Consider the following 56,007-nt stretch of genomic DNA (forward strand, 5'->3'; position numbering starts at 1 on the left):
GTCCCAACGACTCGACACCACAAACACCACCAATCAAGGCCAGGTGTTTCCACGATCCTTAGAATCCGGGAAGTAACCCGAAAACCACGAAGTCCCCCGATGTTCTCGGGGGACTTTTTCATATGCAATGGGGGCGCGTTGAGCGCGCCCTCAGCGCGCCTTACGCGGCGCGCTCGAGGCGCCGCATGTTAACGCGCGCGGCGGGCGAGGTGCTCGGTATCGACGATGAGCACCGACTTGCCCTCGAGGCGAATCCAGCCGCGGTGGGCAAAGGTAGCCAGGGCCTTGTTCACGGTCTCACGGGAAGCACCGACCAGCTGGGCGATCTCTTCCTGGGTGAGGTCGTGGTTGACGCGCAGGGCGCCGCCTTCCTGAGAACCGAAGCGGTTGGCCAGCTGGAGCAGGGTCTTTGCCACGCGACCAGGCACGTCGGTGAAGATGAGGTCAGCCAGGTTAGCGTTGGTGCGGCGCAGGCGACGAGCCAGCACACGGAGGAGCTGCTGGGCAATCGCCGGGTGGTCAGCAACCCACTGCTTGAGCATCTCGGAGTTCATGGTGGCGGCAGTGACCTCGGTAACGCACACAGCGGAGGAGGTGCGCGGGCCCGGATCGAAGATGGACAGCTCGCCGAACATATCGGACGGGCCCATCACCGTCAGGAGGTTCTCACGACCGTCCGGGGCGTGGCGGGCAAGCTTAATCTTGCCCGAGGTGATGATGTAGAGACGGTCACCCGGCTCGCCCTCGTCGAAGATGGTGGTGCCGCGCGGGAAACGGACAGTCTCCATCTGCTCAATCAGGTTCTGAACTGCCACTGGGTCCACGCCTTGGAAAATTCCAGCGCGGGAGAGGATGTCCTGTACGCCTTCCACTGTTACTCCTTAAAGCCTGCGCAGAGGATAGATTGATGCACACGCAAGCAGGTTGTGTTTGTTGCTGACGCACCTGCTCTGGCAGTGCGTCAAGAGACACTGACCAACATCATACAGTGTAATTTGTCACCTTTTCCAGCAGCCTGAAAAATAATCACACGGTATGAAAACTTAATTAGCTCTCGAAGGCAGTTGCCTCAAGCTTTTCCATCAAAATGGCAAAGAGCGCGAGGCCAAGCGGGACAAGCAGAACAAGCGAAATCATGCCTTCCACCTTACCTGGGCGCCAGTAGAATAAGGCACATGCCTCTCGACAGTCACCGCGACCCCATCCACACCGCTGAGCGCGCCGCCCACATCCGCGCTGCTCTCGCGGCGGAATACCCGGGCGCTGACTGCGAGCTCAATTTTTCCAATGCCCTCGAGCTCCTTATCGCCACGGTACTGTCGGCACAATGCACAGATGAGCGCGTCAACCAGGTCACCCCGCACCTTTTCGCGACCTATCCCACCGCCCCAGACTATGCAGCCGCTGACCGTGCAGAATTAGAAAGCATCCTGCGTCCGTTGGGCTTCCAGCGGGCAAAAGCCGGCCACCTCATCGGCATCGGGGAGAAGCTCGTGGGCGAATTCAACGGCCAGGTTCCACGCGGCATTGATGAGCTCACTTCGCTTCCGGGCGTCGGCCGAAAGACCGCCCTCGTTGTTCGTGGCAACGCCTTTGGCTTGCCTGGCATCACCGTGGATACGCACGTCACACGTTTAAGTCAGCGCCTAGGGCTTACCGCGGCGAAAACGCCGCGGGCGATTGAGAGGGACGTCGCCAAGCTCGTGCCCGAAGCCGAGCAGACCGTGTTTTCTCACAGAGTCATCCTCCACGGCCGGCGCGTGTGTACCGCCCGCTCGCCGCGGTGCGGGGCCTGCGTCCTTGCCCCGTGGTGCCCGTCGCGGAGTTAAGGTGGAACAATGAGCCAATACCCCCGGTGGCCTGGATACGTGAAGGCCAGCATCGTTGCCGTCATGATGCTGGCGGCGCTCGCGCTGGTCGGCGTGGTCAACCTCCTTGAGAACGATGAGCCGGAAGTTGCCGTGCCGCAATCCCAGGAAGCGGACGTGGCCTCGCGTCCGAAGTGTCCGGAAGGCCCTATCGCCGGGGTAGATCTGCCGTGCCTGGGGGCTTCCAGCACGGCCGCAGCGAAGAATATTCAAATCGTCACCGTGTGGGCCTGGTGGTGCGAGCCGTGCCGAACAGAGCTTCCCTTCTTCCAAGACATTGCGAGCTCGCACTCCACGTGGAACGTCGTCGGCGTGCACGCAGACCCGAACGCGGCAAACGGCGCGGCACTCCTAGATGATTTAGGCGTGGATATCCCCAGCTACCAGGATGAAAAGGGCACTTTTGCCGGCGAGCTTAGCCTGCCGGGCGTCATCCCCATCACGCTGGTGGTGCGCGATGGCCAGGTGGTGGAAAAGTTCGTCAAACCATTCACGTCGGCTAAGGAGCTGGAAGAGGCCATCGATGAGGTGCTCGAGTGAGTCACCTTCACCCTGCCCGTGCCCCTGAATGGTTGCGTCCCGCACTGGGCGTCGATACGCGCGCGGTGCAAGAGCGCCTTATTCGCCACGTGCGGCCGGCGAAACGTCGCCGTGAATCGGCGGTGTTGGTGCTGCTCAAAGGCCAGAGCTTCGAGGATGGCGAAGTGCTGCTCACGCACCGTTCGCCGTCGCTGCGCTCGCACTCCGGCCAGATTGCTTTCCCTGGTGGACGCAAGGACGAGGGGGACGCCTCGCTTGTCGACGCCGCCCTGCGCGAAGCCGAAGAAGAAACCGGCCTCGACCGCTCCACGGTCACACCTTTGGAACAGTGGGGCAAGCTGGATATTCGAGCAACCGGTAACACCGTGAGTCCAGTTTTGGCCTACTGGCATACTCCTGGCACCGTGTGGCCGGCCAGCCCTGCCGAGACCGATGATGTCTTCACCGTCCCGCTGCGGGAGCTGGCAGACCCGGCAAACCGCATGATGGTGGGGCACAGCCGCTGGAAAGGCCCGGCTTTTCGGTCGCGCGGCTACCTGGTGTGGGGCTTTACTGCAGGGGTGCTGTCGGGATTGATGGATCATGCAGGCTGGTCCGTAGAGTGGGATAAAAATAAGGTCCACGATCTGCGTGAATCACTCACTCGCTCACTCAATAATGAGAAGATGGATTAGTTCTGCTGCCTTTGTGTGAAAGTGTTCTCCGTGTCCCTAGCTGTTGACATCGCCATAGTGATTGCCGTGCTCCTCGCCGTGCGCGTGGGCTGGCGTCAGGGTGCGCTGACCGCAGTGCTTGCGGCGGTAGGTGTCATTGCAGGTCTGGTGCTGGGAACGGTCGCCGCCCCAGCGACGATGCAACTGGCGGACCAGCCAGCAGTGCGTTTCCTGCTGGCTGTCGGCGTGCTTATTCTGTTGGTGGGGCTGGGGCAGTTGGTGGGGGCGTCGCTAGGCGCGGCGTTGCGGGATCGTATGCGCACGCGCTCGGGGCAGCGCGTGGATTCTTCCATCGGTGCGGTCTTCCAGTCCGTGGCGGCGGTTGTGGTGATTTGGTTGGTGTCCCTGCCGTTGGCCTCCAACCTGGGTGGGCAGCCGGGCCAGGCGCTGCGTGAATCGCGTATTCTCAGCGGCCTCAACGCCGCAGCTCCTGACCGTTTAGCTTCGTTGCCCAATGGTCTGGCAGCCATGCTCAACGATTCCGGCCTTCCGCCTTTGGTGTCGCCGTGGGAGCGATCCGGCGCGGATGTCGAGGTGGAGGCACCTGAGCTAGAGATTGGGGACCCAGAGCTGCTGGAGCGCGTCCGGCCTTCTGTCATCCACGTGTTGGGTGACGCTGAGGCTTGTTCGCGGCGCCTTATGGGCTCGGGTTTTGTTACGGAGCCGGATTACGTCATCACGAATGCGCATGTTGTGGCCGGTACGGATAAGGTGCGCCTCGATACGGTGCTGGGGCTGAAGGAAGCGGACGTGGTGTATTACAACTCGGACGTGGATATTGCTGTGCTGCATAGCCCGGGGCTGGGATTGGATCCCCTTCCGTGGGCAGAGGATGTTGCGGTGACCGGCGATGATGCCATTGTTTTGGGCTTCCCGCAGTCTGGTCCGTTCAGCGCGGAGACCGCGCGTATTCGGGATCGCCTCACTATTGCCGGGCCGGATATTTACTCCACCGGCCGTGTGGAGCGCGACGCCTACACCGTGCGCGGCAACATCCGGCAGGGCAATTCCGGTGGTCCCATGATTACCCCGGAGGGCCAGGTGCTGGGCGTGGTGTTTGGTGCCTCCGTGGAGGATTCCGACACCGGCTATGCCCTCACCGCGGACGAGGTGCGCGGCCACGTTGGTGACGTCACTTTGCTTGCCGACGCCACCCCCACCGGCTCCTGCGTCGGCTAACTGTTGCGCGCTTACCTAAGGTGTTTTAGTCTTTGGCGCATGGGGGTATTAGAAACCTACTTCCACTACCGCAACTCGGGGATCGCGCTAGTGGAAAACGCATCCAGCTCACCCGACGAGCTCCGCGCGCTCGGCGCCGACGCAGCCGACGCCACAGAGCTTTCCCACCTTCACCGCATCTACTTCGGGCACACCCGCTTCACCGGCAAACAACGCAAAGCCCGTGCCGCCGCGGTGGCACAACAACATAGCCTTAGCATTCTCACCCTGATTGAGTCCTACACCACCAAAGTGAAAAAAGACCTCGACGCCTGGAACCTACGCATAAAACTTGCCGGCACCCCTGCCCACAAAATCCGCCACGTCGCCACCAAGCGTTTGAAGGAGCTTCGTGCCAAACGTGTGGCTAAACCCGGGGTACGCTTCACCTACCGCTCTAAGGGCCCGAACTCCATCACCATCACCGACACCCCCACCGTCATCGCCGACATCAGAGGCACCCTAGAATCCGTCAACAAAACAAACCTGCTTGAGGCTGCCCGCACCGTCATTGTCACCGGTGGTATTGGCACCAAACCTGCCGTACATGCTCAAGTCGTAGTCACCCTGGATGAATTTGACCAAATTATTAACGGGGATGGGGAGGAAATCGAACTTAACCTCACCAACGGCGCGCGCATGACAGGCGCAGACTTCTTAGCCTACAAGTTTGCTGAGATTGGCTACGCCACCATCATCCACCCCCTTGAAGGGCCCATTAATTCTTATAGGATTCAGCGGCATGCCAGCTGGAAACAACGCATCAGCCTGGCTGCTGAATTCCAAACCTGCTCTAGGCCCGGCTGCAACAAACCCGCTGATTACTGCGAAGTCCACCACCTCATCCCCTGGCAGGCCGGAGGTTTTACCAACATTAAAAACCTCACCTTCCTGTGCGCCTACCACAACGGTATTAACGATGATGACCCTAAACGGCCCACCGGGCGTGGTTACATGTTCCGGTTGAATACGGGGGTGAGCTACATCCCGCCCTGGGGTGTGCCAATTACCGCCATGCCCGAATACCAAGAAGCCCTTAACAGACTCGCCGCCGAACAAACAGGACAAACCACAGGCCAACCACCCGACCCACCGCCAGGAACAAGCCAACCACCCGACCCACCGGGTGCAGGCTAATCGCCTGCACGCAGCCACGCCGCCCAGCGGGTGCGAACTAAAGCTTCGCACCCGCGCCGAGACGATGAACCCCCGCCAACCACACCACGGTCAGCGGGCACATCGGCGATCCCACAGCTAGTGGAGGCAAGCGACGAGACGACGAAACCCGCCGACCAGAGGAGGTTGGCGGGTTGGGGGGGCGTCGCTAAGCGCAGGCTAGTGGCCGGTACCGATTTCCAGGTGCATACCCGGAACCGAATTGATGAGGTTGCGGGTGTAGTCCTGCTGGGCATTCTCGAAGATGTCGTCGGCAGTGCCCTGCTCGACGGCCTGGCCCTTCTTCATAACCACGATGTCATCGGCAGTCTGGCGGACCACCGCGAGGTCGTGGGTAATGAAGAGATAGGAGAGGCTGAGCTCGGACTGAAGCTCGGCCAGCAGCTGGATGATCTGATTCTGCACCAACACATCCAAGGCAGACACTGCCTCATCGAGGACGATGACCTCCGGCTTCAACGCCAACGCGCGGGCAATGGCGATGCGCTGGCGCTGACCGCCCGACAGCTCGTTGGGGTAGCGGCGCATAGCCGAGCGCGGCATGGAGACCATATCGAGAAGCTCGGCCACGCGGGCCTCACGTTCCTTGCGGGAACCAACCTTGTGCAGTGCGAGGGGTTCCTCGATGCACTTATAAATCGAGTACATCGGGTCCAGCGAGCCATACGGGTTTTGGAAGACCACCTGCATCTTGCGACGCAGGTTAAACAATTCCTTCTTCGATAACGTCGAGGTATCGCGACCTTCAAACTCAATGGTGCCGGAGGTCGGTTCCAGAAGACCCAACACCATGTTGGCCACCGTGGACTTGCCGGAACCAGACTCGCCCACCAAGGCCATCGTGGTACCGCGGCGAATGTCGAAGGAGACATCGTCCACAGCCTTGAGGTGCTTCTTCTCGCCGCGCTGGCCACGGATGTTGAACTCCTTGGTCAGGTTGCGCACCGAAATCACCGGTTCCGCAGCGCTTGGCGCTGTGGCATCAGACGTGGCCGACTGTGCGGAAAGGGGCACAGCGGAACCCGGCTCCGTCGCAGAAGTTCCGGCGCTGCTGTGGGCGCCGTCGGCGGCGTTGGCCTCGCCGGTCTTGAGCTCCTTGGCCTCCACGCCGGCTTCCTTGGCGGCGCGGATGCGGGAGGAGGCGAGGGAGGGGGCGGCGTCGACAAGCCGGCGCGTGTAGGGGTGCTGCGGGGAACGCAGAATCTCGCGCGAGGGGCCCGACTCCACGATGCGGCCGCGGTGCATGACGATGAGGTGCTCGGCGCGCTCGGCGGCCAGACCCAGATCGTGGGTAATGAAGAGTACCGCGTTACCCAGCTCCTCGGTGAGGTGCTCCAAGTGATCCAGAATGGTCTTCTGCACCGTCACGTCGAGGGCGGAGGTGGGCTCATCGGCGATAAGCAGCTTCGGGCGCGCAGCCAAGCCAATGGCGATGAGCGCGCGCTGGCGCATACCGCCGGAGAACTCGTGGGGGTACTGCTTGGCGCGGCGTTCGGCGTCGGGAAGCCCGGCCTCCTCCAAAAGCTCGACGACGCGCTGGTGGCGCTCGGAGCCCTCCACCACATTGTTGGCCTTGAGGGATTCCTCGACCTGCGTGCCAATGCGCCACACTGGGTTGAGGTTGGACATCGGATCCTGCGGGACCAGACCAATCTTGTTGCCGCGCAGTGCTTCGAACTGCTTGTTGTTGTAGTGGGTAATGTCCTCGCCCTCGAAGAGGACCTGTCCGCCGGTGACCTTGCCGGTACCCGGCAAAAGCCCCAGGATGGACATCGCCGTGGTGGACTTACCCGAACCGGACTCGCCCACGATGGCCACGGACTGGCCCGGGTAAATGGACATGTTGACGCCACGCACGGCCTCCACCACGCCGGTCGACGTGGTAAAGGAGATGTGGACGTCCTTCATTTCAAGAAGTGGAGTAGTCATTAACGCTTCCTCGCCTTCGGATCGAGCGCGTCGCGGACGACGTCACCCATCATGATGAAGCTCAACACGGTCAGGCCCAACGCACCTGCCGGGTAGAACAGGACTGCCGGGGCCACGCGCAGGGACGCCTGCGCGTCGGAGATGTCGCCGCCCCAGGACACGAACGTTGGCGGCAAACCGATGCCCAGGAAGGACAAGGTAGCTTCCGCCACGATGTAGGTACCCAGCGCCACGGTGGCGTAGGAAATGATGGGGGCAGCCGCGTTCGGCAGGATGTGGCTGAACAGGATGTGCCAGTTCGATGCACCGATGGAGCGCGCGGACTGGACGAACTCCTCGTTCTTGATGGAGACCACCGCGCCGCGGGTAATACGGGCGATGGATACCCAACCGAAGAGACCGAGGACCAAGACCACCGTGATGATAGTGCGGTGTTCCTTGAACATCTGCATGACCACGATGGCAGCCAGCACCAGCGGGATGGCGAAGAAGATGTCCGTGATGCGGGAGAGCACGGAGTCGATCCAGCCGCCGAAGTAGCCAGCGACGGCGCCGATGAGGGAGCCCAGCACTACCACGAGGAGGGTAGTAAGAACGCCCACGGCTACCGACGCCCGCGCACCGTAAATGACGCGGGAGTAAATGTCGCAGCCTTGGCGGTTAAATCCAAACGGGTGGCCGGGCTCAGCCGGGGCGAGGGATTTGGACAGCTCGCACAGACGCGGGTCGGTATTGGTAAACAGACCTGGGACGACGGCCATGAGGATGGCCACGAGGATCATGACGGCCGCAATCCAAAACAGTGGGCGGCGGCGCAGGTAGCGCCAGGCCTCGCCCCACTGGGAGGAGGGTGCAGATTCGTCCTTGACGGCGTCGACTGCGCCGAGGCCCGTCTCGTCGGTCGCGGAAACGAAGTGCTCTTGTCCCGGGTAGGGGGTAGTTTTCTCGAAGTTAGGCATAGCGGATCCTCGGATCAAGTACGGCGTACAGGAGGTCAACGAGCAGGTTGGCGATGATGTAGATGATCACCAGAACCGTCGTAAAGGACACAATCGTGGTCGGCTCGCCGCGCAGGATGGCCTGGTACATGGTGCCGCCGACGCCGTTGATACCGAAGATGCCCTCGGTGACAATCGCACCGGTCATGAGCGCACCGATATCGGCACCGATGAAGGTGGCCACGGGAATCAGCGAGTTGCGCAGCACGTGGCGGCGGGTCACCGCACCGTTGGAGAGGCCCTTCGCGCGGGCGGTGCGCACGTAGTCAGCACGCAGGTTCTCCGCTACGGACTGGCGTGTCAGGCGGATGACGTAGGCCAGTGACAGCGCGCCGAGCACCATAGCCGGCATGAGGAGTGACTTCACGGTGGCGTTCGCGCCAACGGTCACCGGCAGCACACCCCACTTGATGCCCACGATGTACTGGAAGACAAAGCCGATGACGAAGGACGGCACCGCGATGACCAGCAGGGAAATGACCAGCACGGTGGAGTCGAAGAAGCCGCCGCGGCGCATACCGGCGACAACGCCGAAGAAGATGCCGAAGACAGCCTCGAAGATGATGGCCATGACGGTGAGTTTGACGGTGACCGGGAAGGCGTTTGCCATCACTTGGGTCACGGGCACGCCGGAGAAGGTCGTGCCGAAGTCCAGCATGAAGATGCCCTTGATATAGAGCAGGTATTGAATGATGAACGGCTTGTCGAGGTTGTATTCGGCCTCGATGCGGGCGCGGGCAGCCTCGGTAAGGCCGCGGTCACCGCCGAGGGCTTCGACAGGGTCGCCGGGCATCAAGAAGACGAGCGCATAGATGAGCAGGGTGGCTCCGAAGAACACCGGAATCATCTGGAGCACTCGGCGCCCGATATAGCGCAACATAGTGTGGTCCTTTACTCGTTTGTGGGCAGGTGCTTGTCGGCGCCTCCTTAACAGGCGCCCACGTAGCTCATAAGGATTTTAGTGTGTGATCTAAGGTAGCGAGAAATCTATAGAGCGTTTCGAATCACACTTATGGGTAAAAACGTGGGGAGACCCCCGCTCCACCAAGGTTGCGGGGGTCGTAAGAAAAGCCAGGGGAAGGCCTATTTCTTGGTGATGTTGTAGTACACCGGCTGGGACTTCCAGGAGAAGACGACATTGTCGACGTTCTCGGAGTAGCCACCGGTGGCGTTGGCGTACCACAGCGGGATGGCCGGCAGATCCTTGAACAGGACCTCCTGGGCTTCGACGTACTTCTTGTTGGCTTCGTCGTCGGAGTGGGCGGTCAGGGCTTCGTCGAGAGCCTTGTCAAAGTCCGAGTTAGCGTAGTCGCCATCGTTGGAGGAACCGCCAGTCTTGTAGAGCGGGGCAAGGAAGTTGCCCTGGCTCGGGAAGTCTGCCTGCCAGCCGGTGCGGAAGGCGGTCTTGATGGTGCGGTTGGTGACCTCATCGCGCAGGGACTTGAAATCCGGGTACGGAGCGCCGACCGCTTCGATGCCGAGGGCGTTCTTAACAGAGTTGGTGGTGGCGTCTACCCAGCTCTTGTGGCCGCCGTCGGAGTTGTAGGCAATCTCCAGGGACGGGTTATCCCACTTGTTGATCTTGTCTGCCTCTTCCCACAGCTTCTTGGCCTTCTCCGGGTCATACTTCAGGACCTCGTTGCCCTTGATGTCCTCGGTGTAGCCCGGCAGAACCGGGGAGGTGAAGTCCTTGGCCGGGGTGCGAGTGCCCTTGAAGATGGTCTCGGTGATCTCCTCGCGGTTGATGGCGTGGGAGATAGCCTGGCGGCGCAGAGCGCCTTCCTTGCCGGAGAAGTGCTCGAGGTTCTCACCCAGGGTGAAGGACTGGAATACGGCGGTGGGCTGGTTCACGGCGCGCTCGCCGAGGTCTGCCTCGTAAACGTCGAACGCGGAGTCCGGAACGGCGTCGAGGACGTCGAGGTTGCCGGAGAGCAGGTCGGCGTAAGCAGCGTCCTGGGAGGCGTAGAAGACGAACTTGATGCCGTCATTCTGCGGGGTTTGACCACCCTTGTACTCCTCGTTTGGAACGACGGTCGCGTCCTGGTTGTGGTTCCACTCGGACAGCTTGTATGGGCCGTTGGTGATTGGGTTCTGGTCGTAGGCGTCCATGTCGTCGTATGCAGACTCGTGGAGCGGGTAGAACGCGGAGTAGCCCAGCTGTGCCGGGAAGTCCTGCTCCGGGCTGTTCAGGGCAATGGTGAAGGTGAGGTCGTCGACGACCTTGAGGCCCTCCAGCTTCTCGACGCCCTCCTTAAAGCCCTTGATGTTGGAGAAGAAGGACGCATTGAGCTGGTCGTTAGCTACGGCGTAGTTCCACGCATCAACGAAGTTGTTCGCGGTGACCGGGGAGCCATCGGAGAAGGTGGATTCCTTGAGCTTGACGGTGAACTCGGTGTTGTCATCATTCGGCTCGATGGACTCAGCGAGCTCGTTCTGCGCTTCACCGTCACCGTCGTAGTAGACGAGGCCGGAGTAGAGAGAGTCAACGATGCGGCCGCCGCCGGTCTCATTGGTATTGGCCGGAATCAGCGGGTTCTGCGGCTCGGAGCCGTTAACAACAATGATTCCGTCGCCGGAGCCGGAAGCGGCGGTGGAGCCGGAGTCGGAATCGCCGCCACAAGCCGCGAGGGTGAGCGGCAAGGTGGCAACGGAAACAACGGCAAGCGTCTTCTTGAGCGTCATGTGGGTCTTAGACCTCCGTGGTGCGAAAGATGTAGAAAACCTGTGGTTTTGGTTTGTTATGAAGCTACCGTGTGCCGTGACTTACATACAAGGAATCGGAAAATATGTCCTGTGATAAAAGCTATAGTTTGCTAGGTATTCGTCGCCGACCTGCGTTTTCCTCGAAGAATAAAAATGTGCCCCACCCCCTGTGTGGGGTAGGGCACTGAGTTTCTATGTATGTTACGTACTTCGCATCCACTGGATGAGGGTCTGTGCAAAACCACGCGGGTTTTCCAGGAAGGGCAGATTTTTCGTTCCGGGAATTGTCGTGGCGGTAAAACTCCCGCGGCAACGCCTTGCCGCACGGCGGGCCACCGGCCGCCACAGCAGCTGATCGGCATGGATGAACAACACCGGCGCGGCAACCGTAAGGTCGAGCCAACTCAATGGCACGACGGCCGTGCGCAGCCGGTGATTCCACAAAATGCCGCGACGCACATTGCCAATCCGGGAAGCGGCAATGCGCAAACGCAGAGATTCCTCGCGCGCGTCTTCGCTGAAGGAACCCAGTGCATCGAGATCCATTTCCCGGCGGTAGGCGGATTCGCGCATCAGCAATCGAGGCGTGCGCAGCCAACTCATGCGGCACAACGTCGCGCGCAGGAGTACCCACCCAAAGTCCCATGGGCGGGCAGCAATCGCGCGGCGCAGGTCGGCCGGGTGCGCAGCGGAGACAGATACCAGTCCCCGGACACGCTCAGGACGCTCCGTCGCCAGCGCCCACGCCACCGCACCACCTGTATCAGCACCGACGAGGAAAGCATCGTCATGGCCTAGCGCCCGGATTGCCCCACTGACATCACCCACCGCGACACGAATATCTTGCCCGGGTTCCAGAGGGGGCTTATCCGACATTCCGAAGCCGCGCATGTCGAGGGCGGCGACGTGGAAGCCGGCGTCGGCAAGCACTGCGATGACATCCCTAAAGTCGAACCATCCGCCAAAGGAGCCATGCAACAGCACCACGAGGGGATTGTCTGGGTTGCCAGCAGTCGCGGCGTGGAGGCGGATGCCGCGGGTGTGGAGGAACTCGTGCTCAAAAGGGCCGTCGAGCTCCACCACGGTCGGGGATAGGGGCGTCATTGCCGCAGGCCTTTCAATAGACGAAATCCGCCCCTCGGGGGAAGAGGGGCGGGGTATAGGGGAAAGCGAAAGGACCCTAGAACTTAGGTGTAGAGGCCGCTCTCGATGGACTTCTCAGCTCGACCCGGCACCAGTTTCTTGAGTTCCTTCGTGGACTCAATGGTCTTTTCCGGTGCCTTAACCTGCTTAACCTGCTTGAAACCGATAAAGGCCACAATGGCGGCGATAACCACCATGATGAGGAAGACGATCAGGAACGCAGCCCAGCGGTCGAGCCAGACGGCCAGCAGCTCTGCCAGGAAGAAGAAAAAGAAGAAGGAGCTGTACAGCGCCACGGTGCCGGCGACGCCGAACATGCCCGCGCCGATGCCACCCTTCTTGGCGGAGGCGGCGAGCTCGGTCTTAGCCAGCTCTACCTCGGAGCGCACCAACTGGGACATCTGCTCGGTAGCGTTAGAGACCAGCTGGCCGATGGATGCTTCGCCGCGGCGGGAGGTATCGGCATCGCTCAGGGGGATGCTGTCTACCTTCGGGGCGAACTGGTTGGACCCGTCAGTGAATAGTCCGTCGTTGCTCACGGTTAAAAACTCCTACTGTTTTGTCGCAATCTATATCGGCCATAGTAATGAACTTTTCAGAGTCCATGTGGTGCGGCCCGCATTTTTGGGTACGGCGTTATTGTAATGGGTATGCCTAGTTCTGACCCGCTGACCCCGTTGATGGCCCTATCTGGGGTAGAGGAGAACGCGGCGGCGGCAGTCAGTGCTATCGCCCGCGTGCACCGCCGGCCCGCGGGGTTGCGCAAGTTTGAGGTGATTTCTTCGGAGTCCCTGCTGCGCGGGGCGCGGGCGTGCGCGGCAATCGATGGCGCCTCGCTTGCGCTTGCCGACGTCCCCCCAACCGTCAGCGCCTACTCCCTCCTTGCCCCCGAAGTACAAGCCACGACGGTGCGCACCTTCGCGCGGGCTCCGCTGCAGGTCCTGGCCCGAATCGACGTCGCTTCGGGCGGACCCGGCCGTCCCACCCGGGAACCTGCGGTGGTCCAGGCGTTGGCGCAGCTCATCACGCATGGATCTGGCGTGGACTATGACCGCTTGCTGCCGGTCGTGCTGCATGCGGAGATTGCCGCGCGCAAGCTTTTTGGGGAGCGCAGCACCGTCGTGGCGCTCGTTTCCGCCCGCGCCGCAGCAATTCATACCGGCTTCGATCCACGCGGCTTTGCCGTGCCGGAAACCTACCTTAACCGCCACCGCGCCGCGTATCGTTCGGCGCTGTCCACGTATGATGAGACCCCAGCTGAGCTGCTCACACTGTTGCTGCACGCCTGGACGGCCGGCGCGAAGGAAGCCGACGGTATCGCCCGCGCGGCTTAAATTTTAGGCTCGACAGTCCGAGATCTGCCGTGACTTGTTGCGCTGGCGCGCGAGCAGCACGCCACCGACGATGAGTGCCGCAATCCCCGCCAACACCGCTGAGCCAATCCCAAATTCGCGGGCACTCGGTGGGGTGAAAAGCGGCACAGGGTCTTTAAATGTACGGGTCTCCCAGCCATTATCTGCGGCATGTTTCTTGAGGAGCCGATCGGGATTCACCGCCACGGGGTGCCCAACCTGCTCCAGCATCGGGATATCCGTGGCGGAATCCGAGTATGCGTAGGAGGCGTCCTTGTCCACACCAAGCTGCTGTGCCGTACGCTCCAGCGCCTCTGCTTTCGCGGCGCCTTTGCAATAGAAAAGAATCTCCCCGGTAAACCGGCCATCCTCCTCTGCCAATTCAGTGGCCACGACGTGTTCAATTCCGAGCTCCTCAGCGATGGGCCTGACCAGCACGCTTGCCGACGCCGAAATGATCACCACCTCATGGCCCTTTTCGCGATGCGCGGCAATGAGATCGCGTGCCTCGGCATAGATAGTGGGGGTAACCACCGTGTGCATCGTTTCCACCGCGATGTCATGGACCTTCTGTACCGACCAGCCAGCGACCATGGCGGCAAGCTGATCTCGGGTGGCATCCATGTGTTCGCTGCTGTGTCCGGCAAGCATGTAACTAGCTTTGGCCAGCGATAACTGCAGCGCCTCAGTGTGGGTAATGAGCCCGTTGTGCATGAACTCCCGGCCAAAAGCGTAGGCCGAGGAGGTGGCGATGATGGTCTTGTCCAAGTCGAAAAACGCGGCCACGCGAGCGTTGTCGCTGGGCGTAGAAAAGTGTTCGGTCATGGAGTGCACCTTGCCGGTATCTGTGCGAGTTACTGTGCTCATCGTAGCCTCTCAGCAGCACAAATCGGGCGCGCAGCGACGCTCTTAAAAGATTCTCAAGGAATGTTGCCTCAAGCTGTTGTCATCTTTTCCCAGCCGTGCCATAATGTGTGGTGCAAGGCCCCGATATACAGTGCGGCCTGCCCCGGCGCACCCCCCCCCGATGCCGGGTTACAGATGGCCCGCGCACACCCCCCGAGGCGCGGGCCATCACCTATTTCTGCCGAAACGGCGGTTGCCCGTTTTCAAAGCCCCAAACTCATAGATCAAAGGGGTTAGGCCATAACACTCGCCGGTCGCAGCCTCAGCGCTTCGTTCGTGCGGCGCGCAGACCGTTCAAGATCACGATGACCTCTGCAACCTCGTGGACCAACACCACGGCCGCCAGGCCCAGCACGCCGGTGATCGCCAGTGGCATCAACACGATGATGATGGCCAGAGACAGCACGATGTTTTGGTTGATGATCCTGCTGCCTCGGCGGGCGTGCTGCAATGCCTTCGGGATCAGCCGGAGGTCGTGGCCAGTGAAGGCGACGTCAGCGGACTCGATTGCGGCGTCAGAGCCGGTCGCTCCCATTGCAATGCCCACTGTCGCGCCTGCCAGTGCCGGCGCGTCGTTGATGCCGTCGCCGATCATCGCCGTCGGCGTCTTGGAGGAGAATTCGGCGACGATGCTTGCCTTGTCCTCCGGGCGCAGCTCGGCGCGCACGTCGTCGATTCCGGCGATTTCAGCCAACGCCCGGGCGGTGCGAGTGTTGTCGCCGGTGAGCATGCTTACTTCCACGTCGTTGGCGTGCAGGGACTGCACGGCATCAGGCACCTCGGGCCGCAACTCGTCGCGCACCCCGATCGCCCCGGCGAGAGCGTCATCGACGGCGACTAGGACGCAGGTCTGGCCTTCGGACTCCATGCGCTCAACGTCCGCCTTCAGTGGCCCGGCGTCGATCCATCGGGGGCTGCCGACCAGCACCCGTCGGCCTTCGACGGTGCCGCCGATGCCATGCCCAGCTTCCTCGCTGATGTCCAGGGCGGCGGGTGCTTCGGGCTCCGCTGCCGCGATCGCCGCGGCGAGGGGGTGCGTCGATTGCTGCTCAACTGCCGCCGCGAAAGCAAGCACCTGCGCCCGATCGAATCCGTCTGCCGGGACCACTCCGGTAACCTCGGGCTGGTTGCGAGTAAGGGTTCCGGTCTTGTCTACCGCTAGGTGACGGATGCCGCCGAGTCGCTCGAACGCCGCGCCGGACTTGATGACTACTCCGAACTGGCTGGCCGCGCCGATCGCGGCCACGACCGTCAGCGGCACGGAGATTGCCAGCGCGCACGGCGACGCTGCGACCAGGACCACCAGCGCACGGGTGATCCACGTCTCGGGGTCGCCCAACAGCGAGCCGATCACGCCGACCAGCACCGCCAGGATCATCACCCCGGGCACTAGGGGTTGGGCAATTCGGTCGGCGATCCGGGCGCGGTCGCCCTTCTCCGCCTGCGCCTGCTCGACTAGGTCGACGAGTGTGGTCAGCGAGTTGTCCGTTCCAGCTGCGGTCGTCTCGACCTCCAGCACACCGGCGGAGTTGATCGCTCCCGCGGGCACTTCGTCGCCGGGCGCAACTTCCTCCGGAATGGATTCTCCGGTGATCGCTGAGGTGTCAAGGCTGGAGCGTCCGGACCGAATGATGCCGTCCGTGGCGATCCGCTCCCCGGGGCGTACGACCATTAGCTCGCCAACCTCGAGGTCCTTCGCTGCGACCTCGGCCGCTATGCCGTCGCGCAGCACCGTCGCGGTTTGCGGTACCAGTTTCAACAGTGCCCGCAGTCCGCCTTGGGCCCGTTCCATCGCCTTGTCTTCCAGTGCCTCGGCGATCGAGTACAGGAACGCTAGCGCCGCGGCCTCTCCGACGAAGCCGAGGATCACCGCCCCGACCGCGCTGATCGTCATTAGCAAGCCAATGCCGAGCTTGCGCTTCGTAACAAGGTTCCGGATCGCTCCAGGCGCGAACGTGTAAGCGCCCAACAGCAGGCTAACCCAATACAGTACCGTCGCGGGTGTCTCCAAGTCGGACCAGTCCAGCGCCAGTCCTGTTATGAGGGCTACGCCGGAGAATATCGGCAGCAGCAATTCTGGGTCCTTCCACCATGGCAGGCCGGCCTCTTCAACCTCCATGGCTGGTTTGTGTTCGCAACCACACGCCGAGGTCATGCGTCCGCTCCCTTCGCGTCGCAGCCGGGCACCGAGCACTCAGGGTCAATGCACGGGGCGTTTTCGTCGACAGCTAGCGTCGCGTTGACCAGCGCGGTGAGTGCCGCCGCGAGGTGCGGATCGGCGATCTCGTAGCGGGTCTTACGGCCTTCTGGCTCGGCGACGACGATGCCACAGTCGCGCAAGCAGGTCAGGTGGTTCGAGACGTTCGGGCGGGTCAGATCCAGGTCGCGCGAGAGCACAGCCGGGTAGCTCGGGCCGTCGAGTAGGGTCATTAGAATTCGGGAACGCGTCGGATCAGCCATGGCCCGGCCGAGCCGGTTCATGACGTCGAGGCGTGAAGCAATAGTCAGCATGTACTGAACTATACAGCTAGTGCTGAACTATATCAAAGTGCGAAGAACCCGCCGCTCGCTCTGTCGATATCGGCGACGGTCGTCAGCGGCCCGCGACAACCGCGGCAACCGGCAGGAACTGCCTACGTTTTGCGCATCGGCTAAGCTGCCTTCCCGCCGTATAAAGCGCAAAAGGAGCAGTTGACGTGACAGATTCGTTGGGTGCGCAGTAGATCCGTCGAGGACGCCTTCGCCGATGAAAGCGCGAAACTGCTAATCATTTCACACTCTAATTCTCACTTTGAAGGTTAATCGGCGAATAAGGGCAGGTAGTGAAAGTGCGAAATGTGATCGGCTTTCATTCGCAGATTGACACTTTGATTCTCAGTTTGGCGCAAAGTGGGAATCTCAGACTGCATCCGGGTAGTGCGCCAGGGCCGGGTGTCGGACGCAGCGTGCGACCCCGAATCTCTTCTGATGCTTCGTTTGGGGCTCTAGGTCGCCACCAGAGCTCCGAGTTTCACAGGGCATTTGTTGAAGAGCTAACTAAAGCGGCCGAAAAGTGCAGTTCTGGCAAGAGTTATCCACAGGTGGCGAAGTGACCCTAGCGCCCGTGTGGTGCGCTCGCGCATGCTTCAGGCATGAGCACATTCCACCTTCTCATCGCCGTTGGAGATTCGGCCTTGCGAGCCGAAGCGGCCTCCACCGCTGCGGCCAGCACTGCTGAGGTCAGCACCGTTGAGGACCCGCGTGATTTCCCGCGCTACCTGCCCAAAGTAGATGCGGTCCTAGCGGACTCGCTGACCGCACGCCTCGTGGAGGGCCACCCGCGAGTCTACTTTCTAACACCCGACCCAGGGCCCATCGACTATGAAGCGGCACTGCGCTGCCATGCTGCTGCGGCATTCATCCTTCCTGCGCAATCGAAAGAACTGTTGGCGGCCCTTGCCGCTGATACCCACCCGGAGGCACAGGCGGCTGCCGCGGGGCTGACCATTGCGGTGACCGGATCTGCTGGTGGGGTGGGTGCTTCCACGCTGGCGGCAGCGTTGGCTCGCCATGCCAGGGCGGCCTTGCTCGTCGATGCCTCGCCCTTCTCCGGTGGTCTCGACCTCCTGTTGGGAATGGAGAATAAACCCGGCGCACGCTGGCCGGACTTGGCAGCAGGAACGGGAACGGTGGACCCGGGTGACCTCGCTCGTGCTTTGCCCACCACGCCAGATGGCATCGCGGTGCTTGCCGCAGCACGTACCACCAGCGCTGGTGCCACCACGCTTAGCGCAACAAGGCGTGCGGCGATACTGCAGGCAGCCTGCGCGCACCCAGGAGTCGTCGTGGTGGATTGCCCGCCGTGGGATATTCCGGATGCCGCAGACCATGTCGTCGTGGTGACCGCGGCAGAAATGCGGGCGGCTGCTGCCTGTGCAGAGATCGTCGCTGAACTGCGGGCACGGCCTAAGGACTGCTCCGTGATGCTGCGTCATAGGCAGTGGTCGGGGATTGATGAGGGGGACGTCGCCAAGCTCACGCACGCTGACCCCGTCGCACAGCTGCCGACAGTGCGCGGCCTAACCCGCGCGGTGGAGACTGGCGGACTTCCGCAGCGTCTTCCGCGCCCGCTCGCCCGTGCTGCGCGGGATATTTGGGAGGCGGTGGCATGAGTCTTATCGATACGATGCGCACCATCGTGGCCACGGAGCCACAGCTAGCGCATGATGCGTCGGCGCTGGCCCGGCGGATTAGGGAAGAAGCCGGCGTCATTAGTGATGTTGACGTGTTCGACCTCTTACAGCGCCTTCGCCACGATTCCTTGGGGTTGGGATTGCTGGAGCCGGTGCTGTCGCTGCCGGGGCTTACCGACGTCGTCGTCAACGGCCCCGACTCCTGCTTCGTGGACTGCGGTCACGGATTGCAGCCCAAGGAGGTCGGTTTTAGCGATGATGCAGAGGTACGTCAGCTCGCAACACGGCTGGCAGCTGTTGCCGGCGTGCGGCTTGATGGTGCGCAACCGTTTGCCGATGGCCGCCTAACCCGCCCCGACGGCACCCGCATTCGCCTTCATGCACTGTTGGCACCGCCCTCAGCAAGCGGGACGTGCATCAGCCTGCGCGTGCTGCGCCAAGCCCAGACGAGCCTGGCGCAACTCGTGGCCAACGGCAGCATTGACTCGGGGGTGGAGGGGCTGCTTCGGGGGATCGTCGATAAGCGCGCGTCCTTCCTCGTCACCGGCGGAACCGGTTCGGGCAAGACCACGCTGCTCGCGGCACTTTTGGGCTGCGTGCCGGCGACCGAGCGTCTGCTCATTATTGAGGACACCCCGGAGCTTGCCCCGGCACATCCGCACGTGGTGACGCTGGTGTCGCGCCGGGCTAATGCAGAAGGTAGGGGCGAGATTTCGATGTCGCTCCTGTTGCGCCAGGCGTTGCGCATGCGTCCAGACCGCATCGTGGTGGGTGAAATCCGTGGCGCGGAGGTTGTCGAGCTGCTCGCCGCGCTTAACACCGGACACGATGGTGGCGCTGGCACGGTCCATGCCAATTCCGTCGATGAGGTACCTGCGCGCATGGAAGCGCTGGCGGCGCTTGGTGGGTTGGACCGGGTGGCTTTGCATTCGCAGCTGGCTGCCGCGGTACACGTGGTACTGGGGATGGAGCGCGGCCCCGAGGGGCGGCGCTTGGCTCACATCGGTGTACTGGAGGGCAATCCCGTAAAGCCCCGGCTGGTGTGGACCGCTGATGGCGGGCCGCGCGCCGGGTTTAACGAGCTGTGTGCGCGGATGGGGGTTCAGCCATGATGTGGCTATATCTCGCCGCTGCATGCCTGTTGTCCCCTCCTGGGACGGTGTCGCGCCTGTCAGCGCCGAAGTCGCGGTCAATGGCACCTGCTGTGCTTTTCCTCGGCGTGGGATGCTGCGTCTTCTTCGGCAGGCCCACCGTGGTGATAGCGGCCGGTTGCATCTTGGCCTGTGTGCTGTGGTTCGTTAATGATATTGCCTCTGCCCGGCGGGAGCGCCGCGGTGCTGAGGCCCTCGCCTCCTATTTCGGCACGCTTGCCGCGGAGCTACGCGCTGGTTCCACCACTGCGAATGCCTTGCGCCGTGGGATGGACTCGTTACCCGACACCACACCGGAGCACCTCCACAGCGCGCTAAGCACTGCAGCTGGCCTCGCCGCACAGGGCGGGTCGCCGTCGGTTGCTCTCACCACGCCGGAACTGGCCCGCTTCGCTGCGCTGTTGAATGTTTCCGGCCGCCACGGTGTGGCATTGGCTGATCTAGTGGAACAGGCTCAAAGTCAGCTCGACACAGCCCAGCGCCACGCCCGGGAAACTGCCGCTTCCTTGCAGGGCCCACAGGCCACGGCAGTGGTCCTGGCTTGTCTTCCGGTGGCCGGAATCCTTATGGGTGGGGCCATGGGGGCGGATTCCTTGGGGTTCCTTGTGGGCGGTGGTGTGGGCGGCGTGCTTCTCGACGTCGGCGTGGCCCTCGTCTGCGCCGGCTTTTGCTGGTCACGCCTCATCCTGCGAAAGGCGGCGCGATGATTACGACAACCTATGTTGCCACGGCGTTTCTCGCCGCAGCGCTGGCTGTTGCTCGTGCCTCTCCCGCAGGCCGAGTGGGGGTGGGAGGGACACGCACACCCCGGCCGAAAACCCCGCGCGATGGACCTGACTATGGTCCGCTCGATGCCGCGAGCGACCTGGAGCTTTTTGCCGCCTGCTTGGAGGCTGGCCTGTCTCCACGCACGGCTGTCGTAGCGGTGGCCGAGGCTTCCCCCGCGTGGTCAGAGGCAGCCGCACTCATCGGAGTGGGAGTCCCGATGAGTAGCGCCTGGCGGGCCTTAGCCGAACAGAAGAACTTGGAGGAGCTCGTGCGGCTGGCGAAGCTTTCTGGGGACTCCGGTACAGCTATGGCTTCTGGGTGTCACCGCCTGGTGGCACAGCTGCGCGCCGATGCTGCGGCGCAGGCAACCGCGAAGGCGGAGCGCGCTGGCGTGTTCATCGCCGCGCCGCTCGCTGTCTGTTTCTTACCCGCTTTCCTGGTCTTAGGACTGGTCCCCGTCATCATCAGTTTGGGCCAGAAACTTCTTTAAAAACACACCACACAACACAACACGAAAGATAGGTACAATCATGCAGAAAACACTCGATAACAAGGCAAAAATCCTTAATGAGGACGGGATGTCGACGATTGAGTACGCCATGGGGTCGCTCGCAGCAGCAGCCCTTGCCGCGGTGCTCTACGCCGTGATCAACGGCGGCCAAGTCAGCAGTGCTATCACGTCCATCATCACCGACGCGCTCTCCAATACTCCGGTCTAATGCAGGTGCTTGACGACGCCGGCTCCGTCACCATCGAGGCCGCCCTCGCGCTCGCCTCCTTGGTCATCGTGGCCGCGGGAATCGTGGGCGGTATAGCGACGCTGTCTGCCCACCTCGCTGCCGTTGATGCGGCGGGTGCCGCTGCGCGAGCCGCTGCTATCGGGGTGGATTACCAGCGTGAGGGAGTTGCGGTCACCATTACTGAATCCTCCGGCCTTGTTACTGCGGAAGCCGCCGTCCCAGCACCTTTGGGAACCATGCGCGCGCAGGCGGTCTTTCCTGCGGAGATCGGAGCTGGTAGAGACTCAGGAGCGCGACCGTGAGGCGTCGTCAACGCAGCTGGGGGCGAACTCTGGCCGGTGACGACGGCTATGCCACCGTCGTCACCGCCGGGATCATCGCCGCTGTCGCCTCGCTGCTGTTGGCCGTAGCAGCAGTCGGTTCTGCCGTTGCTGCACGCCACGCAGCGCAGGTAGCGGCCGATCTTGCCGCCGTGGCCGGGGCCTGGGATCTGGCCAAGGGCAGGGACGCCTGCTCGAAAGCTGAGGAGGTTGCCGCTTTAAACAACGCGCGCCTTGACACCTGTGCCGTTGATGACCGCGACGTTGAAGTCACCGCCAGCATGCGTGGCCGCAGTGCCATCGCCCGCGCCGGCCCAATCTAAGAAGATGCAGCTCTGCTTATTTCGTCATCGTGACTAGCGCGCCGAGGAGTGCGACAGCGCCTGCCTTATCCAACGGGTTGTTGCCGTTGCCGCACTTGGGGGATTGCACACAGGACGGGCAGCCGGACTCACAAGGACAGGAACGCACGGCCTCAAAGGTGGCCTCGATCCACTCGGGGAAGCGGCGGAATCCTTCCTCAGCGAAGCCGGCACCGCCGGGGTGGCCGTCGTAGACGAAGACCGTGGGCAGGCCCGTATCCGCGTGTTGTGCGGTGGACACGCCACCAATGTCCCAGCGGTCGCACGTGGCAATGAGCGGCAGCAAACCAATGGCGGCATGCTCGGCTGCATGCAGAGTGCCCGGTGTGCGCCCCGCGGTGACTCCCATCGCTGCGAGTGCCAGCGGATCGATGGTGTAGGCCACCGCGCGGGTCACCAGGCACTGTTCCGGAAGGTCGAGGGGCACCTCCTCGCCCACGGAGCCATCGGGAAGTCGGACCTGGTAGCCGGTTACCTTGTCGGTTACCTCCACCTCCAAGCTTGCTACCCACAGGCCCTGCGCGTAGTTCACTAACTCGTCGGCTTCGCGGAGGATACGGATATCCGTCGTGGACTTCGGCTGGGTGGTGTAGTCCGGTGTCTTCGGCACGGCCAGGGCCACGCCCGGCTCAGGGGACGCAGAACCATCAGTACTACCAAGCTGTAGGTCTTCGATGACGAAGCTTTCGCCGCGATGCAGGTAGACCGCGCCGGGGTGAACTTGGCTCACGGCGCGGGCGGCATCGATGGTGCCGAGGAGGCGGCCGTCGGAGGCATCGACAATCATGACTTCTTCGCCTGACCCGCCGCGCAGGGAGACAGCCGCATGCGCGGTCTCCGGGGTAAGGTCAGCCGAGCCGGCAGGTAGGGGAGCAGCGAACCAGCCTTGGGGGCGGCGTCGCAGCAAACCTTGCTGGGCTAGGTCCTCGACCACGGCTTCAGCCTGGAAAGCGGCAACGTCGGCATCGGATAGTGGCTTTTCCACCGCCGCGCAGTAGACATGCCCGCCCAGGATATAGGGGTTGGCCGGGTTGAACACGCTGGCTTCGACTGGCCGGCCCAACAGCGCTTCCGGGTGATGCACGAGGTAGGTGTCCATCGGCTCATCGCGGGCGACAAGTACGACGAGTGAGCCCTGCCCGCGGCGGCCCGCGCGGCCAGCCTGCTGCCAAAAGCTCGCCACAGTGCCAGGGAAGCCGGCCGTGACTACGGCATCAAGCCCGCCGACATCGATGCCCAGCTCCAGCGCAGATGTCGTGGCCACACCAAGGAGGGAGCCGTCGTCGAGGGCCTGTTCCAGCGCGCGACGGTCTTCGGCCAAGTAGCCGGCACGGTAGGCGGCAATGCGCCGAGCGAAATCGGGCCGGCCCAACCGGCCAGAAAGCTCTTCCGCTGCGCGCAATGCCGTGGTTTCTGCCGCGCGTCGTGAGCGCACAAACGTCAACGTTCGCGCTCCCTGCGCCACTAACGCGGCCATCATCCAGGCCGCTTCCGTGGTGGCAGCACGACGCACCGGCGCGCCGTTCTGCCCCTCGATGCCCTCCATAAACCCGGGCTCCCACAAGGCCACGGTCCGCGCGCCCGTCGGCGCGCCGTCCTCAGTGACAGCGAGCATGTCCCGCCCCGTCAGCCGCAGCGCGTGGGCGGCGGGATCCCGCATGGTGGCCGAGGCGGCAATAATCACCGGCCGCGAGCCATAATGTGCGCACAGGCGCATAAGCCGGCGCACGACCAGTGCCACATTCGCCCCAAACACGCCGCGGTACGCATGTGCTTCATCGATGACGATGAACTTTAAATGCCGCAGCACGCGTGCCCAGCGTTGATGCGCGCCCAACAGGGAGGAATGAATCATGTCCGGATTAGAGAAAATGAACCGCGCGTGGTCACGGATGCCGGCGCGTGCTTCGGTGGGGGTATCGCCGTCGTAGGGGGCGGGGTGGACGTCGTGAAGCGCGGCGATACCCTGCGTGAGCTCCAGCACCGCACGCAACTGATCCGAGCCCAGCGCCTTCGTCGGCGTGATGTACAGCGCGCAGGCGGTGGGGTCCTGCGCCAAACGCGTGAGAATGGGCAGGCGGTAGCCTAGGGACTTTCCCGAACTCGTGCCCGTGGCCACCACCACGTCTTGGCCAGACCACGCAGCCTCCGCTACCGCGACTTGGTGGGCATAGAGCTTGGCGACGCCCCGTTCCCCCAACGCCGCCTGTAACTCCGGCAGGACCCACTCGGGCCACGGCGCATACTGGGCAGGCTGGGCTGGCAGCGTCGTGGAGTGCGTCAGCTCGGATTCGGCGAAGCGCTCGACGAGGTGCTCGACGAGCTCCTCGCCCATAGGGTTTTCGCTCACGCTCGCCTCCACATTTCTGCCATGTATTCCCAAAACGTGGCACACTAGTGCAACAGATTGAGCATTTTATTTCCGCAAAGGACAACTCTTCATGGCATACGGTACCGTCAAGTTCTTCAACGCCGAAAAAGGTTATGGATTCATCGAGCAGGAGGACGGCTCCGGCGATCTCTTCGTGCACTACACCGAAATCCAGGGCACGGGTTTCCGTACGTTGGAAGATAACCAGCGCGTTTCCTTTGAGGTCAGCGACGGCCCCAAAGGCCCACAGGCTACGCACGTCGAGACGGTCTAGGGAGTTTCCGCGTAGCCGCGGCGGGTATCCCACCATTCCATGAGCTTGTTCTGTCCTTTTTGCAGGCCAAAGCCAACAATGACCGCGGCGATGATGGAAATGATCATGGCGATGGCTGGCGAGCCCGAAAAAGCTACGCCGCCTAGGTAACCAATGGCTAGTGCCTGGATTACCCATAGCAGCACGCCGATGGTGTCGAAGAAGAAAAACAGCGGCCAAGGGTAGCGCATGGAGCCCAGGAGGATCGTCATAAACAGGCGGGCCGAGGGGATAAAACGCGCAATGATGATGGCCGCACCACCGCTGCGCCGAATATTGCGCTTGACCCAGGTCAAGGCGTCGTAGGCCTTGGTGCCTTTTTGGGCTCTATTAATAAGGGCAATAAGCCGCGTGCCCAAAAGGAAACACAAGTTATCGCCCAAGATGGCGGCCACCATGGCGGCGAAAAATATCGTGGGCAGGTGCGGGAAGCCTTGCGAGCCGGACCAGGCGCCCACCATGTTGAGGGGGATTTCTGAGGGCAGCACAGGGAAGAAGCAGTCGAAGAAAATCAGGGTGCCCACCAGCGGATAAATCCACTGGGTGGCCATGATGACCTCGAACCATGCGGTAATAGAAGCAATCACGTCTTCTCCCTGCGTCACGCTGTAGGGGTCTTTCTCAGACGGCAAGTATAGACCCCTCACGTGTGGACGCACAGCGGCCCGAATAACTACAGTGAGCCTTTATCTGTGTACGCTAGGGGCAATTGCCCAGCAGAGGGTTAGCCATCGGAAGGGATGAAGCAGAAGTGGCAGAAGGTACCGGCCCGGGGAAGACCCTGGTCATCGTCGAGTCAGCAACCAAGGCGAAGAAGATTCAGCCTTATCTCGGCGATAAGTACATCGTCGAGGCCTCCGTCGGTCACATCCGCGACCTTCCGCGCGGCGCTGCCGACGTCCCCGCTAAGTACAAAAAGGAATCCTGGGCGCGCCTCGGTGTGAACCCGGAGGATAACTTCACCCCGCTGTACGTCATCAGCCAAGACAAAAAGAAGAAGGTCGCTGACCTTAAGGCCAAGCTAAAGCAGTGCGATCAGCTCTACCTCGCAACAGACCCCGACCGCGAAGGCGAGGCCATTGCCTGGCACCTGCTGGAAGTACTCAAGCCTAAGGTGCCGGTGCGCCGCATGGTCTTCAATGAGATCACCAAGTCCGCGATCCTAGAAGCTGCGGAGAACACCCGTGAGCTCGACGCCGATCTTATCGACGCCCAAGAGACCCGCCGTATCCTTGACCGACTCTACGGTTACGAGGTCTCCCCGGTGCTGTGGAAGAAGGTCATGCCGCGCCTATCGGCTGGCCGCGTGCAGTCGGTAGCAACCCGCGTCATCGTGGAGCGTGAGCGTGAGCGCATGGCGTTTATCCCGGCTGAATACTGGGATCTCACGGCGACGTTGCAGTCCACCCCGGACTTCGATGCCCGTCTGAGCGCCCTCGACGGTAAGCGTGTCGCCGCTGGCCGTGACTTCAACGATAGGGGTCAGCTGAAGGGTGACGAGGTGGTCGTCGTCAAGCAGGCTCAAGCGGAGCAGCTGGCCAGCGCGCTGGAAGGCTCCACCATGACGGTGGCCAGCGTCGAGCACAAGCCCTATTCGCGCAAACCTTCCGCACCGTTTATGACCTCGACGCTGCAGCAGGAGGCTGGCCGCCGCCTGCACTACACCTCGGAGCGCACCATGCGCATTGCGCAGCGTCTCTACGAGAACGGTCACATTACCTATATGCGTACCGACTCGACCTCCCTGTCCAAGCAGGGTCTAGGTGCTGCCCGTGAGGCGGCAACATCCATTTTCGGTGCCGAGTTCGTGGCCGAGGGCCCGCGTACCTACGACCGCAAGGTGAAGAACTCACAGGAGGCCCACGAGGCCATTCGCCCTTCGGGTGAGCGTTTTGCCACCCCGGGCCAGCTGGCAGGCCAGCTCGACGCCGAGGAGTACAAGCTCTACGAGCTGATTTGGAAGCGCACCGTGGCATCCCAGATGGCTGATGCCAAGGGCACGTCCATGAAGGTCACTGTGCAGGCTTCTGCCGATGGCCACGACGTGGACTTCTCCGCCACCGGCCGCACGATTACCTTCCCGGGCTTCCTTAAGGCCTACGAGGATGTGGCGGCGAAGGGGTCGAACGAGGAGTCGCGCCTGCCGCACCTCAACGAGGGCGATACGCTCACGACGTCCGCCGTTACCGCCGACGGCCACTCGACCAACCCGCCGGCGCGCTATACCGAAGCCAGCCTGGTCAAGAAGATGGAAGATTTGGGCATCGGCCGCCCGTCGACGTACGCCTCCATCATCAAGACCATCCAGGACCGCGGCTACGTGCTCTCCCGCGGCAACGCGCTGGTGCCTTCGTGGGTTGCCTTCGCGGTGGTGGGCCTGCTGGAGAATAACTTCACCGAGCTGGTGGACTATGATTTCACCTCCTCGATGGAGGACGAGCTGGACTCCATTGCCGCCGGCCGTGAGAACGGCACTGAGTGGCTGAACAACTTCTACTTTGGCAACACTGAAGCAGGTGAGCAGAAGGCTGCGTCCATCGCGCGCCACGGTGGTCTGAAGTCCTTGGTGGACATCAACCTTGAGGCTATCGACGCCCGCCAGGTTAACTCCCTGCGCCTCTACACCGACGCCGAGGGCCGCGATGTCTTCGTGCGCGTGGGCCGCTACGGTCCCTACATTGAGCGCGCCGTGGGCACCAACGAGGACGGCACGGTGGAGTACCAGCGCGCCAACCTGTCTGAAACCGTTACTCCGGACGAGCTCAACGAGGCTTTGGCGGAGAAGCTCTTTGCCACCCCGCAGGGCGGGCGCGAGCTAGGGCAGAACCCAGAAAACGGCCGCACCATCGTGGCCAAGGAAGGCCGCTTTGGCCCGTACGTCACTGAGCAGGTACGTGAGGATGAGCGCGAGAAAGCCGAGGCCGAAGCCGAGGAGATCGTTAAAGAAGAGCGCGCCGCCGAGGACGCCCAGCGTGCTGCCGAGGGCAAGCGCGCGAAGAACTGGGAGACTAAGACCGCGGCGAAGCAGAAGGAAAAGCGCATTGCTGAGTACATCGAAGAGAAGCTCAAGCCGGGCACAGCCTCGCTGTTTAGCTCGATGGAACCGGCCAGCGTCACCCTTGAGGAAGCTCTCAAGCTGCTGAGTCTGCCGCGTGAGGTGGGCGTGGACCCGGTGGACGGTGAGGTCATTACTGCCCAGAACGGCCGCTATGGCCCGTACCTGAAGAAGGGCAAGGACTCGCGGTCTTTGGCCAACGAGGATCAGATTTTCTCCATCACCTTGGATGAGGCGCGCCGCATCTACGCGGAGCCGAAGCGCCGCGGTCGCGCGGCCGCGCAGCCGCCGATTAAGCAGCTGGGTGATAATGATGTCTCCGGCAAGCCGATGACGGTCAAGGACGGCCGCTTTGGCCCGTACGTCACTGACGGCACGACGAATGCTTCTCTGCGCCGTGGCGACGATCCGGAGCAGCTTACCGACGCCCGCGCGAACGAACTCCTCTCCGAGCGCCGCGCCAAGGAAGCCGCCAACGGTGGCACGAAGAAGGCCACCAAGAAGTCGACGAAGAAGGCCACCAAGAAGTCGACGCGCAAGGCGACCAAGAAGTCGACGCGCAAGGCGACCAAGAAGGCCACGAAGAAGCCCTCCCCAGGCACGAAAAACGTGGTCAAGGCCGGATCGCGCAGGAAGTAGCTAGGCGATGAAGACCAGCTTCGCGCGCGACATGCTGGACCGTACCCAGGAAGGCACTGCGGCTCTCCTGCGCGCGGTGCGCCCAGCCTTTACTGGACTCGATCACTTCACCCTCGGTGCGCTTGCCGCGGGGGAGACCGCCACATGGTCGGGCCTGTTGACGTGGCGCACGCTGGGCACCGCGACGACGATTGCGGCACCTGTGCTCTTGGCCTTGCGCCCCGACTGCTCACCAGAGACCCGCGTGGGACTCATCGCGTCGGCGGTGGGCCAGGCCGCTAAGCGTGGCAAGAATGGACAACCCGCCAAACCGACCGCGCTCGGCGTAGCGTGTGTCACCGCCCAGTACGGCGCTTTCGCCTGGCAGCTACGCGGTGCGCGCAACGACGCGACGGGGTGGGGCTTGCGTGTCGGGGCGTGGGCGGCTGGCATAGCTGTAGCCCGCACCCGCGGCGAGCGCCTCGCTTCTGCTGTGGCTGGCCTTCCCGCGGCCGCACTTTCTGCACTCGCCGGCGACCCGACCTTGCGTGCTGCTGAATCTACGCAGGGGATTAGCCACGGCGCTAACCTTCTTCTGGCCTCCGAGGCTGCGACGGTGGCGGGAACGCGTGCGGCGCAGCTCCCTGCTGTGGGAACGGCTGTGGGAAAGCTCCTGGCTGCGGGCCAGTCGGCGGCCCAGACGGTAGGCCTGGTGCTGCTGGTGGATGGGCTGGCGCGGAAGGGCCGCGGTTAGGCGCAGCCCCTAATTCCGGGCGCATTGTCTTGCCGTAGGACAGGCGGCGGTGAACCCACTCGAAAGGACCGGGCTTGCCCGCGGCCTCGAGCGCGCAGGCGATGAGGAGCGTTGCTAGCCACACGCCGGCGGCCAGCGCTGCCTGGCCCGTGGCACTGAACTCCGGTCCAATGTTCAGCGTGAAGGGGTAGACCAGCGCCAAGAAGAACACGGACTGCAGCACATAGCCGGTCATGGAACGCTTTCCCAGCGCAATCAACGGCCACAGGAACCACGGGCGCGCGCCACGGCGCTGTAGGGGCTCCAAGGCGAGCGTCGCCGCCGCCACGATGCCCGGCCCGGTGAGCATACCGATGAAGCTATTTGCTGCGTTGAGGGGTTCCGCCAGTGCTGGGTCCAGCACCCCAATCGTGGAAAGGCCCCAAGGAAGGCCGAGGAAAAGGATGATGGCTAAAGCTAAGACGGTCCACGCCCACAGCTCGCGCTTATGACCCCCGGCCAGGGTGCCGCGGCGCGCCCACACGAAACCCACAAGCATGACCGGCAGGGCGACGACGCCGGTAAAGGGGAAGGACACAGCATGGGCGAGGAGCGCAACAGCTTGCTCGCCCAAAAGCCCCACGTAGCTCTCTGCTGAGGGGACACTCCCGATGTTGAAATCTGAGGTGTCGATGAAGGCTACGGCCACACCGATGCCAATGCCGGCAACTACCTGGAAACCGAAGAGTACATAGGCCACGCGCATGAGGGTTTTGTCGGTTACAGAAAGTAACAGTGCGATGAGTATGCCTATGGCTCCATACAGCATCATGATGTCTCCCATAAACAGGAAGAGGCAGTGAAGTGCTCCGAACAGAGTCAAGAACCCGTAGCGCTTCGCAATCACCGCCCGCGCGCGGCCCAGCGGGAAACCTCGGCGCCACAGGCTCATCGCGATAAGTCCCACGCCGAAACCTAATAGCGTGGAGAACATCGGCAGGCCGCGCACGTGGACGAACATGGCGGCAAAGACCACATAAATCTTGTCCGCGAGGGTCTCGACGCCGCCGAAATAAGCGTCGGGACCATCACCGTCGTTCATGATCCACGCGGTAGTGATGTTGGCTAGAGCGATGCCCAGCAGGGCCATGCCGCGAGCGACATCGGGGACAAGGAGGCGAGGGCTCGAAGTCTGACGTGGCGGATAGGGCTGGTGTGGCTGTTGGAGCATGGCCCCGAAGTTACCAGAATCACAAGAGCTTATTTATCCTTGGGCGCGTTCGGCCAACGTCGGGCGAATGGGGCGTGCCAACTGCGTCATGCGACGGCGCCCACGCAGCTCAATGGATTTCATCAGCGTCCAGCGTGCTTGCTCCGCCTCGTTGGCTCCGCGCAGAGTGGCGGAGTTGGTGAGCACCTGTCCCGGCGTGTCCTTGGCCAGTTCGGTCAGGCGAGCGGCTTCATTGACGGCGTCGCCAATCACGGTGTATTCAAAGCGGTCCGCACCACCAATGTGGCCGGCCACCACGTGGCCCGCGGCCACGCCGATGCCTGCCTGTAGCTGTAGACCGCGCAGCTCCTGGCGCAGCTCGCGGGCAGCCTGCAGCGCCATGGAGTTGGCGTCATAGACCGTGAGTGGCGCACCGAAGACGGCCAGGGCGGCGTCACCCTGGAATTTGTTGATAATGCCCTTGTTGCGGTGCACGACCTCCACGACGTGCTCGAAGAACTTGTTAAGTTCCTCCACGACCTCCTCCGGGGTGTGGTTGACCGCGAAGGTGGTGGACCCAATGACGTCGATAAACAGCACGGCCACCTTGCGGTCCTCGCCGCCGAGTTCCGGGCGTTCTTCTAGAGCACGCTGGGCCACCTCAGTGCCGACGTAGCGGCCGAAAATATCGCGCACGCGCTGGCGCTCGCGCAGGCCACGCATCATCTCGTTAAAACCTGCCTGCAGCACGCCGAGCTCAGAACCATCGTAGATATCCACCTGGACATCAGTCTCACCGCGGCGCACGCGGTTAATGGCGTCCTGTAGCTCCAGGATGGGGTCGACCACACTCATCAATGCGAACATGGTGCCGATTAGTCCCGTGCCCAACGCGGTGATGCTCAGCGCGATGATGGCGGGAATGATATCGGAGGTATCGGCGGTGAACATTCCCATTTTCTGGCCCAAGTGGACCAAGATGATGCCGATGAGCGGGATGCCGGACGTCATGAGCCACGTGGACAGCAGGCGGTACTTAATCGGCGGCTCCAACGTCGAATCCTCGAAGCGCCGCGCCACGGCCTCAGCCGCGACGGGCCGCACGAGGCGCTCTGCCTGTAGATAGGTAAGCAACACCACGAGCGCACCGGCCAGCGTGGAGGACACTCCTACCACGATTCCCAGACGCGCTGATTGCTGGCCAGCAAGCACCACCGCCAGGATGATGCCGAGGAACCACACCATGGCGGCCACACCAGCCTGGTAAATGGGGATGCGCAGCACCAGGTTGCGCACCATGTTGGGGTCGTGGGCCGTCGGGTTGCGCTGCCAATCCAGCACTGGCCGGAAAATGCGGAGTGTGACCGCAATGCCGATGATGACGGCGAAGATGACAAACAGCGAGCCGTAGGTCCACAGGTGCGGCGTTTCGGAGATGAATTCCGAAATCTCCGGCATTGGGAGGAAGAAGACCACAAAGGTCATAATCGCGATGGCGCCGATGATGTTGGCGCCCAAGACGAGCGCGGCGTACATCGGCCATTGGGTGCCCCACAACCAGCGGGCGCCACGCATCAGTCTGTTCATGATTAACAACTCTAGTTATCCCAGTAGGCTAGGGCGAGTGAACACCTCCAGCGTTGCCGCCAGGCTTGCCGACGCCCCCTCCGTCGCCCACACCATCCTCAGCGCTGCCCGCGCGGCGCGGGGCGAGGGCGACCCGCGCGCGATGAGTCATTCCTGGCTATTTACGGGCCCTCCCGGTGCCGGGCGCTCGCTGGCCGCGCAGTGCTTCGCGGCTGCCCTCATGTGTACTTCTGCTGATGAGAACGGCGACCCGGGGTGCGGGCGCTGCCCGTCCTGCCAGAGCGTTCTGGAGAATCACGAGCACACTGACTTGGTCTACGTGGACCCGAAGGAACAGTTCATCACCGTGGGCGAGGCCCGTGAGGTCATCGGGCGCGCGGCCAGCCTGCCGAGTGTCGCTCCCTGGCGCGTGGTGATCTTCAACAAGGCCGACCGTCTGCGCAACGAGGCTGCCAACGCGTTGCTGAAGACCGTGGAGGAGCCACCGGAGCGCACCGTCATCATCATGGTGGCACCCTCAGAGGACCCGGAGGACTTCTCGGTCACGCTGCGCTCGCGCTGCCGGCACCTCTATATTCCGGCGCCGAGTGTGGAGGGTGTGGTCAAGCAGCTCGTCGCCGAAGGCGCAAGCGAGGACGACGCGCGCCTCGCCGCCGTGACTACTCTGCGCCACGTGGGCCGTGCCCGACACCTCGTCAAAGACCCGGCCGTACAAAAGCGCCGCGCCATGGCAATCAACCTGGCCGAAGACGTCTTTCACGGATCCCAGGCCTTCCAATCCGTCACCGCGCTTCTGAAGTTCATTGAGAAGGACGCCAAGGACTCCCATGCGGAGGCGGAGGAGGCGGAGCGCTCCAAGATCGAGCAATCCTTCGGTGTTGGTGCCAAGGGCAAGGGCGCGGCAAAGGCGCAGCGCGACGCCCGCAGCGCCCTCAAGGATTTGGAGGAGCTCCATAAGAAGCGCGCTAAACGACGCATCGCCGACGGCCTCGACATCGCCCTGGTAGATCTCGCCGGTATTTATCGCGATGCGCTCATGCTCAAAGTCGGCGCCGAGGTGGAGATGACCCACCCGGACTTCGCGGGCCTGGCGGGCGAACTTGCCCAGCGCGTGAGCGAAGACGGCCTGCTTGCCGCCCAGTCCGCCATTCGCACCTGCCGCGAGCAGCTGCCGCAGAACGTCACCCCACAAGTGGCCTTCGACGGCATGGTGGGGCGCCTGCGCCTGGCTTGCGGCGCGCGCTAACCTGCACTTGTGCTGCACGTGCCCCACATCAAGTGGCCCGATTTCTTTCCTAGCCCAGGCCTAGGCTAAACTCTCACGCGGTGCATATACACACTGCACCGAGTGCCGCCTTAGCTCAGTCGGTAGAGCATCTCACTCGTAATGAGAAGGTCGCGAGTTCGATTCTCGCAGGCGGCTCCACACCAAATCCCCCGTGGCCAGTATGAATGGTTGCGGGGGATTGTTTTGTTAGGTGAAATACCGGCCTCCGTGGCTACGTTTTGGCTACATCCCCCAGTTAACTGACGTCATTATGAAGGGCATTAAGTGCTTCTCCAACTTGGTTCAGGTCGTCTGGAAATAAGTCCGCATAGACGTTCAGGGTGACCGCTGCAGACTCATGCCCAAGGAGACCCTGGACGGCTTTCACGTTGGCCCCAACACTGATTGCGAAGCTTGCACAAGTATGGCGAAGCCCATGGGGGAGGACTGCCGGAAATTCCCCCGGCCTACCCTCGTCCTCCCACATCTTCGCTGCAGCCTCAACACTTGGCTTAAACACCCGCGCACGATAGTTCCCCACATCGAGACGTTGGCCCTCCGCTGACAGAAACAGCGGACTGTCTGACGGCCTCGCCCCAACAAGGTCAATCAACTTTCGGCAAAGGAACTCAGGAACCGGCACACGCCGATTCTCATAGGTCTTCGTAGGGCCAACGACCCCGTAGTCTTTGACCGACTTATCAACATGTAGCCGCCGTGAAACTGGATCGAAGTCTCCAACGTCTAAAGCTGCTATCTCGCTTATACGCGGCCCGCAATACGCCATCGTGTAGATGATGGCTTTCTCGTTGTCTGTGTTCTGCACCTGGACAAGAACCTCGACTTGTTCAGGCGTGAGGTAGGCGCGGCGTGGGTTGCTCTCTCGCTTAACGGAGATCTTTTGAACCGGGTTCGCTGGAATCATCTTCGCCTCAACAGCGGTCTCACAAAGTGACCGAAGGACATAGACCGCGCGAAGGATTGTGTCGCGCTTCTTGCCTTCGGATTGCATGTCAGAGACCCACTGCCGCACGTCTGGAGCTGTAATGCGGTTGACCGGCCATTCACCCCAATGTGAGGCTATGTGAACGTTGTAGGCCGAAAGATTGGTTCGTTTGGTGCGTGGGGCTAGTGCGTCCTGGGAGGGGAGCCATAGTGAGCGAATTTCGGAGATTGTGGCGCGCCCGGCCTGGGGGTGAATGAACGTTCCGGTGCTCTTGGTTCGTTCAACTTCGTCAGCGAACTTTTGGGCATCCTTCTTCCTTTTGAAACCGCGCTTTTTCGTCAGTTTTCGGTCTGGGGTGCGGTATTGCACCATGTACCGCATTGCGCGCTTTTTGGCCTTCTCGTCGCCTTCTTTGTGCTTGAGGTAGTACGGCTCAACGCTCGCCATCTTGGTCATACTCCACTATGTGCTCTTCCTGAATTACGCCATCTAGCTTTATAATCCGGTCTTCGATTTTTTCGAGTTCTGCCCTCTTCTCTTGCAGTTGATTCACATAGAGGTTGATTGCTTGCCGCTTCGCCGCATCGTCCCCAAGGTGTTCAAACACTTCAAATGGTGTTCGAATGCTCTGAATCTCCACCAGCACGGCACGGAGTTCACGTACTACGTCTAGCAATAGTTTTTCGCGGCTGGGTTCTTCTTCGCCCCGAATATCGAATGATCCTTGAGTCCAATCCAACGAGGATCTGTATTCGCGGCGTCCCTTGACCTCCGCCATCTCGCTACCTGTTTCCATCGAAAAAACGGGATTGAAGCCATCGGGAATGGTTTGGCGTTCTCCGACAATCCACATGAAAGCATCCAGTTGATTCACGTCTCCTACGGCAGGCAGAAGATTGATGCGCCCGTCAGGAAGCTCAGGAAGGAGCAACGAAACAGGAGGTACGCCCAGCGCGGCCGCAAGTGTTAACCAATCAGCAATCGAAATAGTTTTGCGCACGCCGCGCCGGTATTCGGACACTGCTGTTCGAGAAAGTGGGTTACCGAGCTTCTCGGTTCTTTCGGAGATCCAGCGGTCTGATTTTCCATCACGCGCATTCTCTACCGCACGCCCAATGTTCGCGATTATCTCTTCATGCCACTTTTTTGACTGCATGTCAGTCACTTTAGTGGGTTGTTGACAATTTTTCCAACACCCTGTAAGACTAAGTGCATAGCAGTCAATACTGCTAGATTTTGATTCGATTCCAGTCAGTGAGGAGTAAACATGACTGACTACACCCCAGAAGATATGGTGCTTTTCTTTCCGAACACCACGCGACAGACGTGGGCACAGATGCGGTACCGAGGAAACGGCCCGAAGTACTACAAGGTCGGGCGCAAAGTGTTCTATCGCCCCCAAGACGTTGAAGCGTGGAAAGAGTCGCAACTTCGTACTCGCACCGACGAGCTGCCAAAGGAGGCGGCATGAGTGAGCGAATCGAAGTGAAGGTTACTCAGAGCATTCGCCCAGGCGTCACTGACGAGCTTCTCGTTGCTGGCACTCGCGCAGAAATCAGCGCCGAAGTGCTCAGCAACTTTCCCGAAGCCTTCGCCGTAACTGAGCAACCCAAGCGCCGCCGGGAGCATGAGGAACCAGCACCGCCGGCCAAGCCCCTCGACGAGCACGTTGACGAACCAGAGGTTCAACGACCGGCCAAGAGCGCCAGCATCGCCGAGTGGCGCAAGTTCGCTGAAAGCCTAGGCATCGTCACAACGGGACTGGCCAAGAGAGACATTATCGCCGCTACTCAATCCGATTAGGAGGAATCATCATGAAGAACTACCGCGCCGAAGACTCGCTCGCGTATCTCGCTGACAGTGTTCTCGCTTCACTCGACGCCGCTAACGCAGAGATTCAGGACTTCAACGGCACTTGCCCGGAGTTCGACGAGTTGCCGGACAATCTGCAGAACGCGATCTACATCCTCGACAACATTCGCGACGCCGTCCGCCGTGAGGCGATGCATCACAACGTGCACCGCGCCACTCACTACAGCAATGGGCTTCCGGTTCGCCTGCACTACAAGGGCGAAGTCGTTACCGACCCCGAAGGCGTGGCCTACCGCCCGGACAACATCACCACGATGCATCCGAACGGCACGCCTGACGTTGCTATCCCGAACCAGAACAACGCCGCATAAGAAGGAAAATCTCATGACCGCATTCTCGACCGAACAACTCGAAGAAGGACGCCAGGCGCTACTGGACTTTTTGGAGTACTTCGCTATCCACGGAGCACCACCGGAAAACGCTTGGGACTTCGCTGAGCTGCCCGTTGAAATCCGCGACCCGGACAGCGTTGACGTCATCACCAAGACGATTGGTGAACTCACCTCTGACGACCTGATCATCTGCTCCAAAGCCATGAAGGCCGGACTTTTCTAGGAAGGAAACCACTAATGACCACGAATAACGAGAAGACCCCCGCCGGTGCTGGGAACACCAACGAGGGAAAGAACGAGGTTGATATGAACTCGAATACCCATGAGTCTAGCAGTCGCGAACTCCGTAAAGCCATCGACAGGGTTCACGCTGCTATCTCCGTCAACAACCAAAAGCTTCGTCGCATCAACAATGAAGCGAAGACCGCCACCTCTGACGAGTTCCGTGAACTCGACAAGAAGTTTGGCGCAATACAGAAAGAAAACACTGGACTCTTCAAGAACTTTCGCAAGGTCGTTGAGGAATACCAAGAAGCACTGAATCGTGAGCGCCTCGCCGCACACGAGCGCCAGAGCAAGGAACGACGCCACTATTGGCGCAAGCGTGAAGAGATCACTCGCATCACAGGACGCGACGACTTGTCTCCGGTTGATCTGCAGTACGAACTTGTTGCCCGTTACCGCGAAGGCGGCGACTTCATGGCCATCCTGGACGCGATGAAGGCCGTCGACGACCTCGACCTAGAGCGCGCTGGCCTCACGTCTTGGGGAGAGTGTGACGACTAATGAACGTGATTGACCTTCTCGACATGGCCGACGCCGTCCTTGTTGCTGATGCCGAAGACCTACTCCAACACCTCGACCTCCCCAACACCCTCGCAGCATAAGGAGCACACCGTGACCAAGTACCAACTCAAGGAACTTGACTATTCAGCGCACGCAGACGACTTCGATTCCGACGACCCTAACGTCAGAACTTTTCAGGTCATCTACCACGGAATGACAATCGGAATCTTCATCAAGTATCCCAACGCAGTACTGAGCGGACAGTTTGACTACCTCGCCGCACCACCGCGACAAATGGTGTCTTTCAGGCCCGGCGATGGAGATTGGCACGTCAAAGAGCTTTCAGGTGAGGACTTCTACGTCTTCTCAACAGAGCTTGAGGCATGTGACTACCTCAACGACTGCTATCAGTCCTACCTCGACCTAATCGCAAGCTAAGGAGCACCAGCATGGCACGCCGAACCAAGCCGAAGTACATCCCCGAGATGAACATCACCAAGGAGACCTACAACGGCAAAGAAACCATTGACCAATACTGCGCAATGCGCAGCGACTACGGATATTCCGACGTGGAGATGAATCCGCTCTACCTCGAATCGCACCTCCAAGACCGTCTCTTCGACATCCTGGCCGAGCACATCTACCTATACGACTTCAACCTTCAACTACTCGCTGAAGTCATGGCGAACGCTGCGATCGAAGCGCTTCGGAATACGGACTTAAACAAGTTCCCGTATGACCCTCACTACTACTAAGTCACCCCGTTAGCCCTACTGGCAGGCACCAGCGTTCGAGCCGCTGGAGGGCACCAGGCCCACACACAGTGTCAACCACGTGGGCACCCCGACAAACACAATTCCATTTCGTCTCTCCTCCTGTCATCCCATGAAAGAAAGATTCTTGAAGTGCATAGCGCTGACAACTCTTATCAACGATTCATCGAGGCCGTAGAACGAAGCGGTCTCCACTACCGCGAACTTGAATCCGGTAAACGCGCCCAGGTGCAAACACCGGGCCACAGTGACCAAGACCGAGGAACGAGCATCACTTACAACGGGACTCAGCTTCTCGTCTACTGCCACAACGGCGACACTGACGAAGTGCTCGACCACCTCGGAATGACCACAAGTGATCTCTTCGATAGCCCGAAGGGTGTTCGCTATGACTATGGTGATGGCCGCTTCGTGCACCGCTCGCCAGAGAAGTACTTCAAACAGTCTGGCAACACGAAGGGCACTAACCTGTACGGCCTGCCCTCGTTGGCCACACCTGGCCCGGTCTACGTAGTAGAAGGCGAGAAGGACGCCACCACCGCCGCTACCGTGTGGAAAGCCGCCGCCGTATCCCAAGCACAAGGCGCAAGCACTAGCCCCGCCAAAGCCGACTGGACGCCGCTTAAGGGCCGTGAGGTCATCATCGTTGCCGACAAGGATAGCCAAGGCGAGAAGCGCGCCTACAACGTCCTAACCCACCTCACCGGCCTGGAGGCTCGCCCTGACTCCGTGCGGATTGTTCACGCCGCCGAAGGTAAAGACCTCTCCGACCATATCGCCGCCGGACACACCTCCGACGACCTCGTTGCTGTTGGTGAGAAAGTTGGTCGCCGCCGCGTGAAGCTCGTCAAAGCTGGCAGTGTGAAAACCGAGAAAGTTGACTGGCTCATTCCCGAATGGATTCCCGCGAACATGCTCACCCTTCTCGCAGGCCGTGAAGGTATCGGTAAATCAACTATCGCATGTAGTTGGGTAGCGGAGTTCAGCAACCGGGGCATGAAGTGCGCCTACCTCAACTCCGAAGATTCCCGCTCATTCACCGTCAAACCTCGCCTGCAGGCTGCAGGCGCCAACCTCGATAACGTCTTTTTCATCGACGTTGAGACAGAGAGCGGAGCTGACGGGCACCTTCTTCTTCCTCAGGACACGGATCTTCTCTTTCGTGAGCTTTCCGACCAAGGCGTGAAGTTCGTCATCCTCGACGCCGCGAAGTCATCAATGGATCCGAAGCTCGACGGCTACAAAGACGACCATGTCCGCCAGTTCCTTGAACCGCTCGCAGCTGGCGCGGACAAATACGGAATCACCATCGTTGGGCTAGCGCACTTCGGTAAGAAAGAAGGCAGTGACACGGGCCGTCTTCTTCTAGGTTCCATCGCCTGGAGTCAGATTGCTCGTAGTGTTCTCGCCGCCGCCATAGACAACGATGGCAGGCTTATCGTGACCAACACGAAGGCGAACCTAGCCCGTGGCATTGTTTCGCGCGAAGCCTCCATCGTGTCTCGCCCGCTGCAGCTCGACGACGGAGAACTCACCGAGCTTGGTGTTGTCGAATGGGGCGAGTTCACTGATACGCCCGCCACTGAACTTCTTGAGCAAAACGACAGTGACGAGACCCCTGACGACCGTACTGACGCCGAAGCGTGGCTAGAAGATTACCTCACCGAGCGCGGCCCTACCCCGCGTGCCGAAGTTCTGAAAGCCGCGAAGAAAGCCGCCGTGGCATCCGAGCGCACCATCAAACGAGCCTTCAAGAATCTTGGTGGCGAGTCTCATTCTGCTGGGTTCCCTCGTGTGGCGACGTGGTCACTGCCCAGTCGGGACAGTCGGGCCAATGCCTCCCTAGGGGTAAATAATCGTGTCCCAACTGGCCCAACTGGCGATAAGCAGGGGAAACACAATGGCCCAACTAGGCAAAAATCACAGTCGGGCCACGGGCCACACACTGGCCCAACTGGAGCACTTTTCGCCCTCAATACGTCTAATTCTCCCCATGGAGATGATATTGAGGACGCCATCCTCGACGCCCTCGACACCACCCGAGGACAGTCCACCGACCAGATTCAGAAACACCTCACCAAACAACAACTCGACCAGGCCGGCGACTTCTACACCATCATCGAGCACCTGCAGATGAAGGGACTTATCCGCATCAACGAGCGCGGCCTATACGTGCGCAAGGAGACAGCATGAGAGCACGATTCAGGGCACCAGGCCTTAAGTGGCGAACCGGAGACCTCACCATCAACGAGGTTAGAGATGACAAGCGGCACCGCTGCATGAGCTTCATCATCGCCTCGCATGATGGGAAGTCAGTTGCGTTCGAAATCAAGGACAAGGACATCTATCGCCTCGCCGACAGCATCGTCGACCACGTTGAAGCGTTCGAACTGGGAAAGAAGGCCCAGCAATGAGTAAGCCGTTCTTCATCTCAGGAGACTTCATGATTCTTGGCTACAACGACGCCCGCAGCCTATCCACCGCTGTTCTTGCCGCCGCTGACCTAGCTCAACGGCACGGGGCGAACCTCAACCCGAAGATTCTTCACCTAGCGGCCCAGATTCATTCCGCAACAGGACATTCGGAACCAGTACGCCCCACCTTCGAAGACACTGCAGAGTATGAGCAAATCACCACAGCTAGCGCCGCCGAAATCCTCGGGTGCTCAGAACGCAACGTTCGCCGCCTGGCGCAACGAGGCAGACTCCCCGGAGTTCGAAACGGCAAACCTTGGTACTTCAACCGCGAAGACGTTGAGGCCTATCGCGACTACAGGTGACGTGCTCACAACCAACAACAACTATGAAGGGAGACTCATGTCTTACTCAATCCCGCTGGACTTTCGGCAAATCATGAATTGCTGCCCAGTTGACCGAAACCTCAAGCCCGCCGACGGCGTCAACCGCGAAGTCACGTTCACTGTCGCCCCGCACATCGTTGACTCGCCGTCAGTTCCCGCCTACTCGAATCCGTCCTACCTGGCGACCTGGCTTCTCGGGTATTGGGCAGGCCAAGACGAGGCAACCAACAACACCGAAGGAGATAAGTAAATGAGTTTCTACCCTGCACGCGCAGACTACAAGGACGGCGTTATCAGCATCGATGAAGCGCTCTCCAACCCAACGGTAATCGCGTCCCGAGTTGCTGAAATTGCCTCCGCCAACCTTCTCGTTGACACCATCTTCTCCAACGATGCAGGCCCGGTTGAAGGTGGCACCGTCATCTACTCGAAGACCACCGAGAAGAACTTCTACACCGACAACGACGTCACCGCCCGCCAACCCGGCGACGAGTACGCCATCGTCTACCGTGAGCGCCCCGAAGCTGAACTCGCCCGCGTAGAAGACTACGGTGGTAAGTTCGCAATCTCCGACGAGGCCCGCAAACGTAACCTCACCGTCGACTTCGACAACGACGTCACCGCACTGTCCAACACGATTCGCCGCAAGCTCAATCAGCGCGCAATGGAAACCATCGCCGCCGCCGACGAATCTGGCGAAACCAACTCCATCGCCCATACCGGCACCAAGTGGAGTGACCTTGTTCTCGAAGGAGACCCGGCCACCATCACCGCCCCAAACGAGCGGCCCACCTCGTCTATCGCTGACGCCTTCGCCATCGCAGAGACCAAGGAGTTGGGCATCACCTACAGCAAAATGTTGGTCAACCCGCTCACCAAGTCCCGAATCCTCGCAGCATACGGCCCCAACATGAAAGCCATGCTCGACACCTTCGGACTGGAACTTATCTCTTCGAACTACGTCCCGAAGGAGAAGACCTACCTCGTCGACCCCGGTAAGGCTGGCTTCGTGCGTTACGAAGAATCACTCACCGTGACCACCTGGCGCGACGAGCACCACCGCCAAACCTGGGTACAGGGCTACGCCATGCCAGTCATGGGCATCACCCTTCCCGCCGCCATCGCAACCATCAACAACGTCTAGGAGGCCACGATGTACACCAACCAAATGAAAGAACGTTTCAACCCCGGAACCGACCTCACCGCCAACGTCGACGAGGCCGTCACTGGTAAGACCTTCCTCGGATACGCCGCCGCCATGAAGCGCGGCCTTATCACCGTCGCCCCGGCCAAGCCTGGCGAAGCCGTCGCCGGTGTATGCAAGTACGACGCCAAGCCCGGCGACCTCACAGGAGTCGCACGCGGATCCGGCCGCATCGTCACCGTCACCGCCGCTGCAGCTCTTACCGCCGGTGCCGCCGTATCAGTAGGAGCTGACGGGAAAGCCGCCCCGGCTGGCGACGGCATCACTGTTGGTTGGGCTGTAGACGACGCTGACGAAGGCGACGACGCCCTCATTAGCCTGGCACACTAGCCCCAAGGAGTGGACACCAAGATGAACGAGATACTTATCTACGACGTCATCGGAGAAGGCGACAGCACCGCACACAGTGTCCGCAAGCAACTGTCCACCATGACTGGCAAAGTCACTGTCCGAATCTCAAGCCCAGGAGGCGACGCCTACCAAGGAGTCGCCATCATGAACGCCCTGAGAAACTACCCCGAGCACGTGACCACCATCGTCGACGGAGTCGCCGCCAGTGCCGCCAGCTACATCGCAATCGGTGGCGGCAACACCGTACTCATGGCACCCAACAGCGAACTCATGATTCATGAAGCTTTTCGCACCGCTAACGGCAACGCCACGCAGCTAGAGAAGATGGCCGCCGACCTCGACCGCGTATCGGCAAACATCGCCTCAATCTACGCAGAGAAAGCCGGTGGCACCCTCGACCAGTGGCGAGAACTCATGAGGGAAGAAACATGGTTCAGTGCTCGCGAAGCTGTCGAAGCTGGACTCGCTAACGGCATCAACCAGCACGCAACACCCGCCGCTCATACCGACGTGAAGGTCTACGCCCTGGCGCAGAACTACCGATACACAGGACGCGACAACGCGCCCAAACCAAACCTGACACAACTCCGAAGGAGCCGAACAATGGGAATCTTCGATAACTTTTCCCGCAACGAAACCACGCCCGAAGCTGCAGCGCCATCGTTCAGCGAAGGACAGTGGGAAGAACTCGCTAGCCTACTCAACCTTGACGTTGAGTCAGCCACCATCGACGACGTCATCACCACCATCAAGGACATCATCGCCGCCGGTAAGAAGCTCTCCGAAACAAGCCAAGAAGAAGCGGCCCTGAACATCCTCAACCACGCCGCCGAAGCGCCCGTCACCGTCGACCGACGAGTCTGGCGAGAGATGCAAGAAGCGATCCATCGTGGCGTGACAGCACGCGACCAAGACGACCGCCTGGCCGCTGAACAAGTCGTTAACCAAGCAATCCGAATCGGCAAGGTCTCACCCACCCAACGAGAAGACTGGATTAAAAGCTACCTCAACGACCCCGATAACACGGTTCGCGCCATGAACCAGCGTGAGGAAATCCCCCGCGTTGAAATTGGTCATGGCCGCTCACCTGACTGGGAGAACAACGACACTCCGCAAGGTTGGGTTCGCTAACAGTCGTCTTCCCTGAGCTCTCGCGCCTCACCGGCACGGGAGCTCTTTTTAATCCCCCGCGCTGGAATCTTAGGCGGGTTGGCCGGCTGACTCTGCCCCGTCTGCCCTCGAGTCAGCCCGTCTCTCTCCGCACACTGTTGACAGATTTTTCGGGCCTGTGTGGCTACGAAATGGCTACACTCGCTAGAAATTGGGGGAAATTAAGGGATAGTCAGCGAAACTAAAAGACCTGTTAAAGTAGGGTTTCTGACTGTCTTGGTTCCCCATATTCTTTCTCGTAATGAGAAGGTCGCGAGTTCGATTCTCGCAGGCGGCTCCATTAGGCCCGGCTAGGACAGTGTTCCAGCTGGGGTATTTTCCTATCGTCACCGGCTACTAAATCGGCCTAAACAACACGTTTTGTCGTTTAGGCCTGTCTTGCAGGCCAAGGTGAGAACAAAGTAAAAATGCCAACCCTCGGAGCAAAGGAATTCTCAGGCCGAAGCCCTACTCCCATTCGGGAACCCAGCTTTATCCTTCTCGGGTTGACGTTGTGCCTCAAGGATAATTGGGCGCGAGGCCTTCCACAACACATAACTTCCCGGTGTGGACAAAATGGAATCAAACTACCAGGTAAACTCGGCGCCAGAATTTTTGGGAAATACTCCGGTAACCCCAGCATCTGCGACGACGCGCAGGCTTTCGCACTCGCTGCTTATTTCTGCTTGCGTCGGTAATACACCTGCCGGCGCACATGCGCGACGACGTCGCCTTCCTCATCAAGGATGTCCACGTCGAACCAATGCAGGTACTTCCCGCCGTTGGCCGTCTTTTCTTCGATGAGTGCGTAGGTCTCCTCGGGGATACGCATATCGGCGGTGACCGTGCCGCGGCCGGGTTTCAGGTACTTAATCTCACCAGCGGCATCCCAAATGCGGTACTCCTTGCCCAGACGGTGCATGGAGGCGAGCATGAAGAATGGATCCGTCATGGCGGAGAGCGTGCCGCCGAAGGCCACGCCCATGGCGTTCTTGGTCAGCATGTTCGGCCTGTGGCTGACAACGACGCGAGTCCCATCATCAGCGAATTCCTTGATCCTTATGCCCGCGCCTAAGAAAGGTGGCCAGAATCCCATGAAGCGCTTGAGCTGGCGTGCAGAAAAGTGGGCCATGAGGATAGCTCCGTGTGAGTTGTGGGTCAGGTGGGCTAAATGGCGTCAACTCTACCGTTGCGGGATGAGGAGCGCTCGTACTTTATTCTCCGCAAGTGCTTCCCTTCGGGGTGAGTTAGGTCGTGCGCTGTGTACAGGAAAAAGTAGTGCTAGCGCTAGTGCCTTTCGCTCTTTTGAACATCACAATGTAGAGCATGAAAAAGCTTGTGATTGGCATGATTGCCGTGGTGGCCGTGATTGTGGTGGCGTTTGTCGGGTTTGTGGGATTCATGCAGTGGGTCGATGCAGATAGCGTGACCGGTGATGACGGCGTGGCTGCTGGCTATAACGCTGAAACGGGTGGCCCGCTGGAAGCGTCGTTCGCGGACGAGGGGCCACACGAGGTCGACGTGCGGCGTGACGGTGATGTGACCGTTGCGGCGCCGACGGGTGCGGGACCGCTTCCGGCGGTGGTCATGGCTAATGGCACGAACACGCCGCTGAGCAGCTACCTACCCGTGGCGGAGCACTTGGCTAGTTGGGGGTTCGTGGTTGTCGGCGATGAGACTCCCCACACCGGAACAGGGGAGAATGTCGTGCAATTACTCGAGCGATTGCCGGAACTGGATTCTCGCGTGGACCGATCACGGGTCGGTATTTTCGGACACTCACAAGGTGGTGCAGGTGCCATCAACGCTGCGGCACAAGTGGAGGTAGCAGCTGTGTATGCGGCGAGCCCGGCCTCCCACAAAGTGGCACAGTCCAATGACTGGGACTACAACACAGCCGACGTAGAGGAACCGCTTTTCCTGATGACGAGTGATGGCCGCTCGGACCGCTGGTTTGTTAGCCCGTGGGAAGACCTCCAGGAGAACTTTGACGCAGCTGGTGGTCCGGCAATCATTGCCCGCCGCCTGGGCGCGGACCACAAAGACGTTTTAGAGCTCGGGGACGGTTACGCGACCGCGTGGTTCCGCTACATTCTTGCTGATGATCCTGATGCACGAGATGTGTTCGTTGGCGTTTCAACGGCGAGCGCTGGTGAGCTGGCGAGCAACGAGCTCTGGGGCCGAGTGGATACCCGCGGCTGGTAGTCCCCGGGGCCTTTCGCCATCCCGCGTGGTGTACCGAACATACTAAAAAGCAACCTGTGCTCACACCCCCCTCAAAAGTAGGCGTGGTTCACAAAAACCGGCAGCCCTGATAAATTTCAAATGAATTATCAACCGGGCTGCGCCACGCCAGCCTGTACAAGCAGAATCGAATGAGTCATGCAGGCAGAGGCAACTAAGATTCAAGGCCACGTGGAAGGCCTCTACATCGATGAGAACTTCGAGCTGCGCGCTGGGGCCGTCACGTTTGGGAAGAACATTGAGGGCATAGCGCTTGGCGACGTCCCCGCAGCCGAGGCCGCATGGCGCGCCGGGGACCCGGATGCGTTGCTGTGGGTGCCCGGTTTCGTAGACCTGCACAACCACGGCGGCAACGGCGGGGGATTCCCGAACGGTGACTATGAACAGTGCTTGGCCGCTGCCCGCTTCCACCGCGCGCGGGGGACGACGACGCTGCTGGCCAGTATGGTCTCCGGGACTCAATCTGAGCTGTGCGCGCGGGCCGAGCTTTTGGCCCAGCTGGCTGAAGAAGGCGAAATCGCCGGCATCCACATGGAAGGCCCCTTCATCGCGGCGGCCAAGTGCGGCGCGCAGGACCCTTCGCGCATCGTGCCGGGCGACCCGGACTTCTTCCGCGCGGTGATTGAAGCAGCCAGCGGCCACCTGCGTTCGATTACCTTTGCGCCGGAAACGGAAAACGCTGACAAGCTGCTCGAAGTCTGCGCGGAGCACAACATCATCGCCAGCCTGGGGCACACCGAGGCCGATTATGACACCACGCTGAAGGTTATCGCTAAGGCAAAGGAGCTCGGCGTCACCGTGACCGGCACACACCTTTTCAATGCCATGCCCTCCATCCACCACCGCGCGCCGGGCCCGGTGGCCGCCTTGCTCGCCGCGGCGAAGGCGGGCGACGTGGCCGTCGAGCTCATCGCTGATGGCGTGCATCTTGTCGACGGCACCGTGGACATGGCCTACAACCCCCGCTCCTTCGCGGTGACGGATGCCATGGCGGCCGCCGGTATGGCCGATGGTGACTATGAATTGGGCTCCCTCCCTGTCTCCGTGAGTGGGGGAGTAGCGCGCGTGTCCAGCGGTGCTATCGCGGGCGGCACGTCCACCTTGTCCCAGCAATTCGCTAGCTTCGCCGCGCGCCATGGTCTGGGCGAGGCAGTGCGTTTTACTTCCACCACGGCCGCGGATGTGCTGGGGCGCAAAGATCTAGGCCGAATCGCGGTTGGCGCGCGCGCCAACCTGGTGGGCCTCAATGCTCAGCTGGAGCCGGTGCGCGTCATTGTCGGTGGTACCGAATTTATAAACTCTTAAAACAACACTCTCGCTCATATCAGGAAGGCAGATTATGGACATCCTTATCCGCTCTACCCCAGCCGAGGTCGCCGTCGCGGCTGCCGATATCCTCGCACGCTACGCCAACAATTCCGCCACCCTGGGCCTAGCCACGGGTTCCACCCCGGTGGCTACCTACAAGGAGCTCATCGCCCGCCACGAGCGCGGTGAGGTGAGCTTCGCCGGCAGCCGGGCTTTTCTTCTCGATGAGTACCTTGGCCTTCACCCCGAACATGAGCAGTCCTACTACGCCACCATCCGCCGTGACTTCACCAGCCACGTCGATTTCGATGATGCCTTGGTCAAGAGCCCAGAAGGCAGCGCTGCCGACCCCGTGGCAGCCAGCGCCGCCTATGATCAGGCCATCCGAAATGCCGGTGGTGTCGATGTCCAGTTGCTAGGCATTGGCGCGAATGGCCACATTGGCTTCAACGAGCCGTCGAGCTCCCTGACGTCCCGCACCCGTGTGGTGGCGCTGCACCCGCAGACCGTGAAGGATAACTCCCGCTTCTTCGACAACGAGGAAGACGTTCCACGCCACGCACTCACGCAGGGCCTCGGCACGATTAGCGAGGCCCGCCACCTGCTCCTCATCGCCACTGGCAGCAATAAAGCCAACGCGGTGCACGCGATGGTCGAAGGTCCACTCTCGGCGCACTGCCCTGGCTCGGTACTGCAGCTGCACCCGCGCGCGACCGTCATCGTTGATGAAGCCGCTGCCTCCCTCCTGGAGGACCGCGAGTACTACCTCTACGCGGACCAGAACCGTCTGTAGGAAAACTTCAGCCAGACTTCTCTTTCTAATTTCATACTTCTCCCTTTCAGAAAGGACTCTCCCCTATGAAATTCAATGTGATGGGGCCGCTACAGCGGCTCGGAAAAGCCCTCATGGGTGCCGTGGCGGTGTTGCCCGTCGCGGCGATCCTCAGTGGTGTTGGCTACTGGATCTCCAGTGCCGCTGGCTCGGAGAACCTCGCCGCCCAGCTGCTCATTAGCTCTGGCGACGCGGTGCTGGCCAATCTGGGTTGGATCTTCGCCATCGCGATTTCCTTCGGCCTGGCCAAGGATTCCAACGGTGCTGCCGCGCTCTCGGGCTTTTTGGCCTTCGCCACGTTCATGAAGCTGCTGGGGCCCGACGCCGTGGCCGGCTACCGCGGCATCGAAGACCCCACGGCGCTGACTGGTGATGAAGCACTGGAGTGGGCCGCGGAAGGCTGGAACGCCGTGGGCGGCGGCAACGTCCTCTTCGGCATCCTCGCCGGCATCATGGCCGCCTGGGTATATAACCGCTTCCACGCCACCAAGCTGCCGGACTTCCTGGCCTTCTTCTCCGGACGGCGCCTTGTGCCGATTCTCACCGCCATTTTCGCCATAGTGGTCTCCGGCATCCTCTACTTCGTGTGGCCGTTCATCTACCACGCACTGTTCAACTTTGGTGCCTCCATCCAAGGCCTGGGTGCTGCAGGCGCTGGTATCTACGGTGTGGCCAACCGCCTGCTCATCCCGACGGGCCTGCACCACGCGCTGAACTCCGTCTTCTGGTTCGATGTCATCGGTATCAATGACATTGGCAATTTCCAGAGTGGCCAGAAGACCATCGAGGCAGCAGCCGCCGCCACCTCCGCCGCTGATTGCCCGGGCATCTGGGCCAATGGCCAGTGCACGGTCGAGGGCGTCGTGGGCCGCTACCAGGCTGGATTCTTCCCCGTCATGATGTTTGGTCTGCCGGGCGCGGCTCTTGCCATGTACCTGCGCGCGGATAAGAGCAAGCGCAAGGTCGTCGGCTCGCTCATGGCTGCTGGTGCTCTGGCTTCCTTCTTCACCGGCGTGACCGAGCCGCTGGAGTTCTCCTTCATGTTCGTTGCCCCGCTGCTCTACGTCGTGCATGCGCTCCTCATGGGTCTCTCCGTCTTCATCGCCGCAGCTATGGAGTGGACCGCCGGCTTCGGCTTCTCTGCCGGTTTCGTGGATATGCTGCTTTCCTCGCAGAACCCGCTGGCGAACAAGTGGTACATGCTGCTGGTCATGGGCATCGCCTTCTTTGCCCTGTACTTTGTCATCTTCTACTTCCTCATCGGCTGGCTCAATCTCAAGACCCCGGGCCGCGGTGAGGACGATGCTGCCGCAGAGTCCACCGAGGATTCCGGTAGCGGTGATGACAAGACCGCAGTTGACGCCGCCCGCATCATCGAGGGGCTTGGCGGCAAGGACAACATTGATTCTCTGGACTACTGCACCACGCGCCTGCGCGTCGGTGTGAAGGAGCGCGCGCTTGTTCGCGACTCCCTGATCAAACGCGCCGCCGTCTCCGGCGTGATCCATCCCTCGGAGAAGAGCGTCCAGGTCATCGTGGGCCCGGCTGTGCAGTTCATGTATGACGAGGTCAACCACCAGCTGCGCCACGGATCCCCGGCCCTGGCCACTGCTGGCCCTGCAAGCGCAGCGGGTGCCGCGGGTACTGGAGCCAGCGTGCCTGCCAGCGCCGAGGGCGCCAGTAACAGCAGCGCTTCTTCTAGCAATTCCCACATCGAGGCCGAAGGTATCGACGTGCGGGCACCGTTCGCCGGAGACGTCGTCGAGCTCTCCCAAGTTCCGGATGCGTCCTTTGCACAGGGCATGGTCGGCGAAGGTTTTGCGGTGATGCCGGATGCCGTCGATGCCTTCGACGTCTGCGCCCCCGTAGACGGCACCATCACCATGATCTTCAAGACGCGCCATGCCTTCGGCATGCAGACCAAGGACGGTGTCGACCTGCTTATCCACATCGGTATCGACACCGTGGAGCTCAAGGGCGAAGGATTCACGGCCCTGGCCAAGAAGGGCGATACCGTCACCGCCGGCACGCCGATCATCGCGGTGGAGGCAAGCAAGCTGCGCGAGCGCGGCGTCAATCTCATCACCCCGGTGGTGTGCCCGACGGCCAAGCAGGTCGCCGGCATCGACCTCGCCCGCGAGGGCCATGCCCTGCCAGGCGAGGTCGCAGCAACCATCAAGCGCAGCAGCTAACCTGATTCGGCTTTAGCCCAGACATAAAACTGCCCTAGTTGCCAAAACCAGCGGTGCTCCATGCGGTGAGGAGCGAAGGTTTTGGCAACTAGGGCAGTTTTGGCTTGGGGGTTCTATGCCTTGAGAAAAATGAGCGTGGATTAATCAGTGCTTCTTAGCAGGCGCGGCACCACCTTGCCCGTGGCATTGCGCGGCAACTTGTCCAGGAAGTGGACGTCGCGCGGCACCGAATGGTCGGCGAGGTTCTCGCGGACCCAGGTGCGGATGGCGTCGGCAGTCACGGCGTTGCCCAACGCATCACGGGTCGTCACGGCCCACACGGCGATGCGCTGGAAGGTGGTCTCATCCTCCACGCCGCCGGCATGTACCTCCGCGATGCCCGGCATGGCCTCAAGCACCTCGGTCACTGACTGTGGGTGCACGTTTTCACCGCCGACGATGATCATGTCATCCGCGCGCCCCACCACATGGAGGTACCCGTCGGGGTCGATATAGCCCAGGTCCCCGATGGAAATGAGCCCATCAACCTTATTGAGCGGAATCTTCGGGTTGGTGTAGCCAATGAGCGCGGTGGAATTGGTCAGGTAAATCTCACCGACCTCACCGCGGGGAACCTCGTTGCCGTCCTCATCCAGGATGCGCAGTTTGGTGCCGGAGGCAATCTTGCCGCCGATGGTGGGGTCTTTGGCCACCTCCTCCATGCTGGCGGTCGACGCCAGCGCGAGCTCCGTCGAACCATAGACATTGCACAGAATCGGGCCGAAGCGCTCGTGGGTTTCCTTGACAATCTCCGGGGTCAGAGCATGACCGGCCGAGGCGATGAACTGCAGGCTCGAGGTATCGAAGCTGGAATCCGGGTCCGCCTCAACCATTTGGCGGAAGAAAACGGGGGAGGACAGCAGGCCATCGAGCTGGTAGCGCTGAATGTCATCGAGCGCGGCCGTCGGGTCAAAGACGCGTCGGGTCACAATGGTGTTGCGTAGGCCTAGCGCAATGTTGATGCAGGCCCAGCCCCACGTGTGGAAAATAGAAGCGGTCATCTGCACCTTCTGGTTCGCACGCCACGGCACCGAGCCCACGATGGAGGCCACGACCACCGGCAGCGTCGGTTCCGGGCGCATGATGCCCTTGGGAATTCCGGTGGTGCCGGAGGACATGAGCACGATATGTCCGTGCTGGGGCCAGGCGGGAAGCTTGTGCTTCTCGACGTCCCGCGGGCGCATCACAATCTGGCGCAAAGTAGGGGCCGCAGCCAGCATCGCCGGACGATCAACACCGGATTCGTGAGCGATGACGACGGAAAGGCCTTCGGGGAGGTCGCCAGCGGGGTAAAGGCGGTCAATGAACTCATCATCGATGACGAGCACGTTGATGCGGTTTTCCTCGATGCAGCCGGCCAGCTGCTCCGGGGAGGAACCCACGTTGAGGAGGAAGATGTGCGCGCCCGCATAGCCCTTGGCTGCCAGCGGGGTAATGATGCCGCGGCCGTTGCGGGCCATGACGCCCAGGCGAATTTCGTCGAGGTTTTTCGAGAGCAGCCAGCGCGCGAAGGTCTGGGAGTGATCGCGGAGTTGGCGGTAGGTGAGGGCCCCGTTGTCGTCGATAAGCGCCAGGCGTTCTGGGCAGGTTAGGTAGGCCTGCTCGACCTCTCGGGCGGTGGTGAAACGGTAGCGTGCCAAGACAGGCAGGGTCGCGGCCCAAGCGCGGGGCCCGCCGGCGGGGCTGATGAGGCCGGCGTGGAAGAGCGAGGGGATAAATCGCGCGACCGCGGTGGCGTGGAAGGTGATATCAGAAAGCTTCATAAGATTCTCGTGGTGGGGTAGAGGCGATAGGGAGGGGATAGAAAGGCTGTCGAACAGAGCAATATGTTAAAGGTGTTGCTATTGTTGCATAAGCTTCAATCGTTAGCTTAGTCTATTATGGTTTCGGTCTAGAACATACTCTTTCCCGAAAGGAACTCGTCACGTGAAGTCTACTCAGCGCCTCGCGGCCCTCTGCGCAACCCTCCTCGTGGCAGTCGGCCTGTCCCAGGTTCCCCAGGCGGCGGCTGCGGAACGCAACCTCGTTGCCTTTGGTGACTCCGTCCTGGCAGACCCGCAGGTGGATACCTACCTCTCCTCACGCTTGGGCTCGTCCGGCCGCAACCCCAGCCTGGATTGCCCATCCGGCAATAACTTTGCCAAGCGTACCGCCGCCAAGCTGGGCATGCCGGTGGCAGATTTCTCCTGCTCCGGTGCAGTATCGATGTCCCAGGGCCCGCAGATGAACGCCCAGGTTGATGATGCAATCCGTCGTGGCAAGCTCACTGCTGAGACTCAGCGCGTGATCTACGCCGGCGGCTTCAATGACACCTACAACAACGCTGGTTTGTCTGACAAGGACCTGCGTGCCCGCTTTGTTGGTGCAAATGCGCCTATCATCCACAAGATTCGCGCTGCTGCGCCGAATGCTCGCATTCAGATTGTGGGTTACCCAACCATCGGTTCTGGTGACCGCTACTGCCTTATCCATGTTGGCCCTAAGCCGGCCGATGCCACCGCTTTGCCGATGGTCCAGCGCTACGAGAATGTCACGCAGTGGATGCAGGTGGACCTGGCGCACGCGACCGGCACAGAGTTTGTGGACATGAAGCCGATGACGTGGGACCGCGGCATGTGTGCGGATGCTGACAAGCGCCTGTGGGCAGGCCTCGTGGACTTCTCTGCAGGGCCGGGCAACCTGCCGCTGCACGTCAATGCGCGTGGTCACGAGTTTGTGGCCAACCACCTCGCCAGCTTCTAAAGGCGAACTCGAATTCCCTCTGGGCCCGGGCGACGTTGCTCGGGCCTTTCGCGTACCCTCGCGGGCATGACTGTTAATGAAAATGTAAATGAAAATAGCTCCCAGCAAGGTGCGGAGGTTGTCCGCGGCGTCATTGCGCGCGCGAAGGGCGAGCCCGTCGAGACCGTCAACATCGTAGTTCCCGCCCCCGGTGAGCACGATGTCATCGTCAAGGTGCAGGCATGCGGTGTCTGCCATACCGACTTGGCCTACCGCGATGGTGACATCGAGGATGCTTTCCCCTTCCTGTTGGGCCATGAGGCGGCGGGCGTCGTCGAGCGCGTAGGTTCTGCCGTTAGCCACGTTGAGGTTGGTGACTTCGTCATCCTGAATTGGCGCGCGGTGTGCGGTGAGTGCCGTGCATGTAAGAAGGGCGAGCCGAAGTACTGCTTCAATACCCACAACGCGTCCGCGAAGATGAAGCTCTCGGATGGGGATACAGACGCCGGTACCGAGCTCACCCCGGCGCTTGGCATTGGTTCCTTCGCCGAGAAGACCCTGGTCCACGAGGGCCAGTGCACCAAGGTGGAGGAGACCGACCCGGCCGCGGCGGGCCTGCTCGGCTGCGGCATCATGGCCGGACTGGGTGCGGCCGTCAACACCGCTGACATCCAGCTAGGCGAGTCTGTGGCTGTCTTCGGTTGCGGTGGTGTGGGCACTGCTGCGATTGCCGGCGCGAAGCTGGCCGGTGCGGCGAAGATTATTGCTGTGGACCTGGATGAAACCAAGCTGGCGACCGCCCAGGAATTCGGCGCTACCGACACTATTTGCGGCAAGGACCTCTCCGAGGATGAGGTAATCGAGGCCGTGCGTGAGCTTACCGACGGCTTCGGCACCGACGTCACCATTGATGCTGTGGGTATCCAGCCCACGTGGCGCCAGGCTTTCTACTCCCGCGACCACGCCGGCCGCATGGTGATGGTGGGCGTTCCCAATCTCACCGACCATGTCGACATCCCTGCCATCGACCTCTATGGCCGGGGCGGTTCCATCAAGCCGGCGTGGTACGGCGACTGCCTGCCGGAGCGTGACTTCCCGGCTTACGTATCCTTGTCCAAGAACGGCCAGTTCCCGCTGGACAAGTTCGTCTCCGAGCGCATTGCGCTGGACGACGTCGAAGAGGCCTTCGGCACCATGAAGGCTGGCAAGGTTCTGCGGTCCGTCGTCGAATTCTAAAGACAGCCGAATTCTTACAGGCACGAGCTTTACCTCAGCCCGGAAAGGAACCCGAAATGAAGATTGAACAGTTTGTCACCTCTGGCAAGTTCCGCCTTGATGGCGGCGAGTGGGACGTGGACAACAACGTCTACATCGTCTCCGGTGGCCAGGAGCTCTACATCGTGGATCCGGCACACGACGCCGCACGCATCTACGACGAGGTGGGCGAGCGCTCCGTGACGGGCGTGCTGCTCACGCACGCGCACAACGATCATTGCGAGCTCGCACCCGAGATTGCTGAACACTATGGTGTGCAGCTCTACCTCCACCCCGACGATGAGCAGCTGTGGCGCGAGACCCATGCGGAAGCTGATTACGTCGCGCTGGAGGATAATCAGATCTTCAAGATTGGTGGGGAGGACCTCGTGGTCTTCCATACTCCGGGCCACTCCCCGGGCTGCGTCGTGCTGTACGACGCCGCCGATAGCACCCTGCTCTCCGGTGACACCCTGTTCAACGGTGGCCCGGGAGCCACGGGCCGCAAGTACTCCGACTTCGACGTCATCATCGAGTCCCTGCGCAACCGCGTGCTCAACCTCCCGCCGGAGACCCGCGTCCTGCCGGGCCACGGCGATGAGACCACCGTGGGCGCGGAAGCTGCCCGCATCGATGAGTACGTCGCCCGCGGCTACTAACTCTTAAACGCCGGCCCTAGGCCGGCGTGCGGGCAGCCTTAATGCCCACCGCCACCGTGGCGGTAAGGGACAGGCCGAACCAGACCCAGGCATCCGCCACGCCTTCGCTGAAGCTGCGAGCCTTCTCCTGCACCGCGAACTGCGCATCCGTGCTCAGTACCGCGGGCAGTGTCGCGCTGCCGTAACTGACAATGAACAGCGCGCCGATGAGCACGAAGAAGGCGCCCGACACAATGGACACGGTATTCGTGTGCACAGGGCCAACAGTGACCTCGCGTCCGCGCAGCCACCGCCACGAACCGACGTCGAGGCGCTCCCACAGCGCAGCCAGCAAGAAGAGCGGCGCGGCCATGCCCGTGGCATACGCCACCATGATGATCCCGCCATAGAGTGCGCTGCCTGATGCAGCCGCCGTGGTGAGAACAGCACCCAATAGCGGGCCCGCGCAAAAACCGGCAAAGCCATACACCGCACCAAGCAGAAACACCCTGCCCCGGGCTTTTCCGGAGAGCGCATCCATGCCGGGAATGCGGAAGCCACCGCCCAGCGCGGTAAAGATTCCCAGGGCGATAATAATCCAGCCCGCCACCGTGATGACTTGGCTGCGATACTGCGCGAGCAGGGCAGCCAATCCCATGCCGATAGGCACGAGCGTGGTGCACAGGCCTAGGAAGAACACCAGGGTCTTGACGAGCAGCTGGCGCTGCGACTCAAAGGCATAGGCAAAGAAGGCCGGTACCAACAGCGCTGAGCACGGGCTGATCAAGGTCAGCACACCGGCGATGAGGGCGCCGAAAATTCCGATGCTCATACGCTCACCCCCACCGCATAACCGCCCAGCAGCCCAGTCAGAAGGACGAGCGCGATGAAGACCCACACAATTAGCGGCGGCTTATCCATTGGCTGCCTTTCCCAGCTGCTCTTGGATGATCTGCTCAAATACCTCGGGCGGCTGTGCGCCACCGACGAACTGGTCTCCCACCACGAATGCCGGAGTTCCCGTAATGCCAATCTGGGAAGCATAGCGAGTGGCCGTCTCGATGACCTCCGTGTAGGTATCGTCCGTGGCCTGCTGGCGGAACTTATCCAGGTCTGCAACGCCGGCTTGCTTGGCAAAAGTCATGAAGTCGTCGATGTCGAACTCCGGGTGGCCGCTGATGTCCTTGCTGGCGGTGTAGAGCTCGTGCTTGAACTCCGCGAACTTGCCTTGTGCTGCGGCAGCGCGCCCAGCCTTGGCGGCCTCGATGGCGGCAGGGCCGTTGACGGGGAAGTCATTCCACTCAATGCGCACCAAGCCCTTCTCCACGTACTTGGAGAGGATATCCGGCTCGG

The 56,007-nt window shown here is 61.3% G+C and carries 57 protein-coding genes and 1 tRNA gene (1 of these 58 only partly in view); 38 read left to right on the forward strand and 20 right to left on the reverse strand.

The genetic code is table 11. The annotated features are described in order from the left end of the window. Positions 1-188: 188 nt before the first annotated feature. On the reverse strand, positions 189-872 hold the full coding sequence (gene glxR, locus NX84_RS02195) for a CRP-like cAMP-activated global transcriptional regulator GlxR (RefSeq protein ID WP_039673331.1): 684 nt from the start codon (positions 870-872) through the stop codon (positions 189-191). A 303-nt stretch (positions 873-1,175) separates the two neighbouring features. Between glxR and nth the strand changes: the two genes are divergently transcribed. Genes nth through NX84_RS02220 form a run of 5 tightly spaced genes read left to right on the forward strand, consistent with a single transcriptional unit; the run spans position 1,176 to position 5,476 of the window. After that, on the forward strand, positions 1,176-1,829 hold the full coding sequence (gene nth / locus NX84_RS02200) for an endonuclease III (protein WP_052319623.1): 654 nt from the start codon (positions 1,176-1,178) through the stop codon (positions 1,827-1,829). Between the two features lie 9 nt (positions 1,830-1,838). Beyond that, positions 1,839-2,408 carry a TlpA family protein disulfide reductase gene (locus NX84_RS02205; protein ID WP_039673332.1) on the forward strand — a complete coding sequence of 190 codons (570 nt, stop codon included), beginning with the start codon at positions 1,839-1,841 and terminating at the stop codon, positions 2,406-2,408. Next, positions 2,405-3,082: an NUDIX hydrolase gene (locus NX84_RS02210; RefSeq protein WP_039673333.1), complete on the forward strand. Its 678-nt coding sequence runs from the start codon at positions 2,405-2,407 to the stop codon at positions 3,080-3,082. The genes NX84_RS02205 and NX84_RS02210 overlap by 4 nt, the downstream gene beginning before the upstream one ends. Before the next feature lie 30 nt (positions 3,083-3,112). Then, the gene (locus NX84_RS02215) at positions 3,113-4,300 is read left to right on the forward strand and encodes a MarP family serine protease (protein ID WP_039673599.1); all 1,188 of its coding nucleotides are present in this window, start codon (positions 3,113-3,115) and stop codon (positions 4,298-4,300) included. Between the two features lie 39 nt (positions 4,301-4,339). Next, positions 4,340-5,476, forward strand: coding sequence for an HNH endonuclease signature motif containing protein (locus NX84_RS02220; RefSeq protein ID WP_039673334.1), 1,137 nt, complete (start codon positions 4,340-4,342; stop codon positions 5,474-5,476). A 198-nt stretch (positions 5,477-5,674) separates the two neighbouring features. On the opposite strand, the gene NX84_RS02225 is transcribed toward NX84_RS02220, so the two are convergent. The 6 genes from NX84_RS02225 to NX84_RS02250 form a co-directional block, all read right to left on the reverse strand. Then, the gene (locus NX84_RS02225; RefSeq protein ID WP_039673336.1) at positions 5,675-7,444 is read right to left on the reverse strand and encodes an ABC transporter ATP-binding protein; all 1,770 of its coding nucleotides are present in this window, start codon (positions 7,442-7,444) and stop codon (positions 5,675-5,677) included. Beyond that, positions 7,444-8,403 carry an ABC transporter permease gene (locus NX84_RS02230; protein WP_039673338.1) on the reverse strand — a complete coding sequence of 320 codons (960 nt, stop codon included), beginning with the start codon at positions 8,401-8,403 and terminating at the stop codon, positions 7,444-7,446. The genes NX84_RS02225 and NX84_RS02230 overlap by 1 nt, the downstream gene beginning before the upstream one ends. Further along, positions 8,396-9,322 (reverse strand): ABC transporter permease, encoded by a 927-nt coding sequence (locus NX84_RS02235; RefSeq protein WP_039673340.1) that lies wholly within the window; start codon positions 9,320-9,322, stop codon positions 8,396-8,398. Before NX84_RS02235 ends, NX84_RS02230 begins: the two co-directional genes overlap by 8 nt. A 203-nt stretch (positions 9,323-9,525) precedes the next feature. Continuing rightward, positions 9,526-11,124, reverse strand: a complete 1,599-nt coding sequence (locus tag NX84_RS02240) for a peptide ABC transporter substrate-binding protein (RefSeq protein WP_039673342.1) — start codon at positions 11,122-11,124, stop codon at positions 9,526-9,528. 222 nt (positions 11,125-11,346) lie between these two features. Then, the gene (locus NX84_RS02245) at positions 11,347-12,249 is read right to left on the reverse strand and encodes an alpha/beta fold hydrolase (protein WP_039673345.1); all 903 of its coding nucleotides are present in this window, start codon (positions 12,247-12,249) and stop codon (positions 11,347-11,349) included. 83 nt (positions 12,250-12,332) lie between these two features. Further along, positions 12,333-12,827 (reverse strand): phage holin family protein, encoded by a 495-nt coding sequence (locus NX84_RS02250; RefSeq protein ID WP_039673347.1) that lies wholly within the window; start codon positions 12,825-12,827, stop codon positions 12,333-12,335. Between the two features lie 105 nt (positions 12,828-12,932). Here NX84_RS02250 and NX84_RS02255 point away from each other — a divergent pair, with 105 nt between their 5' ends. Further along, entirely contained in the window at positions 12,933-13,622 is a 690-nt protein-coding gene (locus NX84_RS02255) for a hypothetical protein (protein ID WP_039673349.1), read from the forward strand. A gap of 3 nt (positions 13,623-13,625) precedes the next feature. Here NX84_RS02255 and NX84_RS02260 read toward each other — a convergent pair whose 3' ends face one another. From NX84_RS02260 to cmtR, 3 genes are all read right to left on the reverse strand, one after another. Further along, entirely contained in the window at positions 13,626-14,465 is an 840-nt protein-coding gene (locus tag NX84_RS02260) for an HAD family hydrolase (RefSeq protein WP_039673351.1), read from the reverse strand. Between the two features lie 343 nt (positions 14,466-14,808). Next, positions 14,809-16,701 (reverse strand): heavy metal translocating P-type ATPase, encoded by a 1,893-nt coding sequence (locus NX84_RS02265; protein WP_039673353.1) that lies wholly within the window; start codon positions 16,699-16,701, stop codon positions 14,809-14,811. Beyond that, positions 16,698-17,057 carry a Cd(II)/Pb(II)-sensing metalloregulatory transcriptional regulator CmtR gene (cmtR, locus tag NX84_RS02270; protein WP_039673355.1) on the reverse strand — a complete coding sequence of 120 codons (360 nt, stop codon included), beginning with the start codon at positions 17,055-17,057 and terminating at the stop codon, positions 16,698-16,700. The genes NX84_RS02265 and cmtR overlap by 4 nt, the downstream gene beginning before the upstream one ends. A gap of 620 nt (positions 17,058-17,677) precedes the next feature. On the opposite strand from cmtR, the gene ssd reads away from it, so the two are divergent. The 7 genes from ssd (at position 17,678) to NX84_RS02305 (ending at position 22,020) form a co-directional block, all read left to right on the forward strand. Next, positions 17,678-18,697 carry a septum site-determining protein Ssd gene (gene ssd, locus NX84_RS02275; RefSeq protein WP_039673357.1) on the forward strand — a complete coding sequence of 340 codons (1,020 nt, stop codon included), beginning with the start codon at positions 17,678-17,680 and terminating at the stop codon, positions 18,695-18,697. After that, positions 18,694-19,830 (forward strand): TadA family conjugal transfer-associated ATPase, encoded by a 1,137-nt coding sequence (locus tag NX84_RS02280; protein WP_039673359.1) that lies wholly within the window; start codon positions 18,694-18,696, stop codon positions 19,828-19,830. Before ssd ends, NX84_RS02280 begins: the two co-directional genes overlap by 4 nt. 80 nt (positions 19,831-19,910) lie before the next feature. Further along, the gene (locus tag NX84_RS02285) at positions 19,911-20,576 is read left to right on the forward strand and encodes a type II secretion system F family protein (protein ID WP_331251232.1); all 666 of its coding nucleotides are present in this window, start codon (positions 19,911-19,913) and stop codon (positions 20,574-20,576) included. Then, positions 20,573-21,127, forward strand: coding sequence for a type II secretion system F family protein (locus NX84_RS02290; protein WP_039673363.1), 555 nt, complete (start codon positions 20,573-20,575; stop codon positions 21,125-21,127). The genes NX84_RS02285 and NX84_RS02290 overlap by 4 nt, the downstream gene beginning before the upstream one ends. 40 nt (positions 21,128-21,167) lie before the next feature. After that, the gene (locus NX84_RS02295) at positions 21,168-21,356 is read left to right on the forward strand and encodes a DUF4244 domain-containing protein (protein ID WP_039673365.1); all 189 of its coding nucleotides are present in this window, start codon (positions 21,168-21,170) and stop codon (positions 21,354-21,356) included. After that, the gene (locus tag NX84_RS02300; protein ID WP_039673367.1) at positions 21,356-21,679 is read left to right on the forward strand and encodes a hypothetical protein; all 324 of its coding nucleotides are present in this window, start codon (positions 21,356-21,358) and stop codon (positions 21,677-21,679) included. The genes NX84_RS02295 and NX84_RS02300 overlap by 1 nt, the downstream gene beginning before the upstream one ends. Further along, positions 21,676-22,020: an Rv3654c family TadE-like protein gene (locus NX84_RS02305; RefSeq protein ID WP_082013884.1), complete on the forward strand. Its 345-nt coding sequence runs from the start codon at positions 21,676-21,678 to the stop codon at positions 22,018-22,020. The genes NX84_RS02300 and NX84_RS02305 overlap by 4 nt, the downstream gene beginning before the upstream one ends. A gap of 16 nt (positions 22,021-22,036) precedes the next feature. On the opposite strand, the gene NX84_RS02310 is transcribed toward NX84_RS02305, so the two are convergent. Then, entirely contained in the window at positions 22,037-24,394 is a 2,358-nt protein-coding gene (locus NX84_RS02310; protein ID WP_174519880.1) for a DEAD/DEAH box helicase, read from the reverse strand. 106 nt (positions 24,395-24,500) lie between these two features. Between NX84_RS02310 and NX84_RS02315 the strand changes: the two genes are divergently transcribed. Continuing rightward, entirely contained in the window at positions 24,501-24,704 is a 204-nt protein-coding gene (locus NX84_RS02315; protein WP_039673371.1) for a cold-shock protein, read from the forward strand. Here NX84_RS02315 and NX84_RS02320 read toward each other — a convergent pair. Next, on the reverse strand, positions 24,701-25,294 hold the full coding sequence (locus NX84_RS02320) for a DedA family protein (protein WP_370664350.1): 594 nt from the start codon (positions 25,292-25,294) through the stop codon (positions 24,701-24,703). The genes NX84_RS02315 and NX84_RS02320 overlap by 4 nt on opposite strands. Positions 25,295-25,494: 200 nt before the next feature. Between NX84_RS02320 and topA the strand changes: the two genes are divergently transcribed. Continuing rightward, the gene (gene topA, locus NX84_RS02325) at positions 25,495-28,437 is read left to right on the forward strand and encodes a type I DNA topoisomerase (RefSeq protein WP_039673374.1); all 2,943 of its coding nucleotides are present in this window, start codon (positions 25,495-25,497) and stop codon (positions 28,435-28,437) included. A 563-nt stretch (positions 28,438-29,000) separates the two neighbouring features. On the opposite strand, the gene NX84_RS02330 is transcribed toward topA, so the two are convergent. Both NX84_RS02330 and NX84_RS02335 read right to left on the reverse strand, forming a co-directional pair. Beyond that, entirely contained in the window at positions 29,001-30,380 is a 1,380-nt protein-coding gene (locus NX84_RS02330; RefSeq protein WP_052319624.1) for a DUF418 domain-containing protein, read from the reverse strand. A 33-nt stretch (positions 30,381-30,413) separates the two neighbouring features. Then, positions 30,414-31,946 (reverse strand): adenylate/guanylate cyclase domain-containing protein, encoded by a 1,533-nt coding sequence (locus NX84_RS02335; protein WP_039673376.1) that lies wholly within the window; start codon positions 31,944-31,946, stop codon positions 30,414-30,416. Here NX84_RS02335 and NX84_RS02340 point away from each other — a divergent pair. Beyond that, on the forward strand, positions 31,945-33,192 hold the full coding sequence (locus tag NX84_RS02340; protein ID WP_082013885.1) for a DNA polymerase III subunit delta': 1,248 nt from the start codon (positions 31,945-31,947) through the stop codon (positions 33,190-33,192). The two genes, NX84_RS02335 and NX84_RS02340, sit on opposite strands and share 2 nt — an antisense overlap. A 104-nt stretch (positions 33,193-33,296) precedes the next feature. Next, a tRNA-Thr gene (locus NX84_RS02345) sits at positions 33,297-33,372 on the forward strand. A gap of 97 nt (positions 33,373-33,469) precedes the next feature. Here NX84_RS02345 and NX84_RS02350 read toward each other — a convergent pair. Beyond that, positions 33,470-34,615, reverse strand: a complete 1,146-nt coding sequence (locus NX84_RS02350) for a site-specific integrase (RefSeq protein WP_052319625.1) — start codon at positions 34,613-34,615, stop codon at positions 33,470-33,472. Continuing rightward, positions 34,593-35,315 carry a hypothetical protein gene (locus NX84_RS12315; protein WP_052319626.1) on the reverse strand — a complete coding sequence of 241 codons (723 nt, stop codon included), beginning with the start codon at positions 35,313-35,315 and terminating at the stop codon, positions 34,593-34,595. The genes NX84_RS02350 and NX84_RS12315 overlap by 23 nt, the downstream gene beginning before the upstream one ends. A gap of 111 nt (positions 35,316-35,426) precedes the next feature. Here NX84_RS12315 and NX84_RS02360 point away from each other — a divergent pair, with 111 nt between their 5' ends. From NX84_RS02360 to NX84_RS12320, 14 genes are all read left to right on the forward strand, one after another. Further along, positions 35,427-35,630 carry a helix-turn-helix transcriptional regulator gene (locus tag NX84_RS02360; RefSeq protein ID WP_039673378.1) on the forward strand — a complete coding sequence of 68 codons (204 nt, stop codon included), beginning with the start codon at positions 35,427-35,429 and terminating at the stop codon, positions 35,628-35,630. Further along, positions 35,627-35,962, forward strand: coding sequence for a hypothetical protein (locus NX84_RS02365; RefSeq protein ID WP_039673380.1), 336 nt, complete (start codon positions 35,627-35,629; stop codon positions 35,960-35,962). Before NX84_RS02360 ends, NX84_RS02365 begins: the two co-directional genes overlap by 4 nt. An 11-nt stretch (positions 35,963-35,973) precedes the next feature. Next, the gene (locus NX84_RS02370; RefSeq protein ID WP_039673382.1) at positions 35,974-36,342 is read left to right on the forward strand and encodes a hypothetical protein; all 369 of its coding nucleotides are present in this window, start codon (positions 35,974-35,976) and stop codon (positions 36,340-36,342) included. A gap of 13 nt (positions 36,343-36,355) precedes the next feature. After that, on the forward strand, positions 36,356-36,586 hold the full coding sequence (locus tag NX84_RS02375; protein WP_039673384.1) for a hypothetical protein: 231 nt from the start codon (positions 36,356-36,358) through the stop codon (positions 36,584-36,586). Positions 36,587-36,600: 14 nt separating this feature from the next. Beyond that, positions 36,601-37,149, forward strand: coding sequence for a hypothetical protein (locus NX84_RS02380; protein WP_039673386.1), 549 nt, complete (start codon positions 36,601-36,603; stop codon positions 37,147-37,149). A gap of 111 nt (positions 37,150-37,260) precedes the next feature. Further along, complete coding sequence (locus NX84_RS02385) at positions 37,261-37,587, forward strand: hypothetical protein (RefSeq protein ID WP_039673388.1); 327 nt, start codon at positions 37,261-37,263, stop codon at positions 37,585-37,587. A gap of 11 nt (positions 37,588-37,598) precedes the next feature. Beyond that, entirely contained in the window at positions 37,599-37,904 is a 306-nt protein-coding gene (locus tag NX84_RS02390) for a hypothetical protein (RefSeq protein ID WP_039673390.1), read from the forward strand. A 150-nt stretch (positions 37,905-38,054) separates the two neighbouring features. Then, the gene (locus NX84_RS02395; RefSeq protein ID WP_052319627.1) at positions 38,055-40,115 is read left to right on the forward strand and encodes an AAA family ATPase; all 2,061 of its coding nucleotides are present in this window, start codon (positions 38,055-38,057) and stop codon (positions 40,113-40,115) included. After that, a complete protein-coding gene (locus tag NX84_RS02400) occupies positions 40,112-40,336 on the forward strand; it encodes a hypothetical protein (RefSeq protein ID WP_039673391.1) in 225 nt (74 codons plus the stop codon). Before NX84_RS02395 ends, NX84_RS02400 begins: the two co-directional genes overlap by 4 nt. Further along, a complete protein-coding gene (locus tag NX84_RS02405) occupies positions 40,333-40,701 on the forward strand; it encodes a helix-turn-helix domain-containing protein (RefSeq protein WP_039673394.1) in 369 nt (122 codons plus the stop codon). The genes NX84_RS02400 and NX84_RS02405 overlap by 4 nt, the downstream gene beginning before the upstream one ends. 37 nt (positions 40,702-40,738) lie before the next feature. After that, on the forward strand, positions 40,739-40,972 hold the full coding sequence (locus NX84_RS02410; RefSeq protein ID WP_039673396.1) for a hypothetical protein: 234 nt from the start codon (positions 40,739-40,741) through the stop codon (positions 40,970-40,972). Beyond that, positions 40,973-41,866 (forward strand): major capsid protein, encoded by an 894-nt coding sequence (locus NX84_RS02415; protein WP_052319628.1) that lies wholly within the window; start codon positions 40,973-40,975, stop codon positions 41,864-41,866. A 9-nt stretch (positions 41,867-41,875) separates the two neighbouring features. After that, entirely contained in the window at positions 41,876-42,256 is a 381-nt protein-coding gene (locus tag NX84_RS02420) for a capsid cement protein (RefSeq protein ID WP_039673398.1), read from the forward strand. Between the two features lie 21 nt (positions 42,257-42,277). Then, complete coding sequence (locus NX84_RS12320) at positions 42,278-43,408, forward strand: head maturation protease, ClpP-related (protein WP_052319629.1); 1,131 nt, start codon at positions 42,278-42,280, stop codon at positions 43,406-43,408. A 694-nt stretch (positions 43,409-44,102) separates the two neighbouring features. On the opposite strand, the gene NX84_RS02430 is transcribed toward NX84_RS12320, so the two are convergent. Then, positions 44,103-44,558, reverse strand: coding sequence for a DUF4442 domain-containing protein (locus NX84_RS02430; RefSeq protein WP_039673400.1), 456 nt, complete (start codon positions 44,556-44,558; stop codon positions 44,103-44,105). A 194-nt stretch (positions 44,559-44,752) separates the two neighbouring features. On the opposite strand from NX84_RS02430, the gene NX84_RS02435 reads away from it, so the two are divergent. From NX84_RS02435 to nagE, 4 genes are all read left to right on the forward strand, one after another. Next, positions 44,753-45,631 (forward strand): poly(ethylene terephthalate) hydrolase family protein, encoded by an 879-nt coding sequence (locus NX84_RS02435; protein WP_039673402.1) that lies wholly within the window; start codon positions 44,753-44,755, stop codon positions 45,629-45,631. Between the two features lie 177 nt (positions 45,632-45,808). Further along, positions 45,809-46,975, forward strand: coding sequence for an N-acetylglucosamine-6-phosphate deacetylase (locus NX84_RS02440; protein WP_039673404.1), 1,167 nt, complete (start codon positions 45,809-45,811; stop codon positions 46,973-46,975). A 34-nt stretch (positions 46,976-47,009) separates the two neighbouring features. Continuing rightward, the gene (nagB, locus tag NX84_RS02445) at positions 47,010-47,771 is read left to right on the forward strand and encodes a glucosamine-6-phosphate deaminase (protein ID WP_039673406.1); all 762 of its coding nucleotides are present in this window, start codon (positions 47,010-47,012) and stop codon (positions 47,769-47,771) included. Between the two features lie 65 nt (positions 47,772-47,836). Then, positions 47,837-50,002, forward strand: a complete 2,166-nt coding sequence (gene nagE, locus NX84_RS02450; protein WP_039673408.1) for an N-acetylglucosamine-specific PTS transporter subunit IIBC — start codon at positions 47,837-47,839, stop codon at positions 50,000-50,002. 140 nt (positions 50,003-50,142) lie between these two features. Here nagE and NX84_RS02455 read toward each other — a convergent pair whose 3' ends face one another. Continuing rightward, the gene (locus NX84_RS02455; RefSeq protein ID WP_039673409.1) at positions 50,143-51,804 is read right to left on the reverse strand and encodes an AMP-binding protein; all 1,662 of its coding nucleotides are present in this window, start codon (positions 51,802-51,804) and stop codon (positions 50,143-50,145) included. 163 nt (positions 51,805-51,967) lie between these two features. Here NX84_RS02455 and NX84_RS02460 point away from each other — a divergent pair, with 163 nt between their 5' ends. From NX84_RS02460 to NX84_RS02470, 3 genes are all read left to right on the forward strand, one after another. After that, on the forward strand, positions 51,968-52,783 hold the full coding sequence (locus NX84_RS02460; RefSeq protein ID WP_039673411.1) for a GDSL-type esterase/lipase family protein: 816 nt from the start codon (positions 51,968-51,970) through the stop codon (positions 52,781-52,783). A gap of 66 nt (positions 52,784-52,849) precedes the next feature. Beyond that, positions 52,850-53,998, forward strand: a complete 1,149-nt coding sequence (locus NX84_RS02465; RefSeq protein ID WP_052319630.1) for an S-(hydroxymethyl)mycothiol dehydrogenase — start codon at positions 52,850-52,852, stop codon at positions 53,996-53,998. A gap of 56 nt (positions 53,999-54,054) precedes the next feature. Continuing rightward, complete coding sequence (locus tag NX84_RS02470) at positions 54,055-54,675, forward strand: MBL fold metallo-hydrolase (RefSeq protein ID WP_039673413.1); 621 nt, start codon at positions 54,055-54,057, stop codon at positions 54,673-54,675. A 16-nt stretch (positions 54,676-54,691) separates the two neighbouring features. On the opposite strand, the gene NX84_RS02475 is transcribed toward NX84_RS02470, so the two are convergent. Both NX84_RS02475 and NX84_RS02480 read right to left on the reverse strand, forming a co-directional pair. Then, positions 54,692-55,486 (reverse strand): cytochrome c biogenesis CcdA family protein, encoded by a 795-nt coding sequence (locus NX84_RS02475; RefSeq protein WP_039673415.1) that lies wholly within the window; start codon positions 55,484-55,486, stop codon positions 54,692-54,694. Between the two features lie 81 nt (positions 55,487-55,567). Then, a protein-coding gene (locus NX84_RS02480; protein WP_082013886.1) for a DsbA family protein crosses the window boundary here: on the reverse strand, positions 55,568-56,007 show its 3' portion. 433 nt of this gene lie beyond the right edge of the window; the window shows 440 of its 873 coding nt (coding positions 434-873); its start codon lies beyond the right edge, outside the window; it ends in the stop codon at positions 55,568-55,570.

It is taken from the genome of Corynebacterium minutissimum, assembly GCF_000805675.1.
In the GTDB taxonomy this organism is placed as follows: Bacteria; Actinomycetota; Actinomycetes; order Mycobacteriales; family Mycobacteriaceae; genus Corynebacterium; species Corynebacterium minutissimum.

Excerpts from the sequence above, each read along its gene's own strand:
- NX84_RS02370 (WP_039673382.1), top strand. The coding sequence starts at position 35,974 with ATGAAGAACTACCGCGCCGAAGACTCGCTCGCGTATCTCGCTGACAGT.
- NX84_RS02240 (WP_039673342.1), bottom strand. The coding sequence starts at position 11,124 with ATGACGCTCAAGAAGACGCTTGCCGTTGTTTCCGTTGCCACCTTGCCG.
- NX84_RS02205 (WP_039673332.1), top strand. The coding sequence starts at position 1,839 with ATGAGCCAATACCCCCGGTGGCCTGGATACGTGAAGGCCAGCATCGTT.
- NX84_RS02300 (WP_039673367.1), top strand. The coding sequence starts at position 21,356 with ATGCAGGTGCTTGACGACGCCGGCTCCGTCACCATCGAGGCCGCCCTC.
- NX84_RS02320 (WP_370664350.1), bottom strand. The coding sequence starts at position 25,294 with ATGGCCACCCAGTGGATTTATCCGCTGGTGGGCACCCTGATTTTCTTC.
- NX84_RS02340 (WP_082013885.1), top strand. The coding sequence starts at position 31,945 with ATGATTAACAACTCTAGTTATCCCAGTAGGCTAGGGCGAGTGAACACC.
- NX84_RS02440 (WP_039673404.1), top strand. The coding sequence starts at position 45,809 with ATGCAGGCAGAGGCAACTAAGATTCAAGGCCACGTGGAAGGCCTCTAC.
- NX84_RS02310 (WP_174519880.1), bottom strand. The coding sequence starts at position 24,394 with ATGGGCGAGGAGCTCGTCGAGCACCTCGTCGAGCGCTTCGCCGAATCC.
- NX84_RS02220 (WP_039673334.1), top strand. The coding sequence starts at position 4,340 with ATGGGGGTATTAGAAACCTACTTCCACTACCGCAACTCGGGGATCGCG.
- NX84_RS02475 (WP_039673415.1), bottom strand. The coding sequence starts at position 55,486 with ATGAGCATCGGAATTTTCGGCGCCCTCATCGCCGGTGTGCTGACCTTG.
- NX84_RS02315 (WP_039673371.1), top strand. The coding sequence starts at position 24,501 with ATGGCATACGGTACCGTCAAGTTCTTCAACGCCGAAAAAGGTTATGGA.
- NX84_RS02235 (WP_039673340.1), bottom strand. The coding sequence starts at position 9,322 with ATGTTGCGCTATATCGGGCGCCGAGTGCTCCAGATGATTCCGGTGTTC.
- NX84_RS02435 (WP_039673402.1), top strand. The coding sequence starts at position 44,753 with ATGAAAAAGCTTGTGATTGGCATGATTGCCGTGGTGGCCGTGATTGTG.
- nagE (WP_039673408.1), top strand. The coding sequence starts at position 47,837 with ATGAAATTCAATGTGATGGGGCCGCTACAGCGGCTCGGAAAAGCCCTC.
- NX84_RS12320 (WP_052319629.1), top strand. The coding sequence starts at position 42,278 with ATGAACGAGATACTTATCTACGACGTCATCGGAGAAGGCGACAGCACC.
- NX84_RS02360 (WP_039673378.1), top strand. The coding sequence starts at position 35,427 with ATGACTGACTACACCCCAGAAGATATGGTGCTTTTCTTTCCGAACACC.
- cmtR (WP_039673355.1), bottom strand. The coding sequence starts at position 17,057 with ATGCTGACTATTGCTTCACGCCTCGACGTCATGAACCGGCTCGGCCGG.
- NX84_RS02415 (WP_052319628.1), top strand. The coding sequence starts at position 40,973 with ATGAGTTTCTACCCTGCACGCGCAGACTACAAGGACGGCGTTATCAGC.
- NX84_RS02365 (WP_039673380.1), top strand. The coding sequence starts at position 35,627 with ATGAGTGAGCGAATCGAAGTGAAGGTTACTCAGAGCATTCGCCCAGGC.
- NX84_RS12315 (WP_052319626.1), bottom strand. The coding sequence starts at position 35,315 with ATGCAGTCAAAAAAGTGGCATGAAGAGATAATCGCGAACATTGGGCGT.
- NX84_RS02350 (WP_052319625.1), bottom strand. The coding sequence starts at position 34,615 with ATGACCAAGATGGCGAGCGTTGAGCCGTACTACCTCAAGCACAAAGAA.
- NX84_RS02380 (WP_039673386.1), top strand. The coding sequence starts at position 36,601 with ATGACCACGAATAACGAGAAGACCCCCGCCGGTGCTGGGAACACCAAC.
- NX84_RS02265 (WP_039673353.1), bottom strand. The coding sequence starts at position 16,701 with ATGACCTCGGCGTGTGGTTGCGAACACAAACCAGCCATGGAGGTTGAA.
- NX84_RS02335 (WP_039673376.1), bottom strand. The coding sequence starts at position 31,946 with ATGAACAGACTGATGCGTGGCGCCCGCTGGTTGTGGGGCACCCAATGG.
- nth (WP_052319623.1), top strand. The coding sequence starts at position 1,176 with ATGCCTCTCGACAGTCACCGCGACCCCATCCACACCGCTGAGCGCGCC.
- NX84_RS02255 (WP_039673349.1), top strand. The coding sequence starts at position 12,933 with ATGGGTATGCCTAGTTCTGACCCGCTGACCCCGTTGATGGCCCTATCT.
- nagB (WP_039673406.1), top strand. The coding sequence starts at position 47,010 with ATGGACATCCTTATCCGCTCTACCCCAGCCGAGGTCGCCGTCGCGGCT.
- NX84_RS02465 (WP_052319630.1), top strand. The coding sequence starts at position 52,850 with ATGACTGTTAATGAAAATGTAAATGAAAATAGCTCCCAGCAAGGTGCG.
- NX84_RS02330 (WP_052319624.1), bottom strand. The coding sequence starts at position 30,380 with ATGCTCCAACAGCCACACCAGCCCTATCCGCCACGTCAGACTTCGAGC.
- NX84_RS02375 (WP_039673384.1), top strand. The coding sequence starts at position 36,356 with ATGACCGCATTCTCGACCGAACAACTCGAAGAAGGACGCCAGGCGCTA.
- NX84_RS02285 (WP_331251232.1), top strand. The coding sequence starts at position 19,911 with ATGGCACCTGCTGTGCTTTTCCTCGGCGTGGGATGCTGCGTCTTCTTC.
- NX84_RS02390 (WP_039673390.1), top strand. The coding sequence starts at position 37,599 with ATGGCACGCCGAACCAAGCCGAAGTACATCCCCGAGATGAACATCACC.
- ssd (WP_039673357.1), top strand. The coding sequence starts at position 17,678 with ATGAGCACATTCCACCTTCTCATCGCCGTTGGAGATTCGGCCTTGCGA.
- NX84_RS02420 (WP_039673398.1), top strand. The coding sequence starts at position 41,876 with ATGTACACCAACCAAATGAAAGAACGTTTCAACCCCGGAACCGACCTC.
- NX84_RS02470 (WP_039673413.1), top strand. The coding sequence starts at position 54,055 with ATGAAGATTGAACAGTTTGTCACCTCTGGCAAGTTCCGCCTTGATGGC.
- NX84_RS02405 (WP_039673394.1), top strand. The coding sequence starts at position 40,333 with ATGAGTAAGCCGTTCTTCATCTCAGGAGACTTCATGATTCTTGGCTAC.
- NX84_RS02280 (WP_039673359.1), top strand. The coding sequence starts at position 18,694 with ATGAGTCTTATCGATACGATGCGCACCATCGTGGCCACGGAGCCACAG.
- NX84_RS02290 (WP_039673363.1), top strand. The coding sequence starts at position 20,573 with ATGATTACGACAACCTATGTTGCCACGGCGTTTCTCGCCGCAGCGCTG.
- NX84_RS02295 (WP_039673365.1), top strand. The coding sequence starts at position 21,168 with ATGCAGAAAACACTCGATAACAAGGCAAAAATCCTTAATGAGGACGGG.
- NX84_RS02245 (WP_039673345.1), bottom strand. The coding sequence starts at position 12,249 with ATGACGCCCCTATCCCCGACCGTGGTGGAGCTCGACGGCCCTTTTGAG.
- NX84_RS02410 (WP_039673396.1), top strand. The coding sequence starts at position 40,739 with ATGTCTTACTCAATCCCGCTGGACTTTCGGCAAATCATGAATTGCTGC.
- NX84_RS02225 (WP_039673336.1), bottom strand. The coding sequence starts at position 7,444 with ATGACTACTCCACTTCTTGAAATGAAGGACGTCCACATCTCCTTTACC.
- NX84_RS02400 (WP_039673391.1), top strand. The coding sequence starts at position 40,112 with ATGAGAGCACGATTCAGGGCACCAGGCCTTAAGTGGCGAACCGGAGAC.
- NX84_RS02260 (WP_039673351.1), bottom strand. The coding sequence starts at position 14,465 with ATGACCGAACACTTTTCTACGCCCAGCGACAACGCTCGCGTGGCCGCG.
- NX84_RS02430 (WP_039673400.1), bottom strand. The coding sequence starts at position 44,558 with ATGGCCCACTTTTCTGCACGCCAGCTCAAGCGCTTCATGGGATTCTGG.
- NX84_RS02230 (WP_039673338.1), bottom strand. The coding sequence starts at position 8,403 with ATGCCTAACTTCGAGAAAACTACCCCCTACCCGGGACAAGAGCACTTC.
- NX84_RS02455 (WP_039673409.1), bottom strand. The coding sequence starts at position 51,804 with ATGAAGCTTTCTGATATCACCTTCCACGCCACCGCGGTCGCGCGATTT.